This window comes from Moorena sp. SIO4A1, from assembly GCF_010672065.1.
Taxonomy (GTDB): Bacteria; Cyanobacteriota; Cyanobacteriia; order Cyanobacteriales; family Coleofasciculaceae; genus Moorena.
The window spans coordinates 1-57,671 of the sequence record NZ_JAAHHX010000037.1 but is presented as its reverse complement, the minus strand read 5'-3'; the positions used below and the strand labels follow the sequence as shown (position 1 = coordinate 57,671).

47 protein-coding genes and 2 pseudogenes (1 of these 49 running past the window's edge) are annotated in these 57,671 nt (G+C 44.2%); 26 read left to right on the top strand and 23 right to left on the bottom strand.

Annotated features, from left to right (window positions below; translation table 11 throughout):
- Window positions 1-1,004, top strand: partial view of an excinuclease ABC subunit UvrC gene (gene uvrC, locus F6K53_RS22750; protein WP_293019176.1) — the 3' portion only. 931 nt of this gene lie to the left of the window's left edge; 1,004 of the gene's 1,935 nt are visible here — the last part of the coding sequence; the start codon falls outside the window, past its left edge; its stop codon occupies window positions 1,002-1,004.
- Between the two features lie 402 nt (window positions 1,005-1,406).
- On the opposite strand, the gene F6K53_RS22745 is transcribed toward uvrC, so the two are convergent.
- Window positions 1,407-2,876 carry a transposase gene (locus F6K53_RS22745; RefSeq protein ID WP_293019177.1) on the bottom strand — a complete coding sequence of 490 codons (1,470 nt, stop codon included), beginning with the start codon at window positions 2,874-2,876 and terminating at the stop codon, window positions 1,407-1,409.
- A gap of 310 nt (window positions 2,877-3,186) precedes the next feature.
- On the opposite strand from F6K53_RS22745, the gene F6K53_RS22740 reads away from it, so the two are divergent.
- The 3 genes from F6K53_RS22740 (at window position 3,187) to F6K53_RS22730 (ending at window position 14,335) form a co-directional block, all read left to right on the top strand.
- Entirely contained in the window at window positions 3,187-4,875 is a 1,689-nt protein-coding gene (locus F6K53_RS22740; RefSeq protein WP_293069874.1) for an efflux RND transporter periplasmic adaptor subunit, read from the top strand.
- 47 nt (window positions 4,876-4,922) lie between these two features.
- The gene (locus tag F6K53_RS22735; protein WP_293069872.1) at window positions 4,923-8,300 is read left to right on the top strand and encodes an efflux RND transporter permease subunit; all 3,378 of its coding nucleotides are present in this window, start codon (window positions 4,923-4,925) and stop codon (window positions 8,298-8,300) included.
- 662 nt (window positions 8,301-8,962) lie between these two features.
- Complete coding sequence (locus F6K53_RS22730; protein ID WP_293082292.1) at window positions 8,963-14,335, top strand: CHAT domain-containing protein; 5,373 nt, start codon at window positions 8,963-8,965, stop codon at window positions 14,333-14,335.
- A gap of 2 nt (window positions 14,336-14,337) precedes the next feature.
- Here the strand turns inward: F6K53_RS22730 and F6K53_RS22725 are convergent, their stop codons facing one another.
- Both F6K53_RS22725 and F6K53_RS22720 read right to left on the bottom strand, forming a co-directional pair.
- Window positions 14,338-14,496 (bottom strand): hypothetical protein, encoded by a 159-nt coding sequence (locus F6K53_RS22725; RefSeq protein ID WP_293017694.1) that lies wholly within the window; start codon window positions 14,494-14,496, stop codon window positions 14,338-14,340.
- A gap of 86 nt (window positions 14,497-14,582) precedes the next feature.
- Entirely contained in the window at window positions 14,583-15,146 is a 564-nt protein-coding gene (locus F6K53_RS22720; protein ID WP_293017692.1) for a PEP-CTERM sorting domain-containing protein, read from the bottom strand.
- Between the two features lie 269 nt (window positions 15,147-15,415).
- Between F6K53_RS22720 and F6K53_RS22715 the strand changes: the two genes are divergently transcribed.
- Both F6K53_RS22715 and F6K53_RS22710 read left to right on the top strand, forming a co-directional pair.
- Complete coding sequence (locus F6K53_RS22715; protein WP_293069868.1) at window positions 15,416-16,738, top strand: class I SAM-dependent methyltransferase; 1,323 nt, start codon at window positions 15,416-15,418, stop codon at window positions 16,736-16,738.
- A 107-nt stretch (window positions 16,739-16,845) separates the two neighbouring features.
- The gene (locus F6K53_RS22710) at window positions 16,846-17,019 is read left to right on the top strand and encodes a hypothetical protein (RefSeq protein WP_293069866.1); all 174 of its coding nucleotides are present in this window, start codon (window positions 16,846-16,848) and stop codon (window positions 17,017-17,019) included.
- Here F6K53_RS22710 and F6K53_RS22705 read toward each other — a convergent pair.
- Window positions 16,990-17,796: a Uma2 family endonuclease gene (locus tag F6K53_RS22705; RefSeq protein WP_293069864.1), complete on the bottom strand. Its 807-nt coding sequence runs from the start codon at window positions 17,794-17,796 to the stop codon at window positions 16,990-16,992. The two genes, F6K53_RS22710 and F6K53_RS22705, sit on opposite strands and share 30 nt — an antisense overlap.
- Window positions 17,797-19,469: 1,673 nt before the next feature.
- Here F6K53_RS22705 and F6K53_RS22700 point away from each other — a divergent pair.
- The gene (locus tag F6K53_RS22700) at window positions 19,470-20,060 is read left to right on the top strand and encodes a type IV pilin-like G/H family protein (protein WP_293082289.1); all 591 of its coding nucleotides are present in this window, start codon (window positions 19,470-19,472) and stop codon (window positions 20,058-20,060) included.
- Window positions 20,061-20,244: 184 nt separating this feature from the next.
- A complete protein-coding gene (locus F6K53_RS22695; protein ID WP_293082286.1) occupies window positions 20,245-22,515 on the top strand; it encodes an O-linked N-acetylglucosamine transferase, SPINDLY family protein in 2,271 nt (756 codons plus the stop codon).
- Here the strand turns inward: F6K53_RS22695 and F6K53_RS22690 are convergent.
- The 3 genes from F6K53_RS22690 to F6K53_RS22680 all read right to left on the bottom strand — a co-directional run bounded on the left by F6K53_RS22690 (window position 22,504) and on the right by F6K53_RS22680 (window position 23,374).
- Window positions 22,504-22,671 carry a hypothetical protein gene (locus F6K53_RS22690; protein ID WP_293069861.1) on the bottom strand — a complete coding sequence of 56 codons (168 nt, stop codon included), beginning with the start codon at window positions 22,669-22,671 and terminating at the stop codon, window positions 22,504-22,506. The two genes, F6K53_RS22695 and F6K53_RS22690, sit on opposite strands and share 12 nt — an antisense overlap.
- A gap of 275 nt (window positions 22,672-22,946) precedes the next feature.
- Window positions 22,947-23,186, bottom strand: a complete 240-nt coding sequence (locus F6K53_RS22685; RefSeq protein WP_293069860.1) for a DUF433 domain-containing protein — start codon at window positions 23,184-23,186, stop codon at window positions 22,947-22,949.
- A gap of 59 nt (window positions 23,187-23,245) precedes the next feature.
- The gene (locus F6K53_RS22680) at window positions 23,246-23,374 is read right to left on the bottom strand and encodes a hypothetical protein (RefSeq protein ID WP_293082283.1); all 129 of its coding nucleotides are present in this window, start codon (window positions 23,372-23,374) and stop codon (window positions 23,246-23,248) included.
- Window positions 23,375-23,571: 197 nt separating this feature from the next.
- On the opposite strand from F6K53_RS22680, the gene F6K53_RS22675 reads away from it, so the two are divergent.
- The 3 genes from F6K53_RS22675 to F6K53_RS22665 all read left to right on the top strand — a co-directional run bounded on the left by F6K53_RS22675 (window position 23,572) and on the right by F6K53_RS22665 (window position 25,795).
- The gene (locus tag F6K53_RS22675) at window positions 23,572-23,763 is read left to right on the top strand and encodes a hypothetical protein (RefSeq protein WP_293017675.1); all 192 of its coding nucleotides are present in this window, start codon (window positions 23,572-23,574) and stop codon (window positions 23,761-23,763) included.
- 502 nt (window positions 23,764-24,265) lie between these two features.
- Window positions 24,266-24,865, top strand: coding sequence for a Uma2 family endonuclease (locus F6K53_RS22670; RefSeq protein ID WP_293082280.1), 600 nt, complete (start codon window positions 24,266-24,268; stop codon window positions 24,863-24,865).
- A gap of 174 nt (window positions 24,866-25,039) precedes the next feature.
- The gene (locus F6K53_RS22665) at window positions 25,040-25,795 is read left to right on the top strand and encodes an MBL fold metallo-hydrolase (RefSeq protein WP_293061749.1); all 756 of its coding nucleotides are present in this window, start codon (window positions 25,040-25,042) and stop codon (window positions 25,793-25,795) included.
- On the opposite strand, the gene F6K53_RS22660 is transcribed toward F6K53_RS22665, so the two are convergent.
- The gene (locus tag F6K53_RS22660; protein ID WP_293045419.1) at window positions 25,790-25,939 is read right to left on the bottom strand and encodes a hypothetical protein; all 150 of its coding nucleotides are present in this window, start codon (window positions 25,937-25,939) and stop codon (window positions 25,790-25,792) included. The two genes, F6K53_RS22665 and F6K53_RS22660, sit on opposite strands and share 6 nt — an antisense overlap.
- A 1-nt stretch (window position 25,940) precedes the next feature.
- Between F6K53_RS22660 and F6K53_RS22655 the strand changes: the two genes are divergently transcribed.
- The 8 genes from F6K53_RS22655 to F6K53_RS22620 all read left to right on the top strand — a co-directional run bounded on the left by F6K53_RS22655 (window position 25,941) and on the right by F6K53_RS22620 (window position 34,525).
- Window positions 25,941-26,732, top strand: a complete 792-nt coding sequence (locus tag F6K53_RS22655) for a glutathione S-transferase family protein (RefSeq protein WP_293082277.1) — start codon at window positions 25,941-25,943, stop codon at window positions 26,730-26,732.
- A gap of 157 nt (window positions 26,733-26,889) precedes the next feature.
- Window positions 26,890-27,021 carry a hypothetical protein gene (locus F6K53_RS22650; protein WP_293082274.1) on the top strand — a complete coding sequence of 44 codons (132 nt, stop codon included), beginning with the start codon at window positions 26,890-26,892 and terminating at the stop codon, window positions 27,019-27,021.
- 27 nt (window positions 27,022-27,048) lie between these two features.
- On the top strand, window positions 27,049-28,758 hold the full coding sequence (locus F6K53_RS22645) for an ATP-binding protein (RefSeq protein ID WP_293017664.1): 1,710 nt from the start codon (window positions 27,049-27,051) through the stop codon (window positions 28,756-28,758).
- Between the two features lie 12 nt (window positions 28,759-28,770).
- A complete protein-coding gene (locus tag F6K53_RS22640) occupies window positions 28,771-28,929 on the top strand; it encodes a hypothetical protein (protein WP_293082271.1) in 159 nt (52 codons plus the stop codon).
- The gene (locus tag F6K53_RS22635; protein WP_293017662.1) at window positions 28,920-29,066 is read left to right on the top strand and encodes a hypothetical protein; all 147 of its coding nucleotides are present in this window, start codon (window positions 28,920-28,922) and stop codon (window positions 29,064-29,066) included. The genes F6K53_RS22640 and F6K53_RS22635 overlap by 10 nt, the downstream gene beginning before the upstream one ends.
- Window positions 29,067-29,201: 135 nt before the next feature.
- A complete protein-coding gene (locus tag F6K53_RS22630; protein WP_293017660.1) occupies window positions 29,202-30,044 on the top strand; it encodes a prohibitin family protein in 843 nt (280 codons plus the stop codon).
- Window positions 30,045-30,442: 398 nt separating this feature from the next.
- Entirely contained in the window at window positions 30,443-32,374 is a 1,932-nt protein-coding gene (locus F6K53_RS22625) for an ABC-F family ATP-binding cassette domain-containing protein (RefSeq protein ID WP_293082267.1), read from the top strand.
- A gap of 432 nt (window positions 32,375-32,806) precedes the next feature.
- On the top strand, window positions 32,807-34,525 hold the full coding sequence (locus F6K53_RS22620; RefSeq protein ID WP_293082264.1) for an ABC-F family ATP-binding cassette domain-containing protein: 1,719 nt from the start codon (window positions 32,807-32,809) through the stop codon (window positions 34,523-34,525).
- Between the two features lie 74 nt (window positions 34,526-34,599).
- Here the strand turns inward: F6K53_RS22620 and F6K53_RS22615 are convergent, their stop codons facing one another.
- The 3 genes from F6K53_RS22615 to F6K53_RS22605 all read right to left on the bottom strand — a co-directional run bounded on the left by F6K53_RS22615 (window position 34,600) and on the right by F6K53_RS22605 (window position 37,288).
- Window positions 34,600-35,547, bottom strand: a complete 948-nt coding sequence (locus F6K53_RS22615; protein ID WP_293017656.1) for a circadian clock KaiB family protein — start codon at window positions 35,545-35,547, stop codon at window positions 34,600-34,602.
- Window positions 35,548-35,685: 138 nt separating this feature from the next.
- Window positions 35,686-37,011, bottom strand: coding sequence for a PilT/PilU family type 4a pilus ATPase (locus F6K53_RS22610; protein ID WP_293045137.1), 1,326 nt, complete (start codon window positions 37,009-37,011; stop codon window positions 35,686-35,688).
- A 130-nt stretch (window positions 37,012-37,141) separates the two neighbouring features.
- Window positions 37,142-37,288: a hypothetical protein gene (locus F6K53_RS22605; protein ID WP_293045139.1), complete on the bottom strand. Its 147-nt coding sequence runs from the start codon at window positions 37,286-37,288 to the stop codon at window positions 37,142-37,144.
- A gap of 831 nt (window positions 37,289-38,119) precedes the next feature.
- Here F6K53_RS22605 and F6K53_RS22600 point away from each other — a divergent pair.
- Window positions 38,120-38,494 (top strand): hypothetical protein, encoded by a 375-nt coding sequence (locus F6K53_RS22600; protein WP_293017653.1) that lies wholly within the window; start codon window positions 38,120-38,122, stop codon window positions 38,492-38,494.
- 214 nt (window positions 38,495-38,708) lie between these two features.
- On the opposite strand, the gene F6K53_RS22595 is transcribed toward F6K53_RS22600, so the two are convergent.
- Window positions 38,709-38,939, bottom strand: coding sequence for a hypothetical protein (locus F6K53_RS22595; RefSeq protein ID WP_293045141.1), 231 nt, complete (start codon window positions 38,937-38,939; stop codon window positions 38,709-38,711).
- A 17-nt stretch (window positions 38,940-38,956) separates the two neighbouring features.
- A complete protein-coding gene (locus F6K53_RS22590) occupies window positions 38,957-39,079 on the bottom strand; it encodes a hypothetical protein (protein WP_293017651.1) in 123 nt (40 codons plus the stop codon).
- A gap of 416 nt (window positions 39,080-39,495) precedes the next feature.
- Between F6K53_RS22590 and F6K53_RS22585 the strand changes: the two genes are divergently transcribed.
- Window positions 39,496-39,837 carry a hypothetical protein gene (locus F6K53_RS22585; RefSeq protein WP_293082261.1) on the top strand — a complete coding sequence of 114 codons (342 nt, stop codon included), beginning with the start codon at window positions 39,496-39,498 and terminating at the stop codon, window positions 39,835-39,837.
- Between the two features lie 519 nt (window positions 39,838-40,356).
- Here the strand turns inward: F6K53_RS22585 and F6K53_RS45980 are convergent.
- From F6K53_RS45980 to F6K53_RS22575, 3 genes are read right to left on the bottom strand one after another with little or no spacing between them, the layout of a single operon-like run.
- Window positions 40,357-42,135 carry a HEAT repeat domain-containing protein gene (locus tag F6K53_RS45980; RefSeq protein WP_364303932.1) on the bottom strand — a complete coding sequence of 593 codons (1,779 nt, stop codon included), beginning with the start codon at window positions 42,133-42,135 and terminating at the stop codon, window positions 40,357-40,359.
- Window positions 42,078-43,280 (bottom strand): NACHT domain-containing protein, encoded by a 1,203-nt coding sequence (locus F6K53_RS45975; protein WP_364303930.1) that lies wholly within the window; start codon window positions 43,278-43,280, stop codon window positions 42,078-42,080. The genes F6K53_RS45980 and F6K53_RS45975 overlap by 58 nt, the downstream gene beginning before the upstream one ends.
- Before the next feature lie 33 nt (window positions 43,281-43,313).
- Window positions 43,314-43,442 (bottom strand): hypothetical protein, encoded by a 129-nt coding sequence (locus F6K53_RS22575; protein ID WP_293071059.1) that lies wholly within the window; start codon window positions 43,440-43,442, stop codon window positions 43,314-43,316.
- Window positions 43,443-43,725: 283 nt separating this feature from the next.
- On the opposite strand from F6K53_RS22575, the gene F6K53_RS22570 reads away from it, so the two are divergent.
- Window positions 43,726-44,535, top strand: a complete 810-nt coding sequence (locus F6K53_RS22570) for a carbonic anhydrase family protein (protein ID WP_293060058.1) — start codon at window positions 43,726-43,728, stop codon at window positions 44,533-44,535.
- A gap of 410 nt (window positions 44,536-44,945) precedes the next feature.
- On the opposite strand, the gene F6K53_RS22565 is transcribed toward F6K53_RS22570, so the two are convergent.
- Together F6K53_RS22565 and F6K53_RS22560 are read right to left on the bottom strand one after the other, a co-directional pair.
- A complete protein-coding gene (locus F6K53_RS22565) occupies window positions 44,946-46,124 on the bottom strand; it encodes an agmatine/peptidylarginine deiminase (protein WP_293071057.1) in 1,179 nt (392 codons plus the stop codon).
- A gap of 26 nt (window positions 46,125-46,150) precedes the next feature.
- The gene (locus tag F6K53_RS22560) at window positions 46,151-46,336 is read right to left on the bottom strand and encodes a hypothetical protein (protein ID WP_293060070.1); all 186 of its coding nucleotides are present in this window, start codon (window positions 46,334-46,336) and stop codon (window positions 46,151-46,153) included.
- A 264-nt stretch (window positions 46,337-46,600) separates the two neighbouring features.
- Here F6K53_RS22560 and F6K53_RS22555 point away from each other — a divergent pair, with 264 nt between their 5' ends.
- Both F6K53_RS22555 and F6K53_RS22550 read left to right on the top strand, forming a co-directional pair.
- On the top strand, window positions 46,601-47,470 hold the full coding sequence (locus F6K53_RS22555; protein ID WP_293071055.1) for a Uma2 family endonuclease: 870 nt from the start codon (window positions 46,601-46,603) through the stop codon (window positions 47,468-47,470).
- An 83-nt stretch (window positions 47,471-47,553) separates the two neighbouring features.
- Window positions 47,554-48,303, top strand: a complete 750-nt coding sequence (locus F6K53_RS22550; protein WP_293039629.1) for a Uma2 family endonuclease — start codon at window positions 47,554-47,556, stop codon at window positions 48,301-48,303.
- A 56-nt stretch (window positions 48,304-48,359) separates the two neighbouring features.
- On the opposite strand, the pseudogene F6K53_RS22545 reads toward F6K53_RS22550, so the two are convergent.
- The 5 genes and pseudogenes from F6K53_RS22545 to F6K53_RS22525 form a co-directional block, all read right to left on the bottom strand.
- A pseudogene (locus F6K53_RS22545) lies at window positions 48,360-48,972 on the bottom strand (Uma2 family endonuclease).
- Between the two features lie 435 nt (window positions 48,973-49,407).
- Window positions 49,408-50,991, bottom strand: a complete 1,584-nt coding sequence (locus tag F6K53_RS22540) for an NAD(P)H-quinone oxidoreductase subunit 4 (protein ID WP_293071053.1) — start codon at window positions 50,989-50,991, stop codon at window positions 49,408-49,410.
- A gap of 104 nt (window positions 50,992-51,095) precedes the next feature.
- Window positions 51,096-53,162, bottom strand: coding sequence for an NAD(P)H-quinone oxidoreductase subunit 5 (locus F6K53_RS22535; RefSeq protein ID WP_293017632.1), 2,067 nt, complete (start codon window positions 53,160-53,162; stop codon window positions 51,096-51,098).
- 734 nt (window positions 53,163-53,896) lie between these two features.
- Complete coding sequence (gene trxA / locus F6K53_RS22530) at window positions 53,897-54,328, bottom strand: thioredoxin (RefSeq protein ID WP_293017631.1); 432 nt, start codon at window positions 54,326-54,328, stop codon at window positions 53,897-53,899.
- A gap of 86 nt (window positions 54,329-54,414) precedes the next feature.
- On the bottom strand, window positions 54,415-55,131 hold the full coding sequence (locus F6K53_RS22525; protein ID WP_293017629.1) for an NnrU family protein: 717 nt from the start codon (window positions 55,129-55,131) through the stop codon (window positions 54,415-54,417).
- A gap of 217 nt (window positions 55,132-55,348) precedes the next feature.
- Between F6K53_RS22525 and F6K53_RS22520 the strand changes: the two genes are divergently transcribed.
- Together F6K53_RS22520 and F6K53_RS22515 are read left to right on the top strand one after the other, a co-directional pair.
- Complete coding sequence (locus tag F6K53_RS22520; protein WP_293017627.1) at window positions 55,349-56,362, top strand: LysR family transcriptional regulator; 1,014 nt, start codon at window positions 55,349-55,351, stop codon at window positions 56,360-56,362.
- A 177-nt stretch (window positions 56,363-56,539) separates the two neighbouring features.
- A pseudogene (locus F6K53_RS22515) lies at window positions 56,540-57,544 on the top strand (transposase); the annotation flags it as partial.
- Window positions 57,545-57,671 lie beyond the last annotated feature (127 nt).

Sequence of the window (57,671 nt, the reverse complement as noted above, 5' to 3'; positions counted from 1 at the left end):
GGGTTTTAGAAGAGCATTACCAAACTGCTGATGCTGTAGAAATCCCTACAGAAATTTTGGTGCAACACCCGTTACCCGATGGGGAGATGTTGGCTGACTATTTGAGCGTGCGCAAAGGTCGAAATGTGACTATACTCACCCCCCAACGGCAAACCAAAGCTGAACTGATTGAAATGGTCAAGCGCAATGCTAACTATGAACTGGAACGCACCCAGCGATTGGTTGACCGCAACACCAAAGCCATGGAGGATTTAGCTAACATTCTTGACTTACCGGATTTACCACGGCGCATAGAAGGGTATGACATTTCCCACATCCAGGGCAGCAATGCAGTGGCTTCTCAGGTAGTATTTCTAGATGGCACACCAGCCAAGCAGCACTACCGTCACTACAAGATCAAAAATCCTAATATCACTGTCGGTCATTCCGATGATTTTGCTAGCCTTGCTGAGGTGATTCGCCGTCGCTTCAAAAAAAGTCAACTCGAACCAGAACTAGCAGATAGTATTAGCTCAACAATCAACAATCAACACTCAACAATTAACAATCAACAATCAACACTCAGAAAAGATTGGCCTGATTTGGTAATGATTGATGGCGGAAAAGGACAGCTGTCAGCAGTTGTAGCAGTATTGCAAGAGCTAAATTTACAAGAAGAAGTGCCTGTGGTAAGCTTAGCAAAACAGTACGAAGAACTATTTTTACCAGGAGAGCCATTGCCCCTAGCCACTGATCCCGAGCAACCAGGGGTGCAACTTTTGCGCAGGGTTAGAGATGAGGCTCATCGCTTTGCGGTTAATTTTCATCGGAAACAAAGAAGTAGTCAGTTACATCGTTCCCGTTTAGATGAGATTCCTGGATTAGGATTTCAGCGGCAAAAACAGCTATTGGCTCACTTTAACTCCATTGATTATATTCGCAACGCATCGGTTAAACAGCTTGCAGAAGTACCAGGCATTGGTTTGCGTTTATCTCAGGAAATTTATCACTACTTCCACCCATAAATAGACCAGACCTCTTGAGAAAGTCTATTTTATCACCACTGCTAGACTTTGAGAGGTCAGCAAACAGAGGAAAATGTTAGACAAAAACTGAGGCAACAACTCAAACAAAAACTGAAACAATCTAGTCTAATCTGTCAATTAGCCCGAAGATATAAACCTTGCGGTATCAATCTCTAAGTAGGTTGACTCTGTAATTAGTTTGAATCAAGGGACTTGCAGATTTTGCGTTCCCGTAGCGGCTCCAAGGGAGCACCGTTTTCTGTGGACTTTCTTTATGTGGGGATACTCTTAAACCGTCATTAATCGGGATAAACCCGTACAAAACGGTCAAGGTGCATTTTATTGTGGTCTAAGTGAGGAATGGTCATACAGCAATTGGAGTTAAGCCTGCCATTCATCTATTTAGACGTTCCTGGCATCCCGACCAGGAGTTGCTTGAAAGCCTGAGCAAAGCTCATGTTTGGAGTCAAGCCAACCAAGCTCAACTGCATCTAGCAGACTCAGCCCCATTCCTTCCAAGAAACGCGCGGTACGGCGCAACAATACTGCCTGCACCTCGGTCTTGTTCATGTACCGGGTTATTTCCTTATCCGTACCTCTGTTAAGGATATTTTTGGCAGCATTGTGGTCAGACTGTAACACGACCCCATTAAACCTGGTGAAATTGTCCCCGTTTCTTTTGCCCAATAGGGTTCCAGTCACGGAGTCAACTTGCGACGTGTAACTAGGCTGAACTTCTGTTACAACCGACCCAGTCCAATTAGCCCATTTTTCTAAGGAGTCCCGCATTTGACCCTTCATCCAGCTATTAAGCTTGCGAGACATGGCTTTTGACTGGCGTTTATTTCGGATTGGTTGTGTTAAATCTTCTGCAAAGACTTTTAGTGCTTCTCCCTTGAAAAGAGACTTTGAAGCCGCTCCTATAATTGCCGTTAGTTCTGATTGATTTTTTCTGTAACGGCGATTTTCTGTTTTTCTGGTTAGGTTATTTTTGAATATTCGAGCCGACTTAGCTGGGTCTAATTTTTCTAGTTTTCTATGGAGCGCCCAAAGCTTGCCCCTGTTCCGGTTCTTTGCACATATACGATCAGATTTTTTAGTGGTTACTTTTCCTAGTTCTTTTCCGTGAGCCTGACCGTCTGAGTCATAGAAAGCTTCAGTATATCCCTTGTCTACCCCAATGGCTCGGCGGTCGGGAGGAATCTCTACAGTCCCATAGTCTACTAGGAAATAAATCTCAATTTTTTTCAGAATTTGATTGTATATCAGTCTAATCTGGCCTTTTATTTTCCGATTAGATCTAACAACTATTTTGTTCCTTTTTCCTCTTTTTAAACCAGCTAACTCCAATTGATAGGTATTGCGGGAGAGCCTTTTGCATTTATATCCTCCCTGTTGATAAATTATCTGATTTTTGACCCAAGAATGTCCCCGCTGAAACTCTTTTCTGATCAGTCGGTGAAGGAGTGGACTGTCCAGGAAGGCTAAGGTCTTAAGCTGTTTACAAAGTTCTTTTCTGGTCTTTTGGTTTTCTTTCCCGGGAAACCTTTTGTAAATCTTTTTGACTACCGCCTCAGTACAGGCCGCTTGGCTCGCTGTAATGGCCTTAGCTACATCGCTGACAGCCCATTCCATTAATTTAGAAGGTAGTCCTAAGGATTCAGGAGTCCTAAAACTCCTAACTTCTGGGTAAGCTTTTTTCCAATCAAGTCCCCAATGACTGATACTGCCTAGCTTATTGTAGGATTCAGACCTGACGATGCCCAATTTCTTCATCGTGGACAACAACTCAAGTTCAACCGACTCAGTCATCCCCACTACAGGAACAATCTGGGTTGATATTTTCTTGGTCACTCCTACTTTTTTGGGCATCGTCAAATCTGAGTCAATTACTTTAAGGATACTCTAGCGCTAGCAAAATGTCAATGTCCATTTTATGATATTAAATACCGATTTATACCTATTTTTAGGGGTTTAATTGCTGGGCTGAATCGGTGACTAAATTATCTGATTATCTATTATACATCTTATTTTATTAAAAATCAAACATGGATAGACAGTATCAGCTCAGGTCCTAATACTTTTTTAGTTAACAATTTTTAAGTTATATTAAGAATGAAGCCACAAAAATTATCCTTCTGCAACAAAACTACCCAACACTACCAGTAACAGGGGAATAACCATGACCCGAAACACTTTAGATGAACACAGATCTCAGCGGAATGGCTCTGGCACTATCACTGAGCCTAATCACCAACAGAGATCTCAGCGGAATGGCTCTGGCACTATCAGTCAGCCAGATCAGCAACCTAATCACCAAGCTAATCACCAACAGGAGGATTCAGCCTCATCATTACCCAGATCCGGGACTAGTCAATCCCAAAACTCCTTGACATTAGGAGCAGGTACTTTAGTGATGGCCATGGGTATAGGCATTATGCTGACCTTGCTAGGAATGCGATTGATCGGGACAGCTCCAAAGGTTCAAAAAACCGATTCCCCTGCTGAAACTGTTCAAACCCCTGGGGCTGTCCCCTCTGCTGAAACCCCTGGGGCTGTCCCCTCTGCTGTACCTGCTCAAACTGTTACGGTGGCAGACGTAAAAACCACCACAGTTAACCGTACCCTAGAAGTTATTGGTAGTGTTGCTGCTTTTGAGGAGATTAGGGTCAAGTCCCAAGCAACGGGTTTACAGATTAAACAGGTACTGGTTAGAGAAGGGGAATTTGTCAAGGCCGGACAAGTAATGGTAAGGCTAGATAATGCTGTGCTTCAGGCACAGTTAGCTCAAGCTCAGGCAGCAGTTGCCCAAGCTGAAGCCCGTTTAGCAGAACTGAAGGCGGGGTCACGCTCAGAAGAAAAATCCCAAGCTAGAGCTCGTCTAGACCAAGCTAGAGCTCGTCTAAGGCAGGCCGAAGCTAGTATTCCTAGACAGATTGACCAAGCAAAAGCCCAAGTGGCATCTGCTGAAGCCCAGTTGAGTCTAGCTAAACGTCGCTTCGAGAGCCAGAAAAAATTGATTGCCGAGGGAGCCATCTCCCAAGACCGCTATAATGAGGTGGAAAGTCAATATTTCAGTGCTCAAGCGAATTTATCTGAAGCCCAACAACGCCTTGAGCAAGCACGAAACACCAACAGCCCAGAAATTGCCCAGTTAGAAGCCGCTGTCGTAGAAGCTCAACAGCAGCTCCAGCAAAGATTGGCTGGTTCCCGTCCAGAAGTAATTGCTCAAGCTCAAGCTCAACTGGCTAGAGAGAAGGCACAAGTCCAGTTAGTGATGGCGCAACTAAAGGATACCCAAGTGGTGGCACCAGTCAGTGGCAAAGTAGCCACTAGAAATGCCCGTGTCGGTGATATTACCTCTTCGTCAGAAACACTCTTTACCATTATCGAAAAGGGGCGTTTGGAATTGTTATTAAGGGTACCCGAAACCCAACTGTCCCAAATTCGGATTGGACAACCAGTAGAAATATCCTCTAGAGGAGATAGCAGCCTGAAGCTTTCTGGAACAGTACGAGAAATTGACCCGATAGTTGATCAGCAGTCTCGTCAGGCTGTGGTCAAAGTAGATTTACCCAATTCCGGTAGCTTGCGACCAGGAATGTTTTTACAAGGCTCTATCACCACCTCATCCACTACCGGTCTAACTATACCATCGAAAGCAGTCTTGCCCCAACCTGACACTAGTGCAATCGTTTACCGACTCGAAGCAGATAACACTGTTAAAGCAAAGCCAGTGGTAATGGGAGAACTCCTCCCTGATGGGCAAGTAGAAATCAAGAGTGGTTTAGCCCCAAGCGATCGCATTGTAGTCAAAGGTGCTGCTTTCCTCAAAGACGGCGATCGCGTCCAAGTCTTAGAAACTCAATAGAAGCCCTCCCATCGCCTTCAAGCCAATAACCTTCAACTATTTATAAGATGTCCTTCCACGTCTCCTCTTGGTCAATTAAAAATCCGGTTGCTACTCTGGTCATGTTCCTGGTTTTAGGAATAGTTGGTCTATTCTCCTTTAACCAGTTGGGAATTGATCAGCTTCCCAATATTGATCTTCCAGCGGTGATGGTTACTGTCACCCAGCCAGGGGCAGGACCGGCAGAACTGGAATTCCAGGTAACCAAAAAAATTGAAGATGCTGTTGCTAGCCTTGGAGATATTGACCAAATCTCCTCCACCGTTACTGATGGCAGCTCCAGCACTATTATTAATTTTGTCCTGGGAACTGATAGCAATCAGGCCACTAATGATGTACGCAATGCGGTAGCTCAAATTCGCCAAAGTTTGCCCCTAGATATCAACGAACCTATTGTCAGGCGGTTAGAATTTGCCGGGGGTTCAGTCATGACCTATGCGGTAGCTTCTGACAAACGCTCGCTGGAGGAGTTGAGTGACCTAGTTGACCGGAAAATTAGCCGTGATCTGGTGAATGTACCGGGAGTTGCCCAAATTGATCGACTCGGAGGAGTTGACCGGGAAATTCGAGTTGACCTTGACCCGGCTAGATTACAAGCCTTTGGTATCACTGCTACCCAAGTTAATGACCAAATTCGGACTTTTAATATTAACTTACCCGGTGGTCGCGGTAACATCGGCGGCGCTGAACAGAATGTCCGGACTCTCGGAAGTGCCAAGACCGTGGAAGAGTTGAAAAACTACCGTATTGTCCTCCCGGATGGCGCAAATGTTACCCTTTCCAGTTTGGGAAAGGTTACAGACGGCTTTGGTGATCTTAGGAAAGCTGCCTATCTCAATGGGGAGTCAGTGGTAGCCTTTTCTGTACTGCGGAGCAGTGGTAGCAGTTTAGTCTCGGTGGAAGAAGGGGTTAGCAAAGCTGTTGAACAACTAAAAACTACCCTCCCAGAGGATATCGAACTGCGCTTGATCTTCACCCGTGCTGATTCAATCCGTGAGTCCTACCAAGCAACCATCGATTCCCTGGTTATCGGTTCACTACTTACCATACTCACCGTGGGGATATTTCTAAGAAATTGGCGGGTAACTCTAATTACAGCAGTAGCTCTACCTTTATCAATTATTCCCACCTTTTTGGTGATGAAATCCCTAAACTATACCCTCAACGGTATGACCCTACTGGGTTTAGCCCTAGCAGTAGGGAACTTGGTCGATGATGCCATTTGCATGATTGAAAATATCGACCAGCACTTGGATATGGGTAAGAAACCCTTGAAAGCAGCTTGGGATGGGGCGCGGGAAATTGGTTTAGCTGTAGTAGCGACCACAGCAACTATTGTCGCGGTATTTATTCCTGTAGCCTTTATGGGGGGTATCCCTGGTCAATTCTTCCAACCCTTTGGAGTAACCGTTGCTGTATCTACTATGTTTTCCACCCTAGTAGCTACAACAATGACACCGATGCTGAGCGCTTATTTGCTCAAGCCAAAATCAAAAGCATTGAAGGTTGACAAGTTGAAGGTTGAAAGTTGGCAAAATAACCATCAACCCAATAACCTTCAACCCAATAACCTTCAACCCAATAACCTTCAACCCAATAACCTTCAACCCAATAACCTTCAACCCAATAACCTTCAACCCAATAACCTTCAACCCAATAACCTTCAACCCAATAACCTTCAACCTGCAACCGAACAACCTGCAACCGAACAACCTGCAACCGAACAACCTGCAACCGAACAACCTGCAACCGATAAGAGCCGGCGCATACAACCTTATCGAGGTCTATTAACCTGGGCGTTGAAGCACCGGATTACCACGATGTTGATAGCTGTAGCTTTTTTCATCGGTAGCTTGCAGCTTGTACAGTTTATTCCCAAGGGTTTGTTTAGTAATGGGGATACTGGAGTCAGTACGATATCCATTGAGCTGCCACCGGGGTCTGAGCTGAATGAAACCATAGAGGTCATTCAAGAAACAAATCGGTTGTTGCAGTCAAACCCAGCTGTGGAAAATGTTCTGGCCAGTGCTGGAGATGATGGTGTAAATTCTGCTATTGTATACGCCAAACTCTTACCCAAAGACCAACGGGAACTCTCTCAAAGAGAATTTGGCCAGGAGATGCGTGAGGATTTCCAGAAAATACCTGGCGCGAGGGTTAGATTCCGTAGTCAAGGGGCTCGAGGCTCTAACCAGGATTTATCAATTATCCTCAAGAGTGAAAATGGTGAACTGCTGTCCCAAACCGCCCAAGCTCTAGAAAAACAGATGCGTCAAATTCCTGGTTTAGTGGAAGTTACCTCTAGTGAAAGTCTAGTTAAACCAGAAATTGTGATTGTACCTAACCCTGCCCGTGCTGCAGATTTAGGAGTGTCTGTTCAAGCGATCGCACGCACTGCCTCTTTAGCCCTAATTGGAGATCTTGAGTCAAATCTGGCTAAATTTGACTTACCTGACCGACAAATTCCGATTCGTGTTCAACTTGACCCAGCATCCAGGGATGACATCGAAACCCTTAAAAATCTGCGGGTTCCCAGTCAAAATGGTACTTTAGTACCGATTGCTGCCGTAGCTGATATCCGTTTAGGGAGTGGACCTGCCCAGATTGACCGCTTTAATCGTTCTCGTCAGGTGTCTTTGGGAGGCAACTTGCAAGGGATTTCTCTAGGAGATGCGATCGCAAAAGTTAAATCCCTACCTGCCATGAATCCCCTACCCCCTGGAGTTTCCGAGGAACCCGCTGGGGATGCCAAGATTATGCGAGACATATTCAGTCGATTTTTCAGCGCCTTAGGGCTAGCAGTGCTGTCGATTTATGCCATTCTGGTGCTGTTGTACAACAGTTTTCTTTATCCCTTTGGGATTTTGGTGGCTTTACCCCTATCCATCGGTGGAGCCTTAATGGGACTGTTGATAGGCCAGAAGGAATTGGGACTGTTTGCCCTGATCGGAATAGTATTACTAATGGGATTGGTGACCAAAAATGCCATTCTTTTGGTAGACTTTGCCTTAGCCCATCAGCAAGAAGGGATGCCCCAGTTTAAAGCAGTGATTCAAGCTGGAGTCAGTCGCTTGCGACCGATTTTGATGACCTCCGTCTCCACCGTTGCTGGCATGATTCCCATTGCCTTGGAATGGGGAGCAGCCGGTGAAGTTCGTAGTCCGATGGCTATTGCCGTGATTGGAGGATTTACCACTTCTACTCTGCTAACCTTGGTGGTGGTGCCGGTGTTATTTACCTATGTCGATAACTTAGTTCGTTGGACAAGAAAGACCCTATTTGGAAGTAACACTCAAGATTCCCAAGACCTAGTAGAGGTTGAGGTAGAGCCTGAGCAGTATTTGAGCAATGGTACTTCTGTTGCTGCTAGTAATGGTAAATTCTAGTCTCTCGACAAATGTCTAGGTAAGCGAACAGCGATTAGCGCTACGCGCACGCTACGCGAACAGCCGTCAGCTATCAGCCCTTGGCTGATAGCTGACGGCTGAATCCTTATGCCTAGGGTGAATAACAATTAACTATACAAAGTTGATTGTTGGTATTTTATTAATATAATGCAGATGTCAATTACCTATTGATTGTATTAACCAAAACCAATCAATCCTTCCCCTGATCAACCCATAAGTTACCCATAAGTTACCCATAAGTTATATCCCTTCCCTGATTACGAGTTTGGTTGGTGTAGTGATAGGTTGGATAGTATTCGCACCAGTCTGATGATGGTAAGATTTGAGCAAGGGGGGTGTTTGATCAATCGCGAAAATGCCAAGCACGCCAATAAAGGAAGTAAACAAGGGAGGCGGATTGTTTTAACCAATTAATATTACAAGTAAGTAATATGACAATTTCGGCACTTCGCTAAATTTAGTAACTGACTAATAATTATGACCTGTGACTATCTTGCTTGATAAATTCAAATTTATCAAGTTAACTGTCCTAAGGTGGTGGTATTAATTAGCAATTAAATAGCGATTAAGTAGGGATTAACTAAGTTATGATTACTTGAGGTGATTGGTGTAGGTTATTGGTTGAGTGGGAGCATATAATCGTGAAAGCTGTTGGGTGGCATAGTAACTGGTTGTGGAAAATTTTTTCTCTAGTTGGAGAAATTTATTTAGGTATAGCAATACTATATCCTGTCCATGTTGCTAAGGCTGATTCTATTATACCAGCCGCAGATGGAACGGGCACTAGTATTACAATTGATGGCAATGATTTGACGGTTGACGGCGGTACATTTTCCGGAGATGGATCAAATTTATTCCATAGTTTTGAAAAACTTGGTCTGAATGCAGAACAGACAGTTACGTTTCTGTCTAATCCCCAAATTCGTAATATTGTGGGTCGGGTGATTGGAGGTGAAGCGTCAATTGTTGACGGGTTAATTCGGGTAGTTGGAGGTAACTCAAATTTATTTTTAATGAATCCAGCGGGATGGGTGTTTGGTGCTAATGCTCGGTTGAATGTCCCAGGTGATTTGACCGTAACAACAGCGAATCGGATTGGGTTTGGTGAAGACAATTGGTTCACTAGCTTTGGGTCAAATGACTATCAAACTTTAATCGGTAATCCGAAGACTTTGGCCTTTGACTCGAATCAACCAGGGAGTATTATTAATGCTGGTAAGCTGGAAGTACTAGAGGGGAATAATTTAACCGTAATCGGCGGTAGTGTGATTACTACTGGAAACGTAAGTGCTCCCAACGGAACGGTTACTCTGGCTGCTGTAGATGGTGCTAATTTAGTTAGGATTAGCCAACCAGGACACCTATTAAGTATAGAAATTGAATTACCAACGGATGCTGATGGGGAGCAGCTACCATTTACACCTCAGGATTTACCAACCTTGTTGACCGCGGGAGTTGAAGGGTTACAGACACCGATTGTGGTGAAGCCAGATGGGAAAGTAGAGCTTGCGGATTCTGGTTTACCAATAGAAAGGGGTGATGTGGTGGCTCGGGAGGTAAACGCTAAGACTGCTACACTCTCAGCTGCTAATAATCTGACTTTAGTCGAAAGCCAGCTATTTACTACTGGGGATTTGAATCTGTTGGCTGGCAATACAGTGCGATCGCATGATACTCTAGCGCGCCCCTTTATTGCTGAAGCCCTCGGCAATTTATCCATCCAGGGGAATCAAGCCATCGAGATTTCAACCTTCAATAATCAGGCTAGCGGTTTCTTCTCTGGTGGAAACATGGTACTGCGTTCCGCTAATCCCATACAAGGAAGTACTCGCTATCAAACAGGGGCTAGTTTTCGGATCGAGCAATTAGATGGTAGTCCAGGGAATTGGATTAGTCCTGATGATTCCATCATTCTAGCAAATGGTGATGTCAGTCTAGGCAACTACCAAGGCGCTTCCTTACATATTTTAGCAGGGGGTAGTGTTACCTTAGGCGAGATTGCGATTAATCCTAGTGATGACCCTAATCCTAAGATTAGTCCCACCAACTCCGATCCTTTTCTGGCTAATCTCGCTAATGTCACTGTCTCTGACCAAAGCAATTTGGTGATTGATGGTGCTAATCAGCCCACCTTAGATATTAGAGCTGGGATTGATTGGACACAACTAGGAGGAATTCCAGGAAACACCTCAGGTAATCTTGTTCCTGATTTTAGTAATACTGTTATCAGTAATTTCACCAGTGCAGATATCAAAGTTAGCGATATTACCGTAGCTCGGGATGGATTGGTCAGGTTAACCAATCAGTATCTGCCTAATACTGCATTAACCACTGGTGCAATTCAAGTTGACACCATTAAGACCGGTGGTTTAAGTAATAGTAATGATAATCCTAATTCCCCACAAATCCTGATTGACTCTCGCAGCACTATCGAAGTCACTAAGAATAATCGCTTGGATACTTCCAGCAATAATACTGGTAGCGGAGGGGATATTACCCTGATTGCTGATGGCAATAGTAAATTACCTACAAATCAACCTACTATTCAAATTCCTAGCATCGATTCATTGGGTGGGGAGAGTGCTGGTAATGTTACTTTAATTACCAGAGGTGGTGATACCTTCATCAATAGTGGGGGTAGCGGTATCAATGCTGATTCCGCATCGGGCAATGGGGGAGCGATCGCAATCACAGCTACTAACGGTAACATTACTATCAAAAATCCCATCAACAGCCCCAGCACTCTAGTTATTGATACCGATGGTCAAGTCAGTCTCGGCAATCCCGACCAACCCTTACAAGTCAGTAAAATTAAAGATGTTTTGATTACCGCTGGCGGGATTGAAGTGATTTCCCAGTTGATGGCTGAAAGCATCACTATCCAACCAAAAGACCCTAATACTACTTTGGGCATAGGGAAAGATGCTGGTGGCACCTTCCAAATCACCACAGCGAATTTGCTCAATAATCTCGCTCTAGGCACTTCCGGTACCTTAACCATTGGCAATCCTGAATTTACCGGTGATGTAAGAATCCGCAACTTTGACCTGAGTCAGGCCAATCTCAATGTTATTGTCAGAGGCGGGGATATTCACTTTCTCAGCACTGACACCAATCCTGCTGTCCAACTCGCTAATAATCAGACAGCTCAATTTATCTCTGCTGGTACCATCTTTGATAATCTGGGGACTGAAGTAACCATTGATGGGGAACAAGGGGCAGTTTTATTCGATGCTGAAAATGGATTTAGCTACGCCGATGCTAATGGTATAGATGTTCAAGTCAAAAATATTGCTGCTATTACCCGCAACAGTGGCGATATTATCCTTAACCTCCAACACCCCAATGCTGTGATTACTACCGTGGCTGGTGTGAATGGGATTAGCGCTGCTAATAATGGCAACATTAGTCTCGGACAAGATATACCTGGTGCTATCACTATTGATCAACCCATCCGTGCTCAGGGCTCAGGCAATATCTCAATTGGGGAATTCAACACTAATCAAATCAATCTCAATAGCAGTGTGACATCTGGCAGTGGTAACATTAGTTTCCTCAAACCCCTTAATCTTGGTAATACTAGTGCTAATATTAGCGCTATCATCAGCAGCACTAGCGGTAACATCACTTTTGATGGCACTGTTGACGGTAATCAAGACCTGAGTGTTAATGCTGGCACTGGCACCATTGAGTTGAATCAGGCAGTGGGCAGCACTATTCCCCTAGGAGATATTACCCTAACTGCTGATGAAATTAACCTTAACGGTACAGTCCAAGGGAATGCCACCATTACGTTAGAACCATTCAGCGCTGATCAAGCGATCGCAATTGGTGGCAGTGATACCGGCAATTCATCAACCTTAGCACTAACTTCCCAAGAAATCAACCTCCTGCAAGATGGCTTTACTGCTATCACTATCGGTAATCCTAACAGTAGCGCTAACATCACCATTGCTGAAACTGGGGTCACTTTCCAAGACCCAGTAACCATTCAAGCCCCAGCCGGGTCAGGTGCCATCATTGGCAATGGCACAATTCAAGGCATAGACAATGCTTCCATTACTCTAGAGGCCAATCAAAGCATTGCAGTTGGGAACATTATCACCAATGGCTCCGATATTAAGCTTACCGCTAGCAATGGAGAGGTATTCACCGACAACCTAAACACTTTTGGTATTAGTGGGGGTGATCTGGTTATCAATGCCTTTACTACCATCAAGACTGGCGTAATTAATACTAGCGGTAGTTTTGGGGATGGCGGAAATGTGCTAATCGACCCGATTGGGGATGTGGAAGTCAGGGCGATTAATGCTCAAGGGGGAGAAAACGGTAGTGGTGGTAATGTTGATATTACCGCTGGTCGATTTTTCCGAGCTACCGATACTTTTAGCGATCGCAATCAGACCACAGCTAGTATTTCCACTAGCGGCGGAGTGGCAGGAGGGTCGGTCATCATCCGACATAATGGCGGAGCTAGTTCCATACCCTTTACCGTAGGGGATGCTACCCTCAATGGTACTGCTGGAGCCATTACCACTGGCATCGACAATGCTATTTTGCCAACGCAACGGTTTCTGGAGTCCTATACTCAGGGGAATTTTCCCAGTCAGATTCAACTGATTACTCAGCTAATTACTCAGTCATCTCCTAATACTAGTAATAATACTAGTAATACTGAAGTAACCAATAGTGAGCCAGATTTACCTGAGTTACCACAGGAAATACTCCCAACAGTGATGATAGAAGAAACTGAAGCATTGTCCAAAGAAATGCTAGTCTATCAACTAGAGGATTATTTTACCAGTCAAGTCACCGGTCAAGCCACCAGTCAAGCCACCGAAGCCACCGGTCAAGGGGAGTCATCTGTTCCTGAAATTAAAACAGCAAAAGACATTCAAACAGAACTCAAGGAAATTGAACAAGTTACCGATGCTAGACCGGCACTGATCTATGTCTTTTTTCGGAATTATGGAAATTTACCAGGACGAGACGTTGTCTTGAAAACCGAATTCCTCAACATCAATCCCAATGTAATTGTAGAGCCAAAGCCTAATGCTCCGTTGGAACTGGTATTGGTAACTAGCCAAGGCAACATGATCTACAAACGGATTGCTAATACCAGCCGGGAGCAAGTGTTAGCCTTAGCTGAATCATTCCGGGATAGTGTAGCATCTCCCAGAGCAGGGGTGTTTCGACCAGAAGACTTAGCTAAATCTCAACAACTCTATCAATTACTGATTAAACCCCTCCAGAAGACATTAGATGAACAAAACATCAATAACTTGGTGTTTGTGATGGATAAAAGCTTGCAGTCTCTCCCCTTAGCAGCACTCCATGATGGCAAAAGCTTTATTGTGGAAAAATACAGTGTTGGTTTAGTCCCTAGTTTGAGCTTGACCGATACCCACTATACCGATGTCAGAAATGCGCCAGTGCTGGCGATGGGTACAGCAAAATTTGACCAGCATCGAGACTTACCCTATGTGCCCAAACTAATCCAGCATCTTGTGGATACTTGGTCAGCTAAAGCCCTAGAAAACGACAACTTTACCGTGGCTAATCTTCAGGATGAAATTAATCATAAATCTTTTAATATCCTTCATTTAGGAACCCATGGTAAATTTCGGTCTAATGCTAGTGATTCCTACATTCAGTTCGGAAAAAAACGGTTAGGATTAGGAAAATTTGAGACCCTGGGATTAGAGCAACCACCGGTAAATTTATTGGTTTTAAGTGCTTGTGATACCGCCCTTGGCAATGAACAGTATGAATTAGGATTTGCTGGATTTGCCTATCAAGCCAAAGTGCAATCGGTTTTAGCTAGTTTGTTAGCCGTGCCTCAAAATGGAACGTTTAAACTCCTGAAGTCATTTTATGACCATTTAAATATAGTTCCTAGAAAAGCAGAAGCCTTAAGACTAGCTCAAGTCGAGATGCTTAAGGATAACAGTAATAAGAAACTATCCCATCCTTACTATTGGGCATGGTTTACTATTGTGGGGAATCCTTGGTAGTTTTAGAAGGGAGTAGGGAGTAGGGAGTAGGGAGTAGGGAGTAGGGAGTAGGGAATCGGGAATCGGGAATCGGGAGTAGGGAGTGGAGAATAGTTGAAGAAGCGATCGCGCCCCGCGTGACCATTCGCGTAGCGTGGCCTTTTGGCCAAGGTCAATCGCATTTATCCTCCCTATCTCCCTATCTCCCTATCTCCCCATCTCCCTATCTCCCCATCTCCCCATCTCCCCACACTCCCCCAAATCAGACCTAAAGCTTCTTCTTCACAGCTGACGTAGCAGTTAAGGCACCTACAGCTAATAGACCTAATACAGTTGTTGGTTCAGGAACGGTAGCCGAGGCTCCGTCATAAAACACGGTAATGTCAAAGGTCACATTTTGATCAGCTTCTCGAAAAGCAAGAACTGCCTCACCAGGAGCAACACTTCCTGAGGTTAGCAACAGTTTTTTCATATCCTTAGAGAAGATGAGTTCGCTGAAAATATCAGAAATACTTTCCTTACTCCAGGCTGCATCTTCTTCGGCAGGAATTGTGTAGAGTATACTGGTTAAGGTCTTGTCGATGTTATTTTCAATTACTACTCTACGCCCAACATCTGTGGTAATGGAATCCCCAGTTTCACAAAAAGGAAGACAAAGTTGGGCAGTAGGTTCCTCACCAACGGGGGGCTTAACAACTACATTTTTAACTAGTGTAATTGCCTGGGCTGCACTAGACATTGCCACAGTCATCAATGCTGCTGATGCTGTAGTCATAGCTAATTTTTGAGCCATCCCTTTGGTGACAGCTAATGATGATGATAATTCAGCCATCTAAATCCCTGATTAATTTTCCTATGTCATACTACCAAACAATCTGGACATTTTTTATAAATTTTTGATAAACTTATCATGAAGCTTATCTTCAAGATTGTGAAGGCTTTTAATAATTGAGCTTGTAGGAATTCAGCTCAGAAGCGAACGCACCCCGCGTGACCATTCGCGTAGCGTGGCCTTTTGGCCAAGGTCAATCCCATTAATCTCGCCCCGACTCCCGACTCCCGACTCCCGATTCCCTACTCTCTACTCCCTACTCCCTACTTATGGATACAAACGCCGCTGAATTACAAGAAAAAATTCGCCAACAATTTGATTTTGGCCCCTATCCCAGAATTCCCATCGACCGCTCCCCAAAAAAGCAGCTAAGCTTACTTTATTTCCATAATTTAATTACTCCCTATTATTTAAGAAATCACCAAGTCATTAATCCAGACCAGAAAGTTATATTAGATGCTGGCTGTGGCACGGGATACGGCACATTAACCTTAGCAGAAGCTAATCCCGGAGCCAAAATTATTGGGATTGATATCTCGGATCAGTCTCTGGATTTAGCCCGTAAACGCTTAAGCCATTATGGATTTGAAGAGGCAGAATTTCATCAGCTTTCTATTTATGACTTACCTAGCAATGGTTGGGAATTTGATTATATTAATTGCGACGAGCTACTGTATTTATTTCCTGATCCAGCCGTTGCCCTGAAAGCCATGAAAGCGGTTTTGAAGCCTGAGGGAATTATTCGCAGCAATCTACACAGTAAGCATCAGCGTCATTTGTATTTTCGAGCCCAAGAAGTCTTCCATCTGATGGGATTATTTGATGACAATCCTGAAGATATGGAAATTGAAATTGCTTTAGATACGATGAAAGCGTTAAAAAATAATGTTGATCTAAAAGCTCAAACCTGGAATCATAAATATGAGGGAGAAGACGGAAAAGAGAGAGTTTTAATGAACTATCTTTTCCAAGGGGATAAAGGCTACACTATTCCTGATTTATTCGCTGGCTTAAGAGAGGCTAATCTAGAATTTATCAGTATGGTTCATTGGCGACAATGGGATTTAATGAGTCTATTCAAAGAACCAGATAATTTGCCAGTGTTTTTAGCGATGAGCTTGCCAGATATTTCTGTGGAAGACCGACTGCATTTGTTTGAGCTATTACATCCTGTTCATCGGCTCCTGGATTTCTGGTGTGGACACCCGGACCAAGGCCAATCCTTTACCCCAATTTCCGAGTGGACAATGTCCGATTGGCAGAAGGCTAAAGTACATCTCCATCCTCAGCTGAATATACTAGACGTTAAACAAGACATGCTCAAAGCTATTACTGAATTACAGCCTTTTGAAATCAGTAGGTATCTGCCAGTGAGTGGAGTTCAATCTCTGGTAGACAGTGCCGTTGCCTCTTGTCTATTACCCCTATTCGATTCCCCTCAGTCGATGCCATCTTTAGTAGAACGATGGCAGAGATTGCGCCCAGTGGATCCGGTAACACTGGAGTCCATATCTGATCAGAAGGCGTTTGATACGGTGAAAGAGGCATTGATGGGATTGGAGAATTATGGATACGTATTGGTTGAAGGTTAGGAGGTTGAAGGTTGAAGGTTTGTAGGTTGAAGGTTGGTAGGTTGAAGGTTGAAGGTTAGGAGGTTGAAGGTTAGTTTGTTGAAGGTTGAAGGTTGGTAGGTTGAAGGTTGAAGGTTCCCGATTCCCGATTCCCGATTCCCGATTCCCGATTCCCGATTCCCGATTCCCGATTCCCTACTCCCTACTCCCTACTCCCTACTCCCTACTCCCTACTCCCTACTCCCTACTCCCTACTCCCTACTCCCTACTCCCTACTCCAAAAGTCCCGCATCGATTCCTAATGCCTGAAGTTGTTCCGGACTAAGAGCCTTTAATTGTGCTACCAACTGTTGCCGCTTTTGTTGCTCCTGCTGGACTTGAGCCTCCGCATACGCTGCTCGCTCCTGGCCAGTCAATAGTAGATTTCCCTCTCGATCCCACCATCGCAACCAAGGTTGTTCCGCTAGACCGAGATACGTGCCTCGCCACACCCCTAGTTCTACATTCATTCTATTAATGGGATAGTGGTTGCGCTCGTTAGGACTCAGGCGCTCGTAGGTGCCATCTTCCCAGTGGTACACTTCCAACTCCCCGGTATTGATCATAAATATACCGTAATAGGGAATGCGAATAATTTTCTCGTATACCCAGAATTTACCTGGTTTTTGAACCTTGCCATCTACTGCTTGCAACGGTGTTTGATCCCGTTCTTCCGCCCCTGTACCCGATGCAAACTCTAGGGCAATCAAAGGTGTTATATATTCCCGCCACAGTACATAAGAGCGTCTAATCTGGCCATCCAGTCGGGGCGGCACGTCAGGCACATAAAACCAATCCGGGGCTTCTGCACCTTTTTCGGGGGGGTTAGTCTCCCGCCAGTAAATCCCACAATCTTGACCGATGGCATAGCGATTGTCTGGGTGAAGCTCTTGCAAGACTGGCTCTATGGAGTCAGTCAGAAGAATGCTTTGGGGATGTTTCTGAAAGTTGTTGACAAAAGTTCCATCAGATTCTGGCAATTGGGTATGGTCTGGAAAAGGGCGCAGTTGTTCGTCAATGGTGGTGTTGGACTGAACCATAGCTCGAAGGTGTTGAGAGAGGATCCCCCCTAACCCCCCTTAACAAGGGCAGGGCTGTTTCATTCTCGCAAAAAATAGATGGGGAGATGGGGAGATGGGGAGATGGGGAGAATTTTGGACTAATACTCGGGATTTTGGGCAAATTTATCGTTCCCTTACACCAAGGCCGTTAACAAATTGTTAGTGATTTGAGTTGATTGAAGGCGGTTAATTCGTAAGATTTTAATGACTAAATTTGGGCATTTTTAGGTAAATTTTAGTTTATTTCCCTATCCCCCTATCCCCCTATCCCCCTATCTCCAATAATCGTTAACTTACTAAAGTTTGAAACAGCCCTGCCTTAACAAGGGGGCTAGCTGCTGTTGGTTATTTTATACAAAAACATTGCAATATCTACAAAGATGAGTTAGACTTTAAGCATAGATTTAATTCCATTAAAGATACTTTGTAACTTAAATTAAAGCCGATAACCAAGGTTTTGGTAGTTACGTTAATTGTCCAGAGTGGAGTTTCATTTATGCGCTAAGCCGGGCTTTGTCTGGGTTTAGCCTTGGGAGATACCCCCTGGCTGCTTTGGCAGCTTGCAAAGCGTGAGCCAAGCTCTTCGTTTTGTAGATTTTGGTAGCTAAAAAGTATCGGGAACCATCGCTCCTCTTTATCATCTCTAGCTTCCCCCTTATTAAGGGGGACGGGAGGGGGATCCCCACAACTGAAGGTTAGCAGGTTGACGGCTTAATTATAGCGCTATCTTTCATCAACCTGGTTTATTTGAGATTTGCGATCGTGAAGCGTAACCAAAGGTTAGTGGACAGTAGGCAAAAGTATCACAAAGGTTGCCAAAGCCTCAAGTAATTTGCTATACTTTAACTATAATATTAGTGCCACGACCTTGTCTTAATTAAAATTTCCCGAAAACCAAGGGTTTTGTAGTGACATTGGATCTGGTTCTAGAAATTTAATGGCGCACGAGGAATATTTCTTTGTGCTTTGGGAGATACCCCCTGGCGTTCGAATCAGCTTGCATTGGCGGGCTAAAGTTTATATTGGTAGACTTTGGTAGCTAAAAAGTATCGGTCAATCGGATTAATCTAGCTTGTAGGGTGGGCAAAAACACTTTGGTGCTCTGGAGAAATCTAGATCATCGAAATTTTGCCCACCATTACCGTTTGATGTCAGATATGCGTTCGCGTTCGCGCAGCGGAGGCCGTAGGCCAAAGCGTGGCCTTTTGGCCAAGGTCAATCCCATTCATCTTTTCGTGGGCAGCAGTGGTGGGCAGTGCTTACTTTAGCTATCGGTTGCTGATCTGATCTTGCTGATCCACTGCCCACCCTACATCTATATCTACATCTACTCTCCCGACTCCCGATTCCCGACTCCCGACTCCCGACTCCCCACACCTCAAAAAATTTTTTCCCCTAGATGATATGAAAATTGAAACAAGTGGGTAAGTTAAGTCTAGAAGAAAACAATTCATAAGCATTCAGCTATCAGCGGTCAGCGATTAGCGCTACGCGCACGCTACGCGAACAGCTTTCAGCTTATGGGTGATCACAGGCTGGAAGCCTGTGCCACATTACTTGACTTTTGAATAAAATAAGCTGACCACTGACCACTGACCACTGACCGCTGAATACTTACAATAAATCAGCATCCCACACCTCCAGAAAGACTTATGAAAACTGATCTAAAAGTTAAACTACTTCAGCACCTGACCCAGAAAAAGCAAGACGAAGGTTTTACCCTAATTGAACTACTGGTTGTAATCATCATTATTGGAATTCTATCCGCCATTGCTCTGCCTTCTTTCTTGAACCAAGCTAATAAAGCCAAGCAGTCAGAAGCTAAAACTTATGTCGGTTCCATGAATCGCGCTCAGCAAGCTTACTACCTGGAAAACGATCAATTTGTAACTGTGGAGACTGATTTTGGTGAGTTAGGTCTTGGCGTTGCCACACAGACTAAGAACTATATTTACGGAGTAGAAAACGGAAATACCACGAAACCAAGCGTCTCTAACTATGGAGACCCAGCGACAGATGATGGGGATGTTGATCTTGAATCTTCCCTTAAGGCATATCAGGGCGTTACAGCCTTAGGTGAGATAGAAGAGACCCGTGAAGCAACCACGTTGGCTGTATTGTGTGAAACTAGAAGAGCTGTGGCAATTGCGGGTATAAGTGCTAAGGGTGTAGGGGTTACGATTACCAATGATCAGCCCCAATGCAAGGACGAAGATAACTGGAGGAATTTATCAGGTAAGTGATACTTAAGGGAAACCTTGGTTATGAGAGTTTGAATCACCGAAAATTAGATATTTAGTTAAAGTGGGTAGAGGGTTCTACCCACTTTAGTTTTATGGAAATACTTTAAGTGGACAATTACGCTCATCACGTTTTGAATGGTATTAGAAAATGGGGTGATATCTTTAATTTAAATACCACAAAAGTATGACTAACTGGCAGCAACAAGCGGAGCACTATCTAATTCAGGGAAACTACAGTCAAGCCGCAAGTTTATACGAACAGGCGATTGAAGCGGAACCAGATGTGATCGCCTACTACTGGCATTTAGGGTTACTGTTCCTCTTGCAGGGTCAAGAGACAGAAGCCCAAACCACTTGGCTGCTGGTGATGGCGGAGGCGGAGTCAGACCAATTAGAGACTTGGACTCAGGAACTGCTCCAGGTGTTGCAAACCGAAGCTGAGCGCAGGCAGGAGTTAGGGGATGATGCCCTAGCCTGGGCAATCCGCCAGCATATGCGGGAAATTTGCCCCACGAACCTGACTAATCTCTTGGAAATTATTGCTCTCAGCATTAAGCTAGAAACCTTTACCGGTGATGACTTGACGGAGCTGGGGGTGATTGAACTGCTACAAACCCAGCCAACAGTAGAATGCAATCACCAGTTATTAAAAGAGGTTTTAGAGCAGATACTAGACGCCCAACCATTGCATCCCGCCTCCCTAGCATTCACCGAAGCTTGCTTAGCTTACCTGCCTAATCCTGAGTTTTGGTTTTGGCCGTTGCTGTCAGCCTGTATGAAAATTGGTCATACTTTAAAGCAACCGACCATTGCTGCTAGTTTTCTGGAACGTTATCGCTCCTTAGATCTTCAGAATCCTCATAATATAGAAATATTACGACATCTCGCTACCTTTTATCAAGATGCTCGTAATTATGACCAGGGCATAGAAACCGCTAAGTTGTGCTATTCCTTATCGGAATCCTTACCAGACCAAATATCTGGAATTAACTTGGTACTGCGGGGGATAATGAATGCGGGGGGCTATTGGCAGGAGGTTTCTGCGGCTTGCCAGACCCTAGAATCACTGCTGGTTTCCTTAATTAAGCAACAACCAGCTAACTTGTCTGATGTTGAGACTCTGCGTCTGCTTACCCCATTCTTTCCTCTGGTTCATTTTAAGGACGAGCCTAGCCATTTTAGACCAATTTTGAATCAAATCGCTGAGGTGTTTCAGAGGAATATTCGGGAGTATAGCAAGGAAAGAGCGGAGTGGTATGGATCCCCCCTAACCCCCCTTATTAAGGGGGGAATTGAGCATGGATCCCCCCTAACCCCCCTTAATAAGGGGGGAATTGAGCACGGGGGAATTGAGCAGGGAGTAAAAACTACTAGACCCTTAAAAGTCGGATACCTGTGTCATTGCTTAAGACGGCATTCTGTGGGGTGGCTAGCTCGTTGGCTGTTTGAGCATCATGACCGGGAGCGGTTTCAACTTTATGGCTATTTCCTAGACTATAAGCTAGTAAACGATAACCTCCAAGAGTGGTATATCAATCAAGTAGACCATCCTCGCAAATTAGGGATTCATGTTCTAGATGTGGCTGAGCAGGTTTATCAGGATCAACTGGATATTTTAATTGACCTGGATAGCATCACCCTGGATATCAGCTGTGCAGTCATGGCTCTGAAACTGGCACCAGTACAAGTCACTTGGCTAGGGTGGGATGCTTCAGGATTACCTGCCATTGATTACGTGATTGCTGACCCCTACGTATTACCGGATTCGGCTCAGGAGTACTATTCCGAGAAAATCTGGCGCTTACCCCAAACCTATATTGCTGTGGATGGGTTTGAAGTGGGTGTACCTAGCTTACGTCGGGACCACCTGGATATTCCCAACGATGCCACCATTTATCTCAGTAGTCAGAAGGGATACAAGCGCAATCCCGATACCACAAGGCTGCAAATGAAAATTATCAAAGCGGTCCCCAATAGCTACTTTTTGATTAAAGGCAAATCTGACCAAGACTCCATCAAACGGTTCTTTAACCAGATTGCCGAAGAAGAAGGGGTAGAGTGCGATCGCTTACGGTTTCTACCAGAAGTACCTACGGAAGCCGTTCATCGTGCCAACTTAGGGATTGCGGATGTGGTACTAGATACCTATCCCTACAATGGAGCCACCACTACCCTGGAAACCCTCTGGATGGGTATTCCCCTAGTCACCCGAGTGGGAGAACAGTTTGTTGCTCGCAACAGTTACACCATGATGATGAATGCGGGAATAACGGAAGGCATTGCTTGGACAGATGATGAGTATATCGAGTGGGGGATTCGCTTAGGTAAAGACCCAGCCCTCAGACAACAAATTTCCTGGAAACTGCGACAATCTCGACAAACTGCGCCCTTGTGGAATGGTAAGGAATTTACTCGGGAAATGGAAAAGGCTTATTTGGAAATGTTAGGGAGATAGGGAGTAGGGAGTAGGGAGTAGGGAGTAGGGAGTAGGGAGTAGGGAGTAGGGAGTGTGGGGAGTGTGGGGTGTGGGGTGTGTGGGAGATAGAGCTTGTAGGGTGGGCAAAAAGCGATGCAGCGCGGTCTTGGGGGTTTCCCCCATGAGCGACTGCATCAAGACACAGTTTCGTTCAAATGAGTCTTCTAGATAATATTACTTTGCCCACCCTACTTGAATTGGTATTTTTTTTACACGCAAGTCCCTTATCTTTCACCCCTGATCTGTCTCCATTGTTCCTGAAACGTTGAAGTAGGACTATTTCCCTTTATTTGTTCAACAACTCTATCAGTTTCCATGGTGTGACGGTCAATGTCTTCCTGATACTCATCATATACCAATCCTAAATGAATTGTGATAATTTTTGTTCCCTTTTCCCTACTCCCTACTCCCTACTCCCTGTTCCCTGTTCCCTGTTCCCTGTTCCCTTTGGTATAGTATGCCATTGCCCCATGAACCTGGGCTAAGGACAGATCATACTTGTGAGCAATTTCTTCTAAAGATTCTTTCATCTCCAAATACATTTCAGCAATAGCAGCAACAGGCATTCTTGTCCCAGCGATGCGGGGTTTACCATAACAATAGTCAGGATCTATGGCAATATATTCGGTAGTTATTTGTTGGATAGACATTTGTCTGATTTTGATTAAAAGATAACCGTATTAATTATAAGCAAAAGGCAATAGGCATGCTAGCAAAAGGCAATAGGCATGCTAGCAATAGGCATGCTAGCAAAACTGATCTGACTCCCATCTCCCCATCTCCCCATCTCCCCATTCCCCTCCTGGGAGGGGTTAGGGGTGGGTTCCCATCTCCCCATCTCCCCACACCCCATACCCCACACCCTACTCCCTAAAGAATTTGTTACAAAAATTTTTTAAATATGTTATAATATAGCGTTTTTTATGTTATACTATAAAAGTGGATGAAAAACGTCCATGGGAAGAGCCAGCCTACTGACAGTCCAAAATCTCTAGGCTGGCTCTAGATCGCCCCATAAAAGGAGACAACCCAATTATGACTTACTATCACCGCCTACACCCGTGGGCCATCGTTCGCCTGTTACCAAAGATGCAGCGAGTTGTTGTTGGTCGCTTTCGCAATCGTTCTGATGCGGAAGGGCATTTAAAGGCTCTGAAACGATTAATGCCTGATGCTGAATTCATCATTGTTTTTGATCTAGGCGATCTTCCTAGGGAGGAAATGTAGAATGTAGAATTAAGAATGGAGAATTAAGAATGTAGAATGTAGAATTAAGAATTAAGAATGTAGAATTAAGAATTGAGAATTAAGAATGTAGAATTAAGAATTGAGAATTAAGAGGTTGTCTGAGAAGTCTCATTTGCTACATCTAAGCCCCCGTTGGTCCCCCAATTTTGGGGGCTTTTACCAGCAAATTGATTCTTTTTCCCCCCAGAATTGGGGGGCTAGGGGGGCAAAATTCAGTATCAAAAAACTTTTCAGATCTCCTCTAAGAACGCAGAAGGCAGAAGGGAGAAGGCAGAAGGCAGAATTTCCAATTCACCATTCATTCTTCATTCTTCATTCTCCATTCTACTTGGTGGTGCGTTACGGGGCGGGCTATTCCAATACTGGCCCTCGAAGTTAAAAATGAGGGCAAGCCCGCCCCTAACGCACCCTACATTCTTCATTCTTCATTCTCCATTCTAAATTCTTCATTCTAAATTCTAAATTCTCAAAGGAAAGCACTATGCTATTAAAAGATAAAAAACGCTACTACACAGCAGACGAGTATTTAGAACTAGAAGAAGCTGCTGATTATAAAAGTGAATATCGGGATGGAGAAATTTTACCGATGGCTGGAGGCACTACAAATCATAATAAAATTGCTCTGAATTTTGCAGCTCACTTGAAGTTTGCCTTAAAAGGACAAGCATACGATATCTATATCGGTGATGTACGATTGTGGATACCTGATTATAGCCAGTATACCTATCCTGATACTATGGTAATTCAGGGGAAACCCATCTATACCGGCAAACGTAAGACGACTGTCATGAATCCCTTGCTAATTGTTGAAGTATTATCCAAATCTACTAGAAACTATGACCAAGGAGAGAAGTTTCTCTACTATCGCTCAATTCCCCAATTTAAGGAATATATATTGATAGATCAGGCCAGATATCATGTGATTCAACATACCAAAACCAGTGAAGGACAATGGTTACTTACTGAGCAAACTTCAGAAGCAGCAATTCTGGAATTAAGTACTATCGACTTTAAACTTAACTTTAGTGATATTTACGAAGGGGTTAATTTTGAAGAGGATGATGAAACTTGTCAAGTTTAAGGTTAAAAAGTTGAAAGTTGAAAGTTGAAGGTTTAAGGGTTTAACTTTTTCTGTTCCCTATTCCCTGTTCCCTGTTCCCTGTTCCCGATTCCCGATTCCCGATTCCCGATTCCCGATTCCCTAAAAAGCGTTATCGTAGTTTTGGTTAAGGCAAAAGAAGCTTCTCTGACTGGTATGTATCTCACCCATTTCGGCGCAAACAGCTGGCTACTGGAACTCCCAGAGCAACGAATTCTGATTGACCCCTGGTTAGTGGGTTCATTGGTCTTTGGCAACCAACCTTGGTTCTTTAAAGGGGACAAACCCGAAGCACTTAATAGCATTCCGGATAAAATTGACCTAATTTTGCTCTCCCAAGGCTTAGAGGACCACGCCCATACCCCAACCTTGGAAAAATTAGACAAAACTATTCCAGTGGTGGCCTCTACTAGTGCAGCAAAGGTAGTCAAACAGCTAGGTTATACCCAGGTAACCACCCTTACTGCTGGTGAAACCGTTGCGTTAGGAGATCACATAGAAATCCGAGCCTTGCCAGGAGCACCCATTGGTCCATTCCAGCAGGAAAATGCCTATCTGATCAAGCAGTTGGATAGTGGTAAAAGTCTTTACTACGAACCTCATGGCTATCCCCCTGCTGAAGTCAAGGATTATGCCCCAGTTGATATCGTGATTAGCCCAGCCGTGACCTTAGAATTACCGTTACTAGGGCCAGTCATTCAAGGCCATAAAACAGCACTGCAGTTGGCGCAATGGTTACAACCCCAAGTCTTTCTGCCCACAGCAGCCGATGAAATTGTAGAGTATCAAGGGGTTTTGGCTTCTGTGCTGCGGGAAGTGGGTAGTCTCGAAGAATTGCGATCGCAACTCCTCCAGCAGAACCTGCCTACCAAAGTCATCACTCCCAAACTAGGGGTTTCGTTGGAGTTATAGGAAGGGAATCGGGAATCGGGAATCGGGAATCGGGAGAAGAGAAGGGGGAGTGTGGGAAGTGTGGGAAGTGTGGGAAGTGTGGGAAGAGGAATGTGAAAACGCTAGAGTAGCATAGTGTCCCACATCAACAGCTAGGAGATCCAAAATGCTGGAGTTGTATCAATTTGAATTGTCCCAATACTCAGAGAAAGTACGACTGATTCTGGATTACAAAGAGCTGGACTATCGCAAAATTGAGGTAACCCCAGGAGTAGGACAGTTAGAACTATTCCAACTGTCTGGTCAAAGTAAGGTACCAGTGCTAAAAGATGGGGATACCGTGATTAGCGATTCCACTGCGATCGCAATGTATTTGGATCGCAAATATCCCGACAAACCCATCATCCCCAGCGATCCCAAAGAACGAGGACTCTGCTTACTGATCGAAGAATGGGCAGATGAATCCATTGGTACCAAGAGCCGGAAAGTGGTCTATGGCGCATTGAGTCAAAATCCCGACTTCCGCAAATCGGTCTTACCGAACCAAACCCCGGATGTGCTCAAAACAGTAGTTGGTTCCGTACCCTCGGAATTTTTAGATATTCTAGGGTTTGGTGTCGGTTGTGGCACTGATGCCGTCAAGGAAGCCAAAGATGGTCTCAAGCAAGACCTAGAAGCCTTGAGTCTATTGCTCCTGGATAGTCCTTATCTAGTCAGCAACTCCCCTTGCTTAGCAGATTTTGCCGTAGCTGGTTTAAGTCTGCTCCTGAAATTCCCCGATGGGAATTATCTCGATATCCCCCAGCAATATCAAGGTCAAGGGATTCCTGGCTTTGCCGATAGTAACCTCTATGAAACCTTTTTTGCTTGGCGCGATCGCATCTATGCTGATTATCGCAAACCTTTAGTTTCCAATACTCCCAGCGATTCTCAACCCACATCAATTGATATTGAGTAATCAGATTTACCGTCAGCGGTCAGCCGTCAGCCGTCAGCCGTCAGCGGTCAGTGGTCAGTTTGACCCGATGGTGCGTTACGGGGCGGACTAGCTTGCTAGCTTGCCTATTGCCTAGAAAAGTGGTGCGTTACGGGGCTACTGGCGCTGGACCTTGAATATGATGGCAATCCCACCCCTAACGCACCCTACTCCCTACTCCCTACTCCCTACTCCCTACTCCCTACTCCCTACTCCCTACTCCCTACTCCCTACTCCCTACTCCCTACTCCCTATAACCCAAATGATTTAGGATTGCTATAGTCCTAGAATTGTGGTAATGGATTTAAGTCAACCTTTAGGTTCAGTTATTCAAGGCTCTCTGTCTGCTGGATTGGAAGTGCGATTACACCCCGATGTCTCCGTAGAAGATATGCGAGTGGGGAAATTTCTGGTGGTTCAGGGAATGCGATCGCGTTTCTTCTGTATGCTCACCGATGTCTCTTTGGGAACCTCCAGTCAGCGGATTCTGGTTAATCCTCCTAATCCCAATGATGACTTTCTACGGGATGTACTCGCAGGTAGTGGCACCTACGGTACGATTAATTTAACCCCGATGCTAATGTTTACGCCACAAAAATCCCAGTCACAACCGCCAGTGGAACTAAATGGAAAAAGTCCCTTAGGCTCCTTTCAAGCTCAAAGTAGCGAAGAGATGGAATTGTTACCAGTAAAAACAATTCCCAGCCATTTTTCTCAAGTATACGATGCCAGTGAACGGGATTTTCGGGCAGTCTTTGGCTCAGAAGATGACCCCCATCGCCGGAATTTTTCCATTGGTCAACCCCTTGACATGGAAGTCCCCATATGCATTGACTTAGATCGGTTTGTAGAACGCAGTAACGGGGTTTTTGGTAAATCTGGCACCGGTAAATCCTTTCTAACTCGGCTACTGCTATCTGGGATTATCCGTAGGCAAGCAGCAGTAAATTTAATTTTTGATATGCACTCGGAATATGGCTGGGAAGCCGTATCGGAAGGGAAACAATTTAGTACAGTCAAAGGATTGCGCCAGCTTTTTCCATCCCAGGTACAAGTTTATACCCTCGACCCAGAATCCACCAGACGACGAGGGATTCGGGATGCCCAAGAGCTTTATCTGAGTTATGACCAGATTGAAGTAGAAGATATCAACCTAGTCCGAGGAGAGTTAAATCTTTCTGAAGCTAGTCTAGAAAATGCCATTATTTTACGCAATGAATTTGGCAAATCCTGGATTGTGCAACTGCTATCCATGACCAATGAAGAAATCCAGGAATTTTGCGAAGTCAAACGAGGCAACAAGTCCTCAATTATGGCATTACAGCGCAAATTAAGCCGATTGGATGAATTAAAATATATCCGTAGTGCTTGTCCCCATAATTATGTCAAGCGAATTTTAGAATCTCTCGATGCTGGGAAGCATGTTGTCGTAGAATTCGGTTCCCAATCCAACATGCTTTCCTATATGTTAGCTACTAATTTAATTACCCGTCGTATTCATAGCAGTTATGTCAGAAAAGCCGAGATATTTTTGCAGTCAAAAAATGCCAGCGATCGCCCCCGTCCCCTAGTGATTACCATTGAAGAAGCCCACCGTTTCCTAGATCCAGCCACAGTAAGGCAAACAATTTTTGGGATTATTGCCCGTGAAATGCGCAAGTATTTTGTAACCTTGTTAGTCGTAGACCAGCGTCCTTCTGGAATTGATAACGAAGTCATGTCTCAAATTGGAACTCGGATTACCTGTTTGCTAAATGATGATAAAGATATTGAAGCAATTTTTACTGGGGTGTCTGGTGGCCAAAGTTTGCGTTCGGTATTAGCCAAGCTCGATTCTAAGCAACAAGCCTTGATTTTAGGACATGCCGTACCAATGCCAGTCGTAGTCAAGACTCGTGCTTACGATCAACAATTTTATCAGGAAATTGGGGAGCTAGATTGGCAACAAAAGTCCGATCAAGAGGTATTTTTAGCCGCCCAATTAGCTAGGGAAGATATAGGGTTTTGAGATCAGCCGTCAGTGGTCAGCGGTCAGCGGTCAGCTATCAGTGGTCAGTGGTCAGTGGTCAGTGGTCAGCCGTTGGCCTTTGGCACCTCAACTAGCGTGGCACCTCAACTAGCGTGGCACAGGCTTCTAGCCTGTGTGACCCATAAGCTGTTCGGTGTAGCGTGGGCGTAGCCCATAAGCTGATAGCTAATATAGCAATCCGTGTAGGAATTGCTGAGAATTTTGTTCCCTACTCCCTACTCCCTACTCCCTACTCCCTGTTCCCAGATCCGCTGTTCCCTGTTCCCTTTGCTATAGCTGATAGCTGATAGACGAACTTTTCTAGTATGCTGAAGATATGATGCCATAAGGCTTACGATATCTAGCAAATGCCCTATCTGGTAACATCAGGGCTTAATTCCCCTGTGATTCATCCGGGGGATAATTTAAAAGGAGATTAAAACTTGAGGAACCAAAATCCACAAAATTGGCAATCTTTAGTGGGGGGGATTATCGCAGCATTAGTTATTCTCCTCACCTTTAATTGTTTTGTAATCATCAATCCTGGTCAGGCTGGAGTCCTTAGTATTTTGGGTAAAGCTAGAGATGGCGCTCTGCTTGAAGGTATCCACTTCAAACTGCCCTTCGTCTCTATAGTCGATGTGTATGATGTCACCGTACAGAAGTTTGAAGTCCCAGCCCAGAGTTCCACAAAGGATCTTCAGGATTTGACCGCTCGATTTGCCATCAACTTCCGCCTCGATCCCAGTCAAGTGGTTAGCATCAGGCGAAAACAAGGAACTCTACAGAATCTAGTGGCGACAATTATTGCCCCTCAGACTCAAGAGTCATTTAAAATTGCTGCCGCCCTTCGTACTGCTGAAGAATCGATTACCCAACGGAGTCAGTTAAAGGAAGATTTTGATAAGGCTTTGGGCGAACGGTTAGCCAAGTATGATGTCCAAGTATTGGATACTAGTGTGATTGACCTGAATTTTTCTAGGGAATTTGCCAAGGCAGTTGAAGAAAAACAGGTAGCTGAACAACAAGCCCAACGAGCTGTCTATATAGCACAGCAGGCTGAGCAAGAAGCTCAAGCAGAAATTAATCGCGCTCAGGGTAAAGCAGAAGCCCAACGACTTTTGGCCGAAACCCTCAAAGCTCAAGGGGGTGAACTAGTGCTCCAGAAAGAAGCGATCGCAGCTTGGCGAGAAGGTGGGGCTCAGATGCCTAAAGTTCTCGTTATTGGTGGTGATAGGAATAGCAGTGTTCCCTTTATCTTTGACCTAAACAACGTACCTCAATAGCATCAAAATGTCAATAAAATTATCAAAAACTCTTTAATTTAATGCTAGTTACTAGTGAGACCTTTGATAGTTTGCAGTTGAGTATTAGTAGTTAAATTACAACTACAAAAACCCGTTTTCTATATAGAAAACGGGTTTTTTAAAAATCAATTGATAGCAATCGAAGTAAAGCTTAATATCATGTCAGGATAATTACCCTTAATAAAAACCTCGCCCATCTCCCCATCTCCCCATCTCCCCATCTCCCCATCTCCCCGCGCCCCCGCCCCTTAATTATGGTATTCAACCAGACTTGATATAAGACATATTTCTGTTCCCTACTCCCTACCCCCTACTCCCTACTCCCTACTCCCTACTCCCTACTCCCTACTCCCTACTCCCTTTCCTATAAAGTTTCCATGAGTATTTTCACCCTACAATCCGTTCGCAAAGACTTTGGGATTAAAGAAATCCTGAAAGAAGCTAGCTTTAGTCTAGATCCTATGGATAAAGTTGGTCTAATTGGCACTAATGGTTCAGGCAAATCGACCCTATTAAAAATAATTGCTGGTCTTGAGCCCATTGATGCTGGTCAACTCTCCATTAATCCCAAAACTAAAATTGTTTACTTACCCCAACAACCATACTTAGATGACAATAACACGGTTTTGGAGCAAGTATTTGCTGATAGTGGTCAGCAGATGAATCTGATTCGTGACTATGAAGAACTTTCCCATAAATTGGCTCACAATCCCGAAGATAACCAACTGCTAGCACAGCTCTCAAGTGTAACCCAGCAGATGGATGCTACAGGAGCTTGGGAACTGGAAACAAAGGCAAAAATTATTCTAAGTAAATTAGGAATAGTTGATTTTGAGGCTCCCATTGGTCAGTTGTCTGGTGGCTATCGTAAACGGATTGCATTAGCAGCCGCCTTGCTAGCGGAACCAGAAGTATTGTTAATGGATGAGCCCACAAACCATCTCGATGCTATGTCCGTAGAGTGGTTACAGAGTTACCTAAATAGTTATCGTGGAGCAATATTACTGATTACTCACGACCGCTATTTTCTAGACCAGGTCACCAACCGCATTATCGAAATTGACCGGGGAGACCTGTATACATACTCTGGCAACTATTCCTACTATTTAGAGAAAAAAGCTTTAGCTGAAGAATCAGCCATCAGCACTCAACGGAAACATCAAGGGGTATTGCGCCGAGAGTTAGAATGGCTCAAACGGGGGCCAAAGGCTCGCAGTACCAAGCAAAAAGCTCGAATTGACCGTATTCACGACATGCAAGCCAAGGAGTTTAAACAAGCTCAGGGTAAAGTGGAAATTTCTACCCCTGGTCGTCGAATTGGCAAGAAAGTCATTGAGTTAGACAATGTTTCTAAAGGCTATGACGGTAGAATTATGGTCAAAGATTTTACCTACGAATTTAGTCCCGATGACCGAGTTGGCATCATAGGTGGGAATGGGGTAGGGAAATCTACCCTAATGGATATTATTACTGCACGCATTCAGCCCGATTCTGGTAACGTTGAAATTGGGTCTACCATTTATATTGGTTACTTTGACCAGCATTCAGAGGATTTGCTCGAAGCTCTTAATCAAAATCAGCGAGTAATTGATTACCTAAAAGACGTAGCAGAGTATGTGACAACCGCTGATGGCACATTGATTACTGCCTCACAGATGCTGGAGCGTTTCTTATTTCCTCCCAACCAACAGTATGCACCAATTCATAAGCTTTCCGGTGGTGAGAAACGTCGCTTGTTTCTGTTGCAAGTACTGATGAGTTCTCCCAATGTACTTATTCTTGACGAGCCCACTAATGATTTAGATGTACAAACCCTAGCTGTACTGGAAGAGTATCTAGAGGGGTTTAATGGTTGTGTGATTATAGTCTCCCACGACCGCTATTTCCTAGACCGCACCGTCGATAAAATCTTTGCCTTTGAATCTGAGGGTAACATACGTCAGTATCCTGGTAATTATTCCCTTTATATCGATAAAAAGCGAGAAGAAGAGGCAAAACTAGCCCAACAGATGGCTCAGACTCAAAGTAAAAAGCCTGAATCCTCTAAGGTCGAGGCGTCCAATAAAAAATCATCGAGTAATAGCAAACCCCGTCGGCTGTCTAATTGGGAAAGGCGGGAATTTGATCAACTCGAAAGTCAGATTCCCCAACTGGAAGCTCAGAAAGCTGAGTTGGAGAAAACCCTTTATCAATCCCCTCCCAAAAACACCAGTGAAGTCCAGAAACTTTATCAGACCTTAGAGGCATTGACTCAGGAAATTGATACAGCAACTGAGCGTTGGATGGAGTTGGCGGAACGGGAATCTTAGTTGATACTCCCCGGTCATTAGACGCGGGGATTCTGCTGACAGAGTAGATTAATGTTCCCGGTTACCCGAGCTGAAGTTCCCTATTCCCTTGACTTTCGGGTACTACCAGACATGATGAATTTTTGTTACGATAACCGAAAACATCCTGGATCGTAAACTCTATCACTAGACTTATTGCATCAATCATCCTTTTGCCCCCCTAGCTCCCCAAGTCTGGGCAGGGGATAATCGGGGCTTGGCACCATTGATGCAAGAGGTCTACTGTAGGTGGCGGTTTCCAGGGATAATCTGCTGTAGACGGGAAAACTGAGAAGGACTAATGGTCAAAGGAACAGGGGAATACCTGTCAACCAAACTTCTGTAGTCAACCCGACAGCAACTTGGGATCAGGACTAAAAGTCCCCAGCTAAAATTTTCCTTGGAGACATCTTAATGCTGCGACTCGAACACATTAGTAAAGTATACCCCACTGGCGAAGTTCTAAAGGATGTCAACTGGGAAGTTAAACCAGGCGATCGCATTGGCTTAGTTGGCGTCAATGGTGCCGGGAAATCTACCCAACTGAAAATTATTGCTGGAGAGATGGAACCCACCAGCGGCGTTGTTATCCGTCCTGCCAGTCTTCATATCGCTTACCTCACCCAAGAATTTGAAGTAGACCCAACCCGCACGGTCTCAGCAGAATTCTGGACGGTATTTAAGGAAGCTAACCACGTACACGAGGAAATGCTACAAGTGCAAAACGCCATGGAAATGGCTGATGAAGCAGAATTAGAAGGACTGATTAGAAAGCTAGATAGGTGGCAGCGCCAATTTGAAGCCCTTGATGGTTATGGCTTACAAGCAAAAATTGACAAGATCTTGCCAGAGATGGGATTTGAGCCAGAGGATAGCGATCGCTTAGTGAGTGCTTTCAGTGGTGGCTGGCAAATGCGCATGAGTTTAGGCAAAATCCTGCTCCAGAAGCCAGACGTCCTACTGATGGACGAGCCGACTAACCATCTTGACTTGGAAACCATCGAATGGTTAGAAAAGTATCTCAAGGGTCTGAAGACCCCAATGGTAATAGTATCTCACGACCGGGAGTTTCTTGACCGCCTCTGCACCCAAATTGTAGAAACCGAACGGGGTGTCTCGACTACCTACCTAGGCAATTACTCAGCTTATCTGCAGCAGAAAGCCGAGATGCAGGCAGCTCAACTGAGTAGCTACGAGCGTCAACAAAAGGAAATAGAGAAGCAGCAAGCCTTTATTGAGCGTTTCCGTGCTAGTGCAACCCGGTCTACCCAAGCCAAAAGCCGAGAGAAACAATTAGAAAAAACTGAACGGATAGAAGCCCCGACTGCTAATCTCAAAACCCTCAAATTCCAATTCCCTGATGCCCCTCGTAGTGGTCTTGAGGTAGTCAAAATCAAGGATTTAGTCCATGACTATGATGACAAGATTTTATTTCTGGGAGCAGACTTGTTGATTGAACGGGGCGATCGCATAGCCTTCATCGGTCCCAATGGTTGCGGTAAATCCACCTTACTTCGGATGATCATGGCAATGGAACAGCCCACAGAAGGAATAGTAGGACTGGGCAAACACAATGTCATTCCTGGTTACTTTGAGCAGAATCAAGCAGAAGCCCTAGAATTAAGCAAAACGGTCATGGAAACCATCCATGATGAAGTCCCAGACTGGAAAAATCAGGAAGTGCGTACCCTATTGGGACGGTTTCTGTTTACTGGGGACACGGTATATAAAAAGGTTGAGTCCCTTAGTGGAGGCGAAAAAGCCCGCCTGGCCTTAGCCAAAATGCTCCTTTCTCCCGCTAATTTACTAATTCTGGATGAGCCTACTAATCACCTGGATATCCCAGCCAAAGAAATGTTGGAGGAAGCACTCGCGGCCTATGATGGTACAGTAATTATTGTTTCCCACGACCGCTATTTTATCTCGAAAGTGGCAAACAAAATTGTGGAAATTCGGGATGGCGAATTCTGCACCTATCTGGGAGATTACCACTACTATCTCGAAAAGATTGCCCAGGAAAAAGAAGAAGCTCGGTTAAAAGCGATCGCTGCGGCCAAAGCGGCTAAAAAAGCTGCCAATGCTAGCAAAAAGACCAAAAAGACCAAAAAGAAAGCTGCTGCTAAACAAAAGTAACATATAGCAGTTCTCAATACCAAATTGAGAACTGCTATATTAGCTATTACCGATTAAAATTACCGATTAAAAGCTTATTGCTTAAGTGCTGAGGAGTTAACTATATTGCTGGTTAATCTCTGCAATACCTGATCAATATCATTCAAATCACCGATAATCCGCCGGACAGGCTCGGGCCATACTCTGAGTAGTGTTGGTGTAGCCGAGATCTGATCAGTTTCTGCCAGTTCTGGGTGCTTGAAAACATCAATAATTTTTAGGGTATAGGGATGACCTAAATGATTCTCTAACAACTGGTATAGACTCTTGAGAGTATACTCAGTTTCTGTACTATGTCCGGAAACGAACAAACGCAGGACATAGCTATGGGTAGGTTGTGCCTGGGAGTGAGACACATCAGGCAAGGATATCCTGGATAAAGAATCAGGTTTGGTGACATCGGTGACAGTCAGTGAGTCTGTACTATCAGTGGTAGACTTAGATAAAACGGGCAGCTTTTCCATAGCTCTCAAATGCTCCTGAGGTGAAGATCTGCCAGAGTTTTGGTTAGTAACCCTTTCTGGCAAAACGTCTTCTGTATCGCAGTAGGATAATGGCTCTGGGCGGTCAATGCGCAGGATCAAGTCATGGTTTTCCCAGAGTTGGGGAAACTGATTGCGATAAGTTTCTAGCACCGCCGGGTCACAGGACTCTTCCTCCCAAGGGGCTACTTGCCAAATCAGGTTGTCTGTGCCAAATACTGCATTTAACAATGCCTGATGATGTTGCACCAACCAATGAATTTCTGCTGACATGCGCAACTGATTGGTTTGAGAGTCCATCCACCGATCAATGGTGGCAGTATATCCCGGGACTAAAAAATGAGGTGGCTCTGGTAACCCCAGTATTTCCTGTAAACTCGCACACAGATGCAGATGCCAGTGACTCTGCTTATTAAAGTCAATGCTATATACTAGATCTTCCCCTGGTGTAAATATAGCAATACCTTTAAACAGTTGGGGCGAGGGGGTTTCATCCAGCATATGCTAGTACTATGTCAAAATTATTTTAATACTTTAAGTGTTAGGTTTTAGGTAATGGTTTTAGGGGTTAGGGATTAGGAATTAGGGGTTAAGTGTTGATCCCTAATTCCTAATCCCTAATACAAGTGTGGCTAATCCCTAGATCCGACCGCGCAACATCATTGCGATCTCGTTGGGAGTGGGTGACTTTTCCAAGGCAGTTTCCTCAGTAATACGCCCCTCTTGGTAAAGAGCGAACAAGGATTTATTTACAGTAACCATACCGTCAAATTCACTGTCCGCCATCAGTTGTTCAATTTCTTCGTATTTGCCCTTGAGGATGTAATCCTTAATGGATTCAGTATTAATCAGGATGTCATGGAAAGCAGCACGCTTGCCATCGGTAGTACGACACAACCCTTGGGAAATCACTGCCACTAGGGCTTCTGATATAGCCACCCGCATGGGAGGCTGTTCTTCTGGATTGTAGAGATTGAGAATCCGCTCAATGGTTTTGACCGCACTGTTGGTATGCAAAGTACCCATGACCAAATGACCAGTTTGAGCAGCCTTCAGAGCTGTATTGACTGTTTCTCGGTCTCGCATTTCCCCAATCAGAATCACATCGGGGTCTTCCCGCAAAGCAGCTTTCAAGGCCCGGTCAAATTTACGGGTATGCATTCCTACTTCCCGCTGTTTAATCAGAGATTTCCGACTTTGGTGGATAAATTCAATGGGGTCTTCAATGGTAATTATATGTCGCGGCATCTCTTTGTTCATATAGTCTATCATGGCGGCCATGCTGGTAGATTTTCCGGAACCTGTCGGACCGGTGACCAAAATGAGACCTTTATGGTAGTGACAGACATCTTTCAGGATTGCAGGCAACCGCAACTGCTCAAGGGTCAATATCTTCAGGGGAATAATCCGCAAGACCATGGCAGGACCAAGAAGACTATCGAAGATATTAATCCTGACCCGACTAAACTCGTACTGAGTTGCCCCATCAAATTCCAACTCTTCTCTAAAGCGTCGGATTTCTTCATCAGTCAGTATTTCCTTGAGCCAACAGCTAAATGTTGCCTGATCTGTGACTGGATACTCCGTTGGCTCCATTTCCCCACGATTCCGGAAACGGGGAGTTTCACCAACACCTAGATGAATATCAGAAATTCCTTTCTCAAAGGCCTGACGGACAATGCTTTCTAAGCTTGACTGTCCAGGAGGCAGACCGATGTTACTGGGTGTCTGCTGGTGCTGATTGGCGGATGGTTTGGCTTGGACCTTAGTGGCTGAATTCTGAGCTGCTGTGGCCACAGGGCGAGGGCGTGAGGCTACTGGGGCACCGGCTTGACGGCTTCTTGGAGCCATGGCTCTTGGTTGTGCAGGTCTTGATTGATTGGCTTGAGCAGATACTGGTCTAGACGCTACATTCAAAGGCGGTGGTGCTGGTGCAATGCGGGGTGAACGCTGTGGGTCTGTCATCTTTCAACTACCAACTACAGTTGGGCTACGAGAATTTATTTTACAAACTCTTACATTAAGTTTTCCCAACAGTTAGGGTTGAGTATAACTTATAACAGTTCTACCTTAGGTAAGGGATTTTCGTCCTGGGTTAATGGCAGTAGGGAGTAGGGAGTAGGGAGTAGGGAGTAGGAAGTAGGGAGTAGGGAGTAGGGAGTAGGGAGTCGGCAGTAGGGAGTCGGGGTAGGAAAATTGAGTGTACCTGATAAGTATAAGAAACGCTATACACTAATTTCATGTCTTCGAGCTATAAATGGTGATGAGGTGATGTGTTTATAGGACTATGTATGTTTTGAAATTCCTTAGCTGTCACCATCTAATTGTTTGTTATTGTTTGTGATTGTTTATTTTTGAGTAAGCAGCAAAAACTCTAAAACCCTCTCCCCTGCTCAAAACCAGATTTAAGATCACCGTGAGGGCCCAGACCAAGCCGTGAGGGCGCAAGCAAAGCGCCCCTAAGATTCAAAGCACCCCTAAGATTAGGGTTGACCAAGGGACGGGGGGGAAGTCTTAATCACAAATACCTAATCACAAATACCTAATATGAGTAATTATGCGTAATTATCAGTAATTATGCTTAATATGATAAAACTCCTCAATTTGGATAATATATATTAAGCAAATTATAACAAATGTTAAGCAAATCGGATTCAAACCCTCACCCATCCTGATCCGATGCCCGACCCTAGCTCCCTTTCTTGTTCTTGCGACTCTATAACTGATTCGGTCTATATAACTCTAACTATAACGCTATAACTGATTGGGTCTATATCTTCGGTCTATGTATCAGCGATGAAAAATTGATTCATCTGTCTAATGGTAGATTATCGGTCTGTCTTAAGATAACCAATAATTTCCGGCTTTTAACGATTGTAACAATTTTGATACATAGGTCGGACGAGTTGACTGTAAACTTTTTTGACAAAAGGTTCATCTTCATCAAAATTTTACCTATACTTGAACTCACCTAGAAAATTTCAAATCAAAGAATTTACTCAAGGACAGACCCTGTCAATCAAGGGCAGACACTGTCAATTCATTTTTTTTAATGATTACTGGAGAAAACACCATGGCATTAACCACAAGTCAAAGCTTGACACAAACTGATTCATTAGCAGTGGTCAAAAGCTTTTTAATTTGGGCATTTACCTTGGCAGTTTGCTTACTGGTTGTCGGTTTTCCGTTGATTGTATTGATGGTGACCACCGGCTCTTTGTTAGCGATCGCTCTACAATCGATTCTGCCGGTTAGTGCTGTATTACTCGTAGCAGGGAGTTTGATTGGAGTAAATGTTTTAGCAGTGGTATTAGGTGCAGGAGTCTTAACCTTTAAGGGGGTTCATCCTCAGGAAGTTCGTTGGTTAAATTGGCTACATGGCGAGCCTGATCTGATCCAGACTCCGGTTTATGCCGCTTGCCCCCTCACCTGTAACATTATCAGATAGTCACATAGAAGGTTTCTGAGCTGGCCCTAGTCTGGGAATGTTAATAATTGATGACCTTTTAGGATCTCAAAAAAGGGTACAAGGTGTGGGAGTGTTTTCTCTTTTCAGTCTAAAGGTCATCAAGGGTCAGCACCCTGCCCGTTCATAGACGGGGCTTCCAAACATTCCACGATTTTTTGTAATAAAGCCAAGCTTTGGTAAGTTGATTGGTTTTTCAGCAATTTTCCCGGTCTTGACCGGGTTTTTTGATGAGAACATTCAAGAGTATCCTACGAAGGTTTAAGGTTGCAGGTTGAAGGTTGCAGGTTGGGTTGAACGCGCACGCGTGGCCTTTTGGCCAAGGTTGCAGGTTCCGTAGCGTGGCCTTTTGGCCAAGGTTAGTCGTTCGCGTAGCGTGGCCTTTTGGCCAAGGTTGGTCGTTCGCGTAGCGTGGCCTTTTGGCCAAGGTTGGTCAAAGGTTGGTCAAAGGTTAACGGTTGCTTCGCTACCAATTACCCATCTCCTCATCTCCTCATCTCCCCATCTCCCCATCTCCCTATCTCCCCAGACTTCCCACCCTCCCCACACTTCCCACACTTCCCACACTTGCCACCCTCCCTCTAATTATGGGTATTCAACCTGACTTGATATTAGGGGGGATTCCTGTTCCCTACCTTGACAAGTAAATTTTAAACTTGGGGCAATCACTAAGTTTATACTGCCATGATCCAGAATACAGCTATTAGCTAAAAAAATTACCCTTCTAATCGTTAGATTGTAACTATTTATTAAACAATTTGATAATTTTATTGATTTTTTTGGTTTTATTGTTGACAATAATAGTAGCCATTGGTTACAATATATTCATTGGAAAAAGAGCCGCGCTCATCGGCCACCAACCTGGAAGCGCGGCTCTCCCCCCCAAGTTACATGGAGGTAATTCTATAATAATGGCAAAAAAACGATTTGTTTATCATTCCATCGATTATCACGAAGCGTTCGCGTAGCGTGTGCGTAGCACAATGGAGCGCCTTGAACAGCTTGCACAACAGAGGGAGTTAAAGGGCGAGAATTCCTATCCCTATCCCATCACTGAGCGAGAGCAAATCCTAATCCGACTGTATAGTTACTGCGAATTGGGTATGACACCGCAACGGTTTTACAGTAAGTGGGACTTGAGTCGGGAAGAGATGGCTTTAATCTGCTCTTGTTCCGTTCACACTGTTAACGGCTGGTTTAACACCAGTCGTCGCTGTTACCCTCCGACTCCTGGTCACTTGCGCCATCTGGCCATTATGGATTTGTTGTTGGAGGATTTCGAGACAATTCCTAAACCGTTATTGGAGCGATTGTTCTCGAATTAAAAATGAAGAATGTAGAATTAAGAATGTAGAATTAAGAATGTAGAATTAAGAATGTAGAATTAAGAATGTAGAATTAAGAATGTAGAATTAAGAATGTAGAATTAAGAATGTAGAATTAAGAATGTAGAATTAAACACCTACACAGAATTAATTACCTACTCTCAATTTATGTAATCCTTACATTGTAAGGCTTTGGTTTTTGTAAAATGTGTAATCATTTTTGTGTACCTGCTTACAAATTCTAAATTATAAATTCTACATTCTTAATTCTACATTCTACATTCAAATCTATTCCCATGGTTTGATTTTCACAATTCAAACAGGGATGCTAGACTGGATTTAATGTAACCTAAAATGACTCTCCCAAGGTTTTCGACTTTGGGAGTGCTTTACTGGCTGTTAAGCAATTTACTATATTTCATAATACTTATCAAGCCTTTTTGGGTGAAGTAAACAAGTTTAGAATTTTAGGAAACAGGGAACAGGTAAAAAATCCTGTGTACTTGATTACTATCAGAACTACCGTAATTTTGCTAATTTCTCTTGAGCAAACTCCCGCAGTTTAGGATCGGAGTCATGCTCTGCTCTATCGAGCAATAAGGATCGGGTTTGGGAATGGTTAGGATAATATTCGAGGATGGCATTAAGGGCTACTTGTCGAGGATTGTCATCCCAGCTTTTCTTGCGCTCAAAAAGATCATTGAGAGTGCGAACGCATAAAAATTCAAATAACCAAGGCTGATTGGCCGTAGGCCACGCTACGCGATCGTGCCAACCTTGAGCTAACTGTTGAATTGCTGTAACTCGCACATACGTATCAGTATCAGAGCGAGCGGATTCTTGAAGTAGGGCTAAGGTATCTTGGTGGTCTTTGTAACATTGAGCTAACTGTTGAATTGCTGTAATTCGCACCTCCCAATCAGTATCAGAGCGAGCCGATTGTTGAAGTAGAGGTAAAGTATCTGGGTGGTATTTGTAACATTGAGCTAACTGTTCAATTGCTGTATCTCGCACCCACCAAGAAGTATCAGAGCGAGCCAATTGTTGAAGTAGGGCTAAGGTATCTGGGTGGTCTTTGTAACCTTGAGCTAACTGTTCAATTGCTGTAGCTCGCACCAACCAAGAAGTATCAGAGCGAGCTGATTGTTGAAGTAGGGCTAAGGTATCTGGGTGGTCTTGCCAATGGGTTGCTACTGCTACAACAACTTTAGTGAGAATATCACTATCACTGAATCTTTTTATATTTTGATCATGATCAATTAAGTCTTTGAAGTGATTCAGCAATCGAGTATCCGTTGATTTAATTTCATACCGATTCCTGACTTCAGACAAAAAATCCGCTGCCAGAAATAAATTCCCAAACTTATTACTTTCTCCATCTTGTGCCATCAAATACTCAATAATCTCTCCAGCTTTAATGGAATCAATCATGCCCACAATCAACCTGAGCACTTCATGCCAAGATTCATCCCGCCAGTGCTTAGCAAATACCTCAGTTTTCAACTGTTCTAGGGAAATATCCTGTTTTTTTTCAAATTTCCTGACAAATTCCCAAGCACAGAAATATTCCAAAAATGTCCGATGCAAAAAGGCGTAGTAATCTGCTCCCATGAAACACAAGATAAAATTGCGGGTGCGCAACTGATTAATCATTACCTTAGCAACGGCTCTGGGATTAGTAACGTCTCGTAATTTCAGCTCCTCTTTGATAATCCTTTCTAAATCCTCTCCACTAATCAGATTTCCCGCTAACCCTGCTTGATTGCCCTGCATAAAATATGCCACTTTACCGAGCATCTGTTGCTTATCTTTATAATCGATAGTCTTGGGATCAACACGATTATCTTCTAGTAATGCTCGCTCTACATCCCATTGATAAAGCAGTAATCGAGACGCTTGGTTATAGAGTTCAGAGCGGTCACGAGGCAATTCTTGATTGCGGTTCAGGATTGCCATCATGGTTAGTAATAGGGGATTTCCCGCCAGTTGTCGAATCGGGGAGGATGTGTCTATTGCTTTTTGTAAGCGCTCCTGTTTCCTAACTTTATCGGCTTGATTCGTAAAGGTTAACTCATGCCAGTGGTGGATAAAGGTTTGAATTTGTTCCGACTCCAAGTCTTGGAGCATCACATGACGAAATTGAGCATTTCGTAGCCGTTGGGGTTTATAACCAATGACGCGAGATGTAACAATTACTCTTACCTTAGGATAGGTATTGGTAAAGCGATGAATATCGGTAATCACATCTTCTCGTTTGCCTGGTTCAAACACTTCATCCAAGCCATGGCCGTTGGCCACGCTACGCGAACAAACATGACTAACAGCTTGCCAGCCTTTAACTGGTGATGCAGTTGATGTTGATTGATATGACAGATGGAGCCACTGCTTTGATGGCAGAATTCCAAGAAGTTATTACACTGTCCACTATCGCGATTGCGGATATAGGTGCGTAATTCAATCAGTAATGGAATTGGTAGAGAAAGGGCAGTAGTCAAATCTGTTCTTGCCCACTCCAATGCTAAATACTGGAGCAACGTAGATTTACCAGAGCCTGGGTCTCCTAAAACCACCAAATAGCGATAGCCTTGAGAGTCATTAATAACATCCAATACGGATTTAAGCGGCTGTTGATGATAAAGGTCTTTGGCTCGTTTCAACTCCTCTAGAGCAATTGCTATATCTAGTTGATCACTGTCTCCCAGTTGTTTATAATAATCTTTAGGAAGTTCATGAAGAGCTGACGGCATCAGGTCATGAACCTCTCGCACATTTTGGGGGATAAATATCCTCCAGAGTTTTAGTTCGTTATAGGCATAGCCACTGGTATCTAAACTATCTAAGCCCAGATTACCGTAGCGCTCTAGGAGTGCTTCTTGATAGGTGCTTAAGTCAAAGTCTGGGATAATGCCTGCGTTAGCTTTTGTGTTGTTTGCGATCGCATCCAAGGTTTGGGAATCTCGGATAGGCCGCAACTGATCCGATTCCCGGATGATAGTGTGTACTTGCTTGAGATACTGTCTAGCAATATACTTCCAACGAAATTCTTCCGGTAATGGTAATAACTTAAGCTCAATCCAAGTCTTAGCTAATGTCTCAGTATCTAGTTGCTGACAGCCATATCTAAAGGCACTGCCTAGGATAGCTTTAATGGATTTGTTCTTAATATACTGCTTGAGGGGTTTAGTATACTGTTTTAATTCTTGCTTGGATAGGTCAGCATCGTCCAATTCCTTTTCAACTAAGGCTACAAATTCTTTTAAGGCTTTACCGAAGAGTTTTTTCTGGGTAGTTTGATCGGATAGTCCAGTATAGTCTTTGATAGACTCTTTGAAGAAGTCTTTGGTGTAGTCTTCTAGAGCGTCTTTTGCCAAGGGACCAATTACTTCTTTAGCGAGATAGCCACCGGCACTAGAAATTCCCCAAATTGCTAACCAATCCAGCATGATATTGGTAGTTTTTTTTTGATTTATTTCTCATTATAGAGAAAAGGGAAAAGGGAGTAGGGAGTAGGGAGTAGGGAATCGGGAGTCGGGAGTCAGGAGTTTGACCCGGTGGTGCGTTACGGGCCGGGCTGTCTCAACCGATGTCAAGAGGCGTAAAATCAAGGGGAGCCCGTCCCTAACACACCCTACTGGCTACTGGAAATAGATTCATCGCGCGAATCATCAGAATCAGGGGATGTTTTTAGCTGTTTTTTTTATTTATTTTAGAGAGAAAAACAAGCCTTGGCATGGGGTTTGGATATTTGAAGTGCGGGGGCCGTTTTTTTGGTATTATCAATATATAAGCGTACACGGAGCCACTTTCGATGTCGCTGTAATTTAATCTAAGCAATAGGTTCAGGCATTTTATCCAACTGGTCTGTACCCAGTAGTACATACATTAGTAATGACAATTTGGCACATGAGGCAAGAAGTGTTATTTGTATCTGTTGGACTTGGATTGGTAATTTTAGCCAGTCATGAGACCCCTGCACATGCACAACTCGAACAAAGTCCTATTGACATACGCTCTGAAAACAAAGTAGATAGTCTACCTTCCCTAAATTTCACCTACAGTGATGACACTGAACTAGCAATAATTAATACTGGTTCACCCGACGAGTTCGGCACTATTGAAGCAGTTGTAGAGGATGGTGCAGGTATTCTGGAGTTTGAATCTGAAGAATTTGAACTTAAGCAGTTTCACTTCCATTCGCCCAGTGAGAACACACTGGATGGACAAGCTTTTCCAGGGGAATTGCACCTGGTTCATGAAAGTGATGATGGTGATTTATTAGTAGTTGCCAGATGGATTGAAGAAGGTAAATTCAACGTATTGCTAGACCCAATATTTTCAAATTTACCGCCACAAGAAACGAGTACTGAGATTCCCATCAATAACTTTGAGCTGAGTAGTTTATTACCCAATGATCTATCCTCATATCAATTTACTGGCTCATTGACAACGCCACCCTTTACTGAGGGCGTAAAATGGGTTGTGCTGAACGAAACACTCGAATTGTCCCAAGGGCAACTTGACAATTTTCAGACGCTCTTTCCCAATGGCAATGCTCGCGATGTACAATCCCTCAATAGTCGGATCGTTCAGACTGATATTGTAGCATCTAGTGCCGTTCCCGAACCCGCTTCTACCCTTTCTCTTATTGCTTTGGGTGTTATTGCAGCTGGCGGCACATTGAAAAAGCAGACAGCATAAAGAGCTGACTCAATAGCTGTTTAAGGGAGGTCGCCATCTCCTTTATCCAGGGGTTTTTTGAGCCTGGTAGACTCAATTTGTATATAGGGAATTTCTTTATTACAAATTGAGTCTACGGGTGCTGTATCACCTTCTGTGTCTAGGTTCTCAGTCTTTAAACAGCGATCGGCAAAATTCAGCGCCAGGAATTGAGAAAAAGATTTGAGGCTGGTGAATTTGATGGTATCTTTTGAAAGGCTGAAGTTAATAACCTGTAGTTTGAGCAGATTATCAAGAAAATTATCTAGGAATTAATAATATAAAACTGTCATAAAATCAGAGACTATTTGTTAAATTTTGCTTAAATAGTTATTTGTGTAGAACAAGCATGTTGGTGGAACAGGCATCTTGCCTGTTTCCTGCCCCAAAATTTACTGATTGCTGACTGCTGACTGCTGAATGCTTACCCCATTAGCAACAGGTACCTGTTGGGTAATACAATGAACTCCTCCTCCACCTTCAGCTAGTATTAAACTATCCACACCAACAACCTTCCGCCCAGGGAAAACCTCACGCAGAATAGCAAGGGGAGCATCATCTTGGCTTGAGTCACCAGCAACTGGAACGATCACAGCATTATTAGCAATATAAAAATTCATATGAGCAACATCTAAGCCAAGAGGAATCTCAACAATCTCAAACTTACGTCCGCGAGCATCAGTACTTTGTTGTAATCGATGCTTAGCATCCCGACAAATCTTGTAGTTTGGATCATTCCTATCATCAGTGCTATGGAGTAAGACCAATCCAGGTGCGGCAAATGCGCAAATCCCATCCACATGTCCATCTGTCACCGGATCAGGTACGATACCACGACCTAGCCAAACCACGGTTTCAGCCCCGAGATAGTGCTTCAACAATCTCTCAACTTGAGACTTACTCATGGTGGGGTTGCGATTAGGGTTAAGTAAACATTCCTCAGTGGTGATAATAGTACCTTCACCATCTAATGTGACACCACCGCCCTCCAACACTAGAGAGGATAAGTACATGGTAGTATCAAGATAGTGAGACAATCTCGCCTTTAGTAAAGCATCGTCGTGATAGGGGGGAAACTTACCACCCCAACCGTTGAAAGTAAACCCAGCTACCCGACGTGAACCCTTGCCGTTCACCAAAAACATCGGACCGGAATCCCTTGCCCAGCCATCGTTTACGGGAAACTCAATCAGTTCGATATCGGAACTCAACAAGCCCTTAGCCACACCCTTGTCTTGAGGATGAACAACCATCGAAACCGGTTCAAACTCATTGACAGCATTCGCCACTGCTGCCCATTCCCGCCTTGCCTTCTTCAGACCATACCCTTTCCAATTCTGAGCTGGAGGAAACACCATGATCGTGAATTCATGGGGTTGCCATTCCGCCGGAAAGAAAAAGCCATCCTCAAGGGGTGTTGTCTCTTGTAATAACGTCACTCCAGTGCTGCTATAGTCCGGCATTTCACTACTACTAACCTCAGTTCTCACCCTTGAGCAAACTGCTGACCAACCCAAGGCACTAGCAGCTGAAAGAACACTTAACTTTAGTAACCTTCGACGATTCAACATAGCGTTTATCTATTCTAGAGTACTTATCACTTGGGTAGGGAGTAGGGAGTAGGGAGTAGGGAGTAGGGAGTAGGAATTCTCCCATACTTCCCACCCTCCCCACACTTCCCACCCTCCCCATAGTTCCCACCCTCTCCACACTTCCCTCTCTCCCCACACTCTTCTTCTCTCCCCACACTTCCCACACCTCCCATACTTCCCACACTTGCCATGGTTTTCGATGGTTAATGCTAGCAGCTTTATCATAGAGTGGCTCAAATGTCCAGTGACAGGTGATCTGTTTTTTCTACTGATGGTCAAATTAAGGTAATTAGAGATTCTGTAATGCGGTGTGATTGCAATTACACCTTTGGGTAATGGGGAAAGTGTTTTCACCATTACCCTTCTTCCCCATAGAGAAAAGGTTCACTAATGTAAGCTATCAGCTATAAGTTTCAAGTTTCTAGTTTCAATTTTAATCAGAAGGTGTCTTTCCTATGACTAAAGTACCTATTACTAAAATAACTGACGAACTCAAAACCGAAATTTTCTACCCCGATAGTGATGGTAAGCCTATGACAGAAAGTGATCCTACTCGGGATTATCTGATTTATGGCGTAGAAGCCTTAAAAAGTTATTTCAAAAATCGGGAAGATGTTTATGTTTCGGGTAACTTATTTATTTACTACCAGAAAGGAGAACCCGATCAGGTAGTCTCTCCTGATGTATTTGTGGTTTTTGGCGTGGAAAACAAACAGCGAAGAAGCTACAAGGCTTGGGAAGAAGGAGGAAAATTGCCCAGTTGGGTATTAGAAATAACCTCAAAAAGCAGCCGGAATAGTGATCAAACCACAAAACGCAAACTATACCAAACAATGGGAGTATTAGAATACTTTCAGTATGATCCTACCGGGGATTATCTTAACCCGCCACTTAAGGGATTACGTTTGGTGAAGGGAAAGTATCAACCTATCCCCAGCAAGCCCTTAGGGGATGGAGATTTTTCTATTGATAGTGAAGTGTTAGGTCTAGAGCTGCAAGTGCATCAGGTAAAACTAGAATTTTTTGATCCGAAGCTGGGGAAAAAGCTATTAAATTTTCAAGAACTGGAGATAGCTTATCAACGAGCAAAGTTAGAGCAAACCGCAGAAACTCAAGCCCGACAACAAGCGGAGTTAGAGCGAGCTGCTGAAGTTCAAGCCCGACAACAAGCGGAGTTAGAGCGAGCTGCCGAAGCTCAAGCCCGACAACGAGCGGAAGAAGGGCTACAGAATGCTATTTCCCAGTTATTAAGCTTAGGCTTGACTGTTGAACAGATAGCTGAAGCACTAAATTTATCAGTGGCAGAGGTTAACCGTCACATTTAAATTGGTTATTCCCCCTTACCTATTCCCTGTTCCCTATTCCCTATTCCCTATTCCCTGCTCCCTACTCCCTTGCTGAATGACCAATGACTAATGAGCAATTAAAACCTAAATTTTTCTACCGCAATACTAATGGTACACCAATGGCAGAAAGTGACCCTAACCGAGATTATATCATTTATGGCGTAGAAGCCTTGAAAAACTATTTCAAAAATCGAGACGATGTTTATGTTTCGGGTAACTTATCGATTTACTACCTAGAAGGCATATATGATGCCGTAATCGAGCCTGATGTATTTGTGATTTTCGGAGTAGAAAATAAACTACGAAAACACTACAAAGTTTGGGAAGAAGGCGGAAATTTTCCGAGTTGGATCTTAGAAGTAACTTCAATAAGTACTAAGGGAACTGATCAAAGGTTTAATCGCCAAACATACCAAGATATGGGAGTATTAGAATACATGCAGTATGACCCTGTGGAAGATTATCTCCAACCACCCCTGAAAGGATTACGTCTGGTGGAGGGAAACTATGAGCCTATAGCTAGCAAACCTTTAGGAGATGAAGATTTCTCGATTTACAGTGAAGTCTTAGGTCTAGAACTTCAAGTGAATCAGGGAAAATTAGAGTTTTTCGATCCAAAGTTAGGTAAAAAGCTATTAAATTTTCAAGAACTGGACATGGCTTATGAGGAAGCTGAACAAGCACTACAGAAAACTGAACAAGCACTACAGAAAGCTATTTCCCATTTATTAGGATTAGGGGTGAGTGTGGAACAGATAGCTGAAGCTTTGAGTATATCAGTAGAAGAGGTTAATCACAGACTGCAAAAATAACTAAGGTCAGTTTTGGATAAGAAGGAGCGAAGGGAGTAGGCTGAAAGTACTACCCCTCAACCTTCCCAAATTTCTTCCATAACCATGACAAAACCAGGCAGCACTGAATCATCCCCCTTGACCGTAGCGGGATTTTCCAATTGCTCCACATCAGCACCAGGACGGTAAATATACACCCGACGACTATTTGGCTCAATCAACCACCCCAACCTCGCACCATTGTCCATGTACTCCTCCATCTTGTCCTTGAGGTCTTTTACCCTATCACTGGGGGAACGCAACTCAATCACAAAATCTGGGCACAGAGGAATAAATTTTTTCCTTTGTTCTTTACTCAGGGATTCCCACCGCTCCAGCTTGAGCCAAGATGCATCAGGAGAACGATCTGCCCCATTGGGCAGCCTTATTGCCACAAGAAGACTCAAAAACTTTCCCTAGCTTTGTTTGGCGGTTCCATAACCGTAGCTGAAAATTAATGTCGGAATTTCTGTCAGATGTTTCACCTCCTGTTGGGGGCATAACAATTATTTCTCCGTCTAATGTGCGTTCAATACGTAAATCTCGATTAACCTGACAAAACTCAAAAAATTGGTCATCATCCATATCCAATGCTGGAGGCATCCTCAGCACAATGGGATTAGTTTCAACAGCTGTGGTGGCTAATGTCATGATTTAGCTACTTCCCGCACAAGTTTCTTATATTTTAAGATCAGTTTTGGTTAAGCGATCGCTAGCAATAGCTTCTCTAATATCAAGTTCGGTTGAATACCCATAATAAAAGTGTGGGGAGATGGGGAGATGGGGAGATGGGGGAGATTTTTATTAAGGGTAATTATCCTGACATGATATAAGGGAGCTTTTTGGGGGCTTTGGCAACAAAAAAATGTAGGGGTTGGTTCATACTACCCCTACATTAAACGCTGCTAATTTGTTAATCACTAGTATGGTGGGCAAACTAATCTAGTCTCGAATACTCAAAACAATAGAACTGTTTTTGCCCACCCTACTAAGCACCATTAGTAATCTAGTCTCGAATACTCAAAACAATAGAACTGTTTTTGCCCACCCTACTAAGCACTAGTCAACGGTAAACCAGATCAATCCCTAACGAGGAGCAATGGATGGAGCGACAGAAACTATTGGAGCATTTTCTAGTGCTACTGGTGCTTCGTTGACCAAGGTTGGTACAGAGTTGCGGAGTCGTGCGGTTAGCTGGACTGTGGTAGCGTCATAGATCTGAGTCACAATTTTCGGATACAAACCAATGCCGATAATTGGTACTAACAGACAGGCAATAATAAACACTTCCCGAGGTTCAGCATCAATCAAGGCTTCGTGGGCGACTAATTCCTTGTTTTCCGGACCGTATAAAATCTCCCGCAGCATGGAGAGCAGGTAAACTGGTGTTAAGATAACCCCGATAGCTGCCAGGACGATCACTAATACTTTGAACAAGGAACCGTAAGCATCACTGGTGGCAAAGCCAACAAACACCATCACTTCTGCCACAAACCCACTCATTCCGGGTAATGCTAAGGATGCCATGGAACAGGTTGTCCACATGGCGAACATTTTGCCCATTCTCTTACCAACACCCCCCATCTCATCGAGCATCAAGGTATGGGTACGGTCATAGGTAGCTCCTACTAAGAAGAATAGGCTGGCACCAATTAAACCGTGGGAAATCATTTGCATCACTGCTCCACTCATGCCTAAGTCGGTAAAAGAAGCAATACCAATTAAGACAAATCCCATATGGGAAATGGATGAGTAAGCAATCTTACGCTTGAGATTACGCTGGGCAAAGGAGGTAAGGGCAGCATAGACAATATTGACAATCCCTAAAATTATCAATACGGGAGCAAACACGGCATGGGCATCGGGTAGCATGCCAGCATTCATGCGGATTAGGGCATATCCCCCCATTTTCAGCAGAATGCCAGCCAGGAGCATGTGTACCGGTGCTGTGGCTTCCCCATGGGCATCTGGTAACCAGGTATGTAGAGGGAAGATGGGTAGCTTGACCCCGTAAGCAATCAGGAAGCCTCCGTAAAGCAATAGCTGGAAATTGAGGGCGTAATCTTTGAGGGCGAGCGATCGCATATCAAAGGTTACGGTATCTCCATAGAATGCCATGCCTAAGGCAGCTAGCAAGATAAACAGGGAACCCCCTGCGGTGTAGAGGATAAACTTGGTAGCTGCATAGAGACGCTTTTTGCCCCCCCAGATTGACAGTAGCATGTAAACCGGAATTAACTCCAGTTCCCATACCAAGAAGAACAACAGCATATCTTGAACAGCAAATACAGCAATCTGACCACCGTACATTGCCAACATCAGGAAGTAAAATAGCTTAGGCTTGAAGGTTACCGGCCAAGCTGCCAGCATCGCTAGGGTAGTAATAAAGCCAGTCAGTAAAACAAGAGGCATGGATAAGCCATCTACACCTACTGACCAATTCAAGTCCATTTGAGGCACCCAGCTGTATTTTTCGACCAGTTGCAGTTCTGGGTTGCTCAGGTCGTACTGGGTCACAAAAGCATAGACAATTAGGGCAAAATCAATTAGCCCGATAATTAAAGAGTACCAACGCTCCCAAGTCCCATTTTTTTCTGGCAGAAACGGGAGCAGAAGCGATGCCGCAATCGGAAACAGAATAATTATTGTTAGCCAGGGGAAATCTGTCATAGTCAACTAGTCAGTCACCATTGGTCAAAATAAAATTGCAAATTGTTAATTGTTAATTGTTAATTGTTAATTGTGTATAAACAACTAACAATTAACAAAGCAGGTCAGGTCACACCTGAGACAATTACTAAACCCAGTACTGCGAGGAAGACAATTAGAGCATAGAATTGGGCACGACCGTTTTCTACGTATTTCAGTGCTTCACCACTGAGCAGGGTGAAAAAGCCAGTCAGGTTGACTACACCATCAACGATACGGTAGTCTACTTCCATAACTTGCCGTGCTAATCGACGGCTTCCCTGAACAAACAGCCGGTCATAAATTTCATCGAAGTACCACTTATTGAGAGACAGCTGATATAGGGGCTGGATTTTTTTAGCGATCGCATTGGGGTCAATCTTGCCCTGTAAGTACATCAGTACCGCAACGGAAATCCCAATCAGACCGATTCCCACGGAACTGCCGCCCATAATCAGAAATTCTGACCAGTCAAAGGCTTCTGCTTCTGCCACGACTTCGGCTATGGTTTCACTGGCTGGGTGGATAAATTCCTCAAAGTAGTTGTTAAAGGGAGTTCCCACCAAACCAATCAGTACCGATGGCACGGCTAACACTAACAACGGTAGTGTCATCGTTAAGGGTGACTCATGGGGAAACTCACTGTGGTGGTGGTCGTGGTGATCATCGTCAGCCTGAGCCTCAAGTTCCCGTACATCCATAGCACCAGGACCAAAAGCAGGTACAGCTACACCAGCAGCTTCTTTGAGTTGATGACGAATTTCCATCTCATTGCCCCGAAATTCCCCTTCAAAGGTGGAGAAATACATCCGGAACATATAGAAAGCAGTCATTCCAGCGGTCAGCCAGCCAATTCCCCAAAGTATTGGACTTACCTCAAAAGTACTGCCTAAGATTTCATCTTTTGACCAGAACCCTGCGAAGGGTGGAATTCCACAAATTGCCAAGGTTCCAATTAGGAATGTCAGGGAGGTAATGGGCATAAACTTACGCAAGCCTCCCATTAACCGCATATCCTGAGCCAAAATCGGGTCATGGCCAACCACAGCTTCCATACCGTGAATTACTGACCCAGAGCAGAGGAACAGCATGGCTTTGAAATAAGCGTGGGTCATCAGGTGAAATAAGCCAGCACCATAGGCTCCAATGCCCATTGCCATTACCATATAACCCAATTGAGACATAGTTGAATAGGCTAACCCTTTCTTAATATCATTTTGAGTAATAGCAATGGTTGCCCCTAAGAAAGCGGTAAATGCTCCCGTCCAGGCAATCACAGTCATGGCGACTGGAATCCCTTCAAACACGGGGTACATCCTCGCAATCAAAAACACCCCAGCGGCTACCATAGTTGCGGCGTGAATTAGGGCAGAGATTGGGGTTGGGCCTTCCATGGCATCGGGAAGCCAAACGTGGAGGGGAAATTGTGCGGATTTAGCCACCGGACCGAGAAACACTAAGACAGCGAACACAGCTGCCATGCCTGCACCCAGGTAACCGGATTCGACAAAGGCTTCCAGATTGGCTCCCATGGCATCAAAGTCGAAGGTGCCAGTTGCCCAGTAGAGTCCCAACATGCCTAACAGCAGACCAAAGTCTCCAACACGGTTAGTCACGAAAGCTTTTTGACAAGCATCTGCTGCTGCCTTACGGTCATACCAGAATCCAATTAGCAGGTAGGAACACATTCCCACCAGTTCCCAGAAAATATAAACTTGCAACAGGTTGGCAGAAACCACCAAACCGAGCATAGAGGAACTAAACAAGCTTAAATAAGCATAGAAGCGCACATAACCGGGGTCATGAGCCATGTAGCCATCGGTATAAATCATGACCAGAAAAGCTACGGTGGTCACCACTACCAGCATCAGTGCGGTTAAGTGATCGATGGTATAGCCCATCATTAGGTGAAAATTGCCAGCAGCAGCCCACTCCAGGGTGCGTTGATAGGGTTCATGACCATGAAATTGACTCCAGAGTATAGCAAAGGAGAACACCATGGACGCCCCCAACCAGGAGACAATAAATACAGCTAACAGCTGCCGCAGACGGTTTGTTGCTCTATTGAAGGAAATTAGCCCCAGACCAACCAGCATTGCCCCTGCCAAGGGAAACACTGGGATTAGCCAGGCATATTGATAAAGCGGTTCCATTGAAGACAGCCTACTTCAGATTTCGTTACTATTTTGGCAAACTGTAAACCGCTGATGTCTAAAGTTTTTCTTTTTGTTTGTCTGTAGAAGGCCAGATCCTTTAATCTCAACTGCACTATAGCAGCCTAGACCATGGACTCACGGTTGGCATTGGTTTGCGGTGACTACTACCAACAGCCGCCATCCGGTGAATAGGCCACTAAGGTCTCATATCTGATACAAATCTTAACCTTTTTAGTAATCTTCATTACAAAATATCTGATCAAAACGAGTAATCATCAGATAATCCCAATATTTGATGAAAATAATAAGAAAATTTAATTAACAAAAATTTATCTTTTTGGCACGGATACTTTCCCAATTCCTAGCCATGAAAGTGGTATAATATAACTTTTATCAATTCACAGGGACAGTTCAGGCACAAGAGTCAGAAACCAATTAGTAATTGGTAATTGGTAATTGGTAATTGGTAATTGGTAATTGGTCATGGGAAAGGGAAATTGGTCATGGGAAATGGTAAACCCACAACCTGGTTACCGATGACCAATTCAATGGCTAATTAGGTTAAGAGTCGCTAATTAGCTAATTAGTTTAAGTGAAGGTTTTAGGCTTTTAGGTTGAATGGCTAAGGGTGTTCTGACCCAGTTCCCTAGCGCCGGGTAAAGCAGGTCGGGTGTCAACAGCTTTCCTTGTGTACCATTACCCTCTTGCACCTAAGACCTAAGACCTAAGACCTAAGACCTAAGACGTAGAATTTCTCTAGAGGGGATATTGGCCGAAAAAGCTTTCAAACCTTGGCGCTGCCTTTTATCCAACTCCTTGGTCAAATCTGGGTATTGGCAGTGTGATTTGAGCAGCCTGGCAATTTCCCTGAGCAGCTCATCCCGACCTTGGAAACCTTCTATTCGTGAGACCAACTGACCTTGCTCAAAGAATAGCAATGTCGGTAGGGTCTTGAGTCGATAGGTATTGGCAAGCTTGAGATTGTTATCGGCGTTTACTCTGACAACCTTGACATCATTGCTTCCTTGAGCTTGGAATTCCTCAAGTATGGGGTGAACAAACCGGCATACTCCACACCAGGGAGCCCAGAAATCAACGATAACTGGCTCAGAAGAGTCTAAAACTGTTTTTGAAAACGTCCGTTCATCAACAGACAATACCATGATTTTTTGAAATATAAGGGTTTTTAGATTTGTTTGGGATCATGCTACATCGAATCGGGATCATCTGAGCAACAGAAATGTCCTAATTACCAATTTACTTGGGCTACAGCTGTAATCATGAGGGGATGTACCCACCACAACAGCCCAGTAAAACCGATGACTCCTAGGTATGCCGGACGAACAAACTCCTGCCATCTCAGGAATTGACGTCCCTGGATAATTGCCAAAAAAGGGATTACGGATGTGCGAGCTTTGAGTGCACAAAAGGCTTCTCCATGCCGTGCCAACAACCGGCGGTCTCCATGCCAGACAGCGAAAAGATGGTGGAGAATTAATCCCACGGAGGTCAATAGGGTAAAGGTGCTACCAATCCAGAGGGTATGGGCAATACACCATATTACTTGTCCTACCATTTGGGGATGCCTGGTAACCCGCATAATGCCAGACTCATACAGATGGACTTGGGGCTTTTGAATCGCAGCAATTTCTAATAAATTAAACGTAGCTGGATAAAGAAACAAGAAAGAAATGACTGAAAGCCCCCATACTAATGACTTAATACCTGGCAGGTCCTGAAGGAGCCACAACTGTATACCATCATATCGATGGTTCAAAAAGTAAATAATTAATACAACTGCTAGCGGAAGACTCACTAAAGCAAAGACAATACGATAAAGCCTTGGACCAATTATTTGTTCACCCTTAGAACGCAGGGCGGCTAAACCACTATGAGCGATCGCAAAAGTCAATAGCAACCCAAACATGACAAAGTGGCTGACACTCAGCCAATTTGGAAATACCATAGGCAAGGGTGATAGATGGGAAATAACGCTCTATTATAGCAAAAAAGCGATGCAGAGGTGCGACCCGTGGCGAATTTAATTCGCCTACGGAAAAAGCACCATTACGGTCTTGGGGGTCCCCCCCATGAGCGACTGCATCAAGACGGAGTAGGAACTTGAGTCCTGGTTATGTTAGTTTCGATTTCAGCTCGCTCCTTTCTGTTAATGGTTTAGCCCTATGTCTGACCTACCTTTTTCTCTCGATCAACTCCGTATACTCAAAGCGATCGCTACTGAGGGGAGTTTCAAGCGTGCTGCTGATAGTCTATACGTAAGCCAACCTGCTATCAGCCTGCAAGTACAAAATTTAGAGCGACAGTTAGAGGTGCCGTTATTTGACAGGGGTGGACGCCGTGCCCAACTGACGGAAGCTGGACACCTGCTGTTGGACTATGGGGAAAAAATTCTGGCTCTATGCCAGGAAACCTGCCGAGCCATTGACGACTTACAAAGTCTCCAAGGTGGGACCTTAATTATTGGTGCATCTCAAACTACCGGAACCTATCTACTACCTCGGATGCTTGGTATGTTCCGACAAAGCTATCCTGAGGTGACAGTACAATTACAGGTTCACTCCACTCGCCGCACTTCCTGGGGTGTAGCCAATGGACTAGTGGATTTAGCCATTATTGGTGGTGAAGTTCCCCCAGAACTTCAAGAAACCTTGACCATTAGTCCTTATGCTGAAGATGAGCTAGTACTAATCTTGCCTGCATTTCATCCCATGGCTAATTTGGAGAAGATCCAAAAAGAAGACCTGTATAAGTTACAGTTTATTGCCTTGGACTCCCAATCCACCATCCGTAAGGTAATTGACCAGGTATTAGGTCGCAGTGGCATTGATGCTAAACGGTTTAAGGTGGAGATGGAACTTAACTCCATTGAAGCGATTAAGAATGCAGTACAGTCAGGACTAGGAGCTGCCTTTGTATCGATTACAGCTATTGAAAAAGAATTACAAATGGGGGTGCTACACAGGGCAAAAATAGAGGGAGTAGTGGTTAAACGGGTATTGTCTTTGGTGATTAACCCCAATCGTTACCTTTCCAAAGCAACAGAAGCCTTCTGTAGGCAGATTTTGCCCTTGTTTGGCTCAGTAGCATGGCACGGGCAATCCTTGGCACTATCAGGGATGGTAACTAATCCTAAAAATTTAGAAGTGGATAGCCCCCACGCTGAAGCTGGGGGTTGAAAGGGTTGAAAACAAGTGACCAAAGACCCTGAGGGCGCAACGCCCCACCGATTCTATCCATGGGGTTAGCCCGAACAGGAATTTATTCCCTAACTGCCCGGAAATTTTCGTCCTAAGATATCGACTATAATAGAAAGCAATGCATCAATACCAAGGAGGTGATTTTAAGTGTTGGTTATGGAATTCAAGGCTGTCCTTAAAGAGCCTCAAAAGTTGGCAATAAATGAAGCCATTAGAACGGCTCGTTTTGTCCGTAACAAGGTACTTCGGTATTGGATGGACAATCGTGGAACAGGGAAGAAAGAACTCTATCGATACAACACTCAACTAAGGGAAGAGTTTGAATTTGTTAAAGACCTCAATAGTCATGCTTGCCAAGCCTCTGTTGAGAACGTAGAACGTGCTATCAAACGTTTCTTCGATAACTGCAAAAATAAAATTCCTGGAAAGAAGGGTTATCCTCGTTTCAAGAAACATTCTAGATCAGTGGAGTATAAGCAATCTGGATGGAAGTTATCCCCAGATAATAAGTCCATAAAATTCACCGACAAGAAGGGTATCGGAAAAGTCAAGCTCAAGGGGACCTGGGACTTGTGGAGATTCGAACAAAAATTAATCAAGCGAGTTCGGATTGTCCAAAAAGCCGATGGTTACTATGTCCAGTTTTGCGTCAAAGTAGACAATTCAGAACAATTAGAAGCCACTGGCTTTACTGTTGGATTGGACGTAGGCTTGAAGGAGTTTTATACCGACTCTGACGGATACTCTGAACCTAATCCCAGGTTTTACAAAAAAGGTGAAAAGCACTTAAAGTTTTATCAACGTCGAGTTTCTCGAAAAAAGAAAGGCTCTGCTAACCGTAAAAAAGCAATTAATAGACTAGGTAGGACACACCTTAAAATAAGTAGACAACGTGAAGAGCACGCCAAGAGACTGGTTAGAAGTTACCGTAAGATAGTGGAGCCTTATTACAAAAGATTTAACCCTTTTATGCAAAGCCGAACACCCATAAAGGCTCCACTATCTAAGGTTTCGTCTCCGGCGCGCTGCGTAATCCGGTCTAACGACCTGGTCGCCTACGTTCGCGCAGCGTGCCGAAGGCAAGATTTAAGAGTTAAAAACCTGGTTAAAAACCACTGTTTAGCTAAGTCTATTAACGATGCAGGTTGGTACCAATTTCGAGGTGCGATTCGTTAGCTATAAACCTTATCCAATAAGGATTTGGAGGATTAGCTGCTTGGTTAAATGAACCATGACAACTTGATAACCATGGTGGTGAAATTCCACCCCTCGTGAAATCCGAGTGACA

What these genes read in the sequence shown, in the direction of transcription:
- F6K53_RS22745 (WP_293019177.1), bottom strand. Translation starts at nt 2,876, where the DNA reads ATGCCCAAAAAAGTAGGAGTGACCAAGAAAATATCAACCCAGATTGTT.
- F6K53_RS22740 (WP_293069874.1), top strand. Translation starts at nt 3,187, where the DNA reads ATGACCCGAAACACTTTAGATGAACACAGATCTCAGCGGAATGGCTCT.
- F6K53_RS22735 (WP_293069872.1), top strand. Translation starts at nt 4,923, where the DNA reads ATGTCCTTCCACGTCTCCTCTTGGTCAATTAAAAATCCGGTTGCTACT.
- F6K53_RS22725 (WP_293017694.1), bottom strand. Translation starts at nt 14,496, where the DNA reads ATGCGATTGACCTTGGCCAAAAGGCCACGCTACGCGAATGGTCACGCG.
- F6K53_RS22720 (WP_293017692.1), bottom strand. Translation starts at nt 15,146, where the DNA reads ATGGCTGAATTATCATCATCATTAGCTGTCACCAAAGGGATGGCTCAA.
- F6K53_RS22715 (WP_293069868.1), top strand. Translation starts at nt 15,416, where the DNA reads ATGGATACAAACGCCGCTGAATTACAAGAAAAAATTCGCCAACAATTT.
- F6K53_RS22705 (WP_293069864.1), bottom strand. Translation starts at nt 17,796, where the DNA reads ATGGTTCAGTCCAACACCACCATTGACGAACAACTGCGCCCTTTTCCA.
- F6K53_RS22700 (WP_293082289.1), top strand. Translation starts at nt 19,470, where the DNA reads ATGAAAACTGATCTAAAAGTTAAACTACTTCAGCACCTGACCCAGAAA.
- F6K53_RS22695 (WP_293082286.1), top strand. Translation starts at nt 20,245, where the DNA reads ATGACTAACTGGCAGCAACAAGCGGAGCACTATCTAATTCAGGGAAAC.
- F6K53_RS22690 (WP_293069861.1), bottom strand. Translation starts at nt 22,671, where the DNA reads ATGCAGTCGCTCATGGGGGAAACCCCCAAGACCGCGCTGCATCGCTTT.
- F6K53_RS22685 (WP_293069860.1), bottom strand. Translation starts at nt 23,186, where the DNA reads ATGTCTATCCAACAAATAACTACCGAATATATTGCCATAGATCCTGAC.
- F6K53_RS22680 (WP_293082283.1), bottom strand. Translation starts at nt 23,374, where the DNA reads ATGGGGAGATGGGAACCCACCCCTAACCCCTCCCAGGAGGGGAATGGG.
- F6K53_RS22675 (WP_293017675.1), top strand. Translation starts at nt 23,572, where the DNA reads ATGACTTACTATCACCGCCTACACCCGTGGGCCATCGTTCGCCTGTTA.
- F6K53_RS22670 (WP_293082280.1), top strand. Translation starts at nt 24,266, where the DNA reads ATGCTATTAAAAGATAAAAAACGCTACTACACAGCAGACGAGTATTTA.
- F6K53_RS22665 (WP_293061749.1), top strand. Translation starts at nt 25,040, where the DNA reads ATGTATCTCACCCATTTCGGCGCAAACAGCTGGCTACTGGAACTCCCA.
- F6K53_RS22655 (WP_293082277.1), top strand. Translation starts at nt 25,941, where the DNA reads ATGCTGGAGTTGTATCAATTTGAATTGTCCCAATACTCAGAGAAAGTA.
- F6K53_RS22650 (WP_293082274.1), top strand. Translation starts at nt 26,890, where the DNA reads ATGATGGCAATCCCACCCCTAACGCACCCTACTCCCTACTCCCTACTC.
- F6K53_RS22645 (WP_293017664.1), top strand. Translation starts at nt 27,049, where the DNA reads ATGGATTTAAGTCAACCTTTAGGTTCAGTTATTCAAGGCTCTCTGTCT.
- F6K53_RS22625 (WP_293082267.1), top strand. Translation starts at nt 30,443, where the DNA reads ATGAGTATTTTCACCCTACAATCCGTTCGCAAAGACTTTGGGATTAAA.
- F6K53_RS22620 (WP_293082264.1), top strand. Translation starts at nt 32,807, where the DNA reads ATGCTGCGACTCGAACACATTAGTAAAGTATACCCCACTGGCGAAGTT.
- F6K53_RS22615 (WP_293017656.1), bottom strand. Translation starts at nt 35,547, where the DNA reads ATGCTGGATGAAACCCCCTCGCCCCAACTGTTTAAAGGTATTGCTATA.
- F6K53_RS22610 (WP_293045137.1), bottom strand. Translation starts at nt 37,011, where the DNA reads ATGACAGACCCACAGCGTTCACCCCGCATTGCACCAGCACCACCGCCT.
- F6K53_RS22605 (WP_293045139.1), bottom strand. Translation starts at nt 37,288, where the DNA reads ATGAAATTAGTGTATAGCGTTTCTTATACTTATCAGGTACACTCAATT.
- F6K53_RS22600 (WP_293017653.1), top strand. Translation starts at nt 38,120, where the DNA reads ATGGCATTAACCACAAGTCAAAGCTTGACACAAACTGATTCATTAGCA.
- F6K53_RS22585 (WP_293082261.1), top strand. Translation starts at nt 39,496, where the DNA reads ATGGAGCGCCTTGAACAGCTTGCACAACAGAGGGAGTTAAAGGGCGAG.
- F6K53_RS45975 (WP_364303930.1), bottom strand. Translation starts at nt 43,280, where the DNA reads ATGCTGGATTGGTTAGCAATTTGGGGAATTTCTAGTGCCGGTGGCTAT.
- F6K53_RS22570 (WP_293060058.1), top strand. Translation starts at nt 43,726, where the DNA reads ATGACAATTTGGCACATGAGGCAAGAAGTGTTATTTGTATCTGTTGGA.
- F6K53_RS22565 (WP_293071057.1), bottom strand. Translation starts at nt 46,124, where the DNA reads ATGTTGAATCGTCGAAGGTTACTAAAGTTAAGTGTTCTTTCAGCTGCT.
- F6K53_RS22560 (WP_293060070.1), bottom strand. Translation starts at nt 46,336, where the DNA reads ATGGCAAGTGTGGGAAGTATGGGAGGTGTGGGAAGTGTGGGGAGAGAA.
- F6K53_RS22555 (WP_293071055.1), top strand. Translation starts at nt 46,601, where the DNA reads ATGACTAAAGTACCTATTACTAAAATAACTGACGAACTCAAAACCGAA.
- F6K53_RS22550 (WP_293039629.1), top strand. Translation starts at nt 47,554, where the DNA reads ATGACTAATGAGCAATTAAAACCTAAATTTTTCTACCGCAATACTAAT.
- F6K53_RS22540 (WP_293071053.1), bottom strand. Translation starts at nt 50,991, where the DNA reads ATGACAGATTTCCCCTGGCTAACAATAATTATTCTGTTTCCGATTGCG.
- F6K53_RS22535 (WP_293017632.1), bottom strand. Translation starts at nt 53,162, where the DNA reads ATGGAACCGCTTTATCAATATGCCTGGCTAATCCCAGTGTTTCCCTTG.
- trxA (WP_293017631.1), bottom strand. Translation starts at nt 54,328, where the DNA reads ATGGTATTGTCTGTTGATGAACGGACGTTTTCAAAAACAGTTTTAGAC.
- F6K53_RS22525 (WP_293017629.1), bottom strand. Translation starts at nt 55,131, where the DNA reads ATGGTATTTCCAAATTGGCTGAGTGTCAGCCACTTTGTCATGTTTGGG.
- F6K53_RS22520 (WP_293017627.1), top strand. Translation starts at nt 55,349, where the DNA reads ATGTCTGACCTACCTTTTTCTCTCGATCAACTCCGTATACTCAAAGCG.